The sequence below is a fragment of the Micromonospora sp. LOL_013 genome (assembly GCF_048060315.1).
Lineage (GTDB): Bacteria > Actinomycetota > Actinomycetes > Mycobacteriales > Micromonosporaceae > Micromonospora_E.
In genome coordinates this window covers 115,344-158,400 of sequence record NZ_JBHMIQ010000007.1, presented here as the reverse complement: position 1 = coordinate 158,400, position 43,057 = coordinate 115,344, and the positions used below count along the sequence as shown (strand labels likewise).

Genomic DNA, 43,057 nt, shown 5'->3' with positions numbered 1-43,057 from the left:
GATCGAAGTTTTCAACGATCTGGTCAAGAACGCAGTGTCGCCATGATCACTTGATCCCGCCCTGCACTCTGATTCCGGGCGTCGCTCCTTGGCTGCCTGAATAGGTGTCGCGCACAACATTCTATCGGAATGGTGAAAAGGTAGCGAATCCATTTGGCTAGCGAATTGGCTCGCTATGCGGAACTTCCTGTTGTGTTGGATGGTAAGTTTCGACCGTGGCGATATAGCGTCAGTCATTCTGAGTTGGAGATTAGAGGAGAGGGTAGTGGTGTAACGACGCGCGCACTCTTCTCTGGTGTAGTGGGGGTGAAACTAAAGTCAGTGTACTCGTCGTTGACCCTGAGTTGTGCCAATAATGATGATCGACAAATTATCCTAGATTTTTTGAGGATCGATGATCGTGCCGGTAGTGTAATTCCGGTGCTCTTGTCGTCCGACCTTGGAGAAGGCTTCGTTGCCTGTCTGTCATTTGTTGTCCGAATGCATCGTTCGAGTGAATCATCTGGCTTGGAAGTTCCAGGTGGAGAAAGTGAGCTCATTGTTGCTGGTTGAGGTCAGGATGTGGACATTGGTTGGTCTGTCTGGTCGCCTTGGTTAAGACCGCAGACTGTCGTTGCTGCCTCGTCGCGGGATGATTCTATTCGCTTGTGGGCGTTTGGGCTGTCCGTGGAAATTTGGGTAGTGCGATGGCTCTCGTGCCGCTGTATGCGGAAGATGCAAGTCGATTAGCTCTGGTGCCACGCATTGACAACGATCATCGTTGTGTGAAAGCATGGTTATCGCGCGTATTCAGTGCCTGGCAAGGGGGAGTAGTAGATGACAGTGGATAATCGTGGATCCGTGCGCGGGCTGCGGCGGGTGGCAGTGCTGATCGCGTTGGTGCTCGGCGTACACACCGTGGCCGCCGCTCCGGCGGTGGCCGGACCGACCGGGCACGAAACTGCGACGTCGAGCAACGTCGTCGCGCCGATCGCGCCGGACATCGACTCGCCGGAGTACCTGCCGCTCGACGCCGACGAACACACCAGCGCCTGCGCCGAGGACAACCAGCACCGTGGGTCGATCGGTGTGTACGGCACCTTCACCTTCCACTCGCCGTCCCCCCAGGTCGTCAAGTACCTGTACGGCTTCAACACCAACCCCTTGCCGGACAACGTCCTAGTGCCCGCGAGCATCGGTGCGCCGGTGTCGCTGCGCTGGATGCCGGTGCAGGACGGGACGACCTCAGTCACCGTGCAGGCGGTCGACGCCGACGGAGGACGTTCGCCGATCGCATACTGCCTTTTCTCCGTACCGACCCGGCTCGCTGCTGGCGAGTGGCCGCTCGACGACGCGGCCGGTGCCACGTCGGCGGCGGACGCGCGCGGCAACCACCCGGCGGCCGCCGGCAGCGGCGTCACGTTCGGCGTTCCTGGGTCGGAGTGCGCTGACCTGGGCGCGCAGTGCCAACTCGGCCGGGCGGCCCGACTCACCGGCGACGCGGCTACCAGCTACCTGGCTACCAGCACTTCCGGCCTGATCGACACGTCGACCGGGTTCGGTGCCAGCGCCTGGGTGCGGTTGACCGACGACTCGGTCGACCGGGTCGCGGTCAGCCAGGACGGCATCGACGCGCCCGGCTTCACCCTCAGCTTCGACGCGGACAGTGGCCGTTGGGCGTTCGAGATCGCCGCATCGGACTCGCCTTCACCGGCTGTGTGGTCGGTGACCAGCACCGCGCCGGTCATGCTCGGCGAGTGGACCCACCTGGCGGCCGCGTACGACCCGGAGCTGACCACGATGACCCTGTACGTCCACGGCGACGAACAGCCGGTGGCGCTGCGTCAGTCGGTGTGGGCGTCGCAGGGTGCGGTGCAGATCGGTCGCGCGGTCAGCGGCAGCGGCTACACCGAGGGCTGGGCCGGAGACCTCGCCGACGTCGCGGTCTTCGACCGCGTACTGGTGTCGCACGAGGTGCGAGACCTGTCGGCTCGGCCGCCGACCTCGTTCGGCTACTGGCCGCTGGACGAGGCCACCAACGGCAACAGCCCGGAGTACGGCGGCGGTGCGGACCTGCGGTTGCACGGCGATTCGCACCTGTACGCCCCGGATATGGACGAGGACCCGTTCGCTGAGCCGCCGCTGGTAGCTGATGGGCATCTGGTGCTCGACGGCGTCGACGACTGGGCGCAGACCGACGGACCGATCGCGGTTACCGACCGCAGCTTCACCGTCGGCGTACGGGTGCGGTTGCCGGGCCCGACCTGCGGAGACACCGACCAGGCGGTGCTGTCCCAGGCCGGCGTCACCGCCAGTGGCTTCGTCATCCGCTGCAACGCCGCGTCGAATCGCTGGGAGCTGGTCCTGCCACACCAGGACACCACCGACCCGGCGTCGACGGTCATACAGGACAACTTGACGTACCCGGAATGGGATTACTTCGGCCAGCACCTGGCGGTGGTCTACGACTCGGCGCGCCAGGAGGTGAGACTCTACGTCGACGGCTACCTTTCTGCGACCGGCACTGCCGCGTACACGGCCGGCTGGCGGGCGGACGGCGGCCTGCAGGTGGGCCGGGCGTTGCACAACGGGAGCTTCGGCCAGTACCTCACCGGCGTCGTCGACGAGGTCCGGGTGTACGCGGGAGCCGCCGACGAGACCATGATCGCCCGGATGTCAGGAATGGCGGGTGGCCCGATCGGGTGACCGTTCGTTGAGCGTGGCCTGCGTGCCGGCACAGGGTGCGCAGGCCGCCGCGTTCAGCGTAGGCAGGAGTCGTCGGGGTCGATGGTGGTGGTGATCCGGCGGCCGATGTCGCGTAGTTGTCGGCATTGGCCCTTGGTCATCGGGTCGAAGACGAGCCGGCGCACCTCGGCGACGTGTCCAGGTGCCGTCTCGACCAGCTTGTCCCAGCCGGCGTCGGTCAGCGTGGCAAGCGTGTAGCGGCCGTCGGTCGGGTCCGGCGCGCGGCTGACCCAACCCCGTTTCTCCAGCCGGGTGACGACCTGTGACAGCCGCGACAACGACCCGTCGGCGATCATGGCGAGCCGGCTCATCCGCATGGTGCGCTCGGGCGTCTCGGACAGTGCGGCCATGACCTGGTACTCGAAGTGGCTGATCCCGGCGTCGCGCTGCAGCTGCCGGTCGAGCGCCGCCGGCAGCCTGGTCAGCACGCTGACGAGGGCGAACCAGGTCTCCAGCTCGTCCTCGTCAAGCCAGTGCGGCTGCTCGGTCGGGGTGGCCATGTTGTCGAGTCTAGCTTCAAGCGTCAAGTGATCACGAGAGCTGCGTCACTTGACGCTTGAAGTCATCGCGGACTAGCCTCGCTTCAAGCTTAAAGCGATCCGACATCGGAGACAGATATGAACATCGTTCTTTGGGTGCTCGCCGGACTGCTCGCCGCAGCGTTCCTCGGCGCGGGGCTGATGAAGGTCAGCCAGCCGAGAGAGAAGCTCGTCGAGAAGGGCATGGGCTTCGCCGCCGACTTCCCCATGGGCCTGGTACGGACCATCGGCGCGCTGGAGATCCTTGCCGCGATCGGCCTGATCCTGCCCGGAGCCACCGGCATCGCCCCGATCTTCGTACCGCTGGCCGCCCTCGGTCTGGTCCTGATGATGATCGGCGCCGCGATCGTGCACGCCCAGCGCAAGGAGTACCCGGCGATCGTTCCCAACCTGGCACTCCTGGCGATGGCCGCCGTCGTCGCCTGGGGCCGATTCGGCCCGTACGCCTTCTGACGCCCGTACGCCTTCTGACCATTCACCACCTCCTGGGGAGACCTGACCATGCCTGAGCTGTTCGAGCCGGTGATCATCGGCAAGTGGAACCTGCCCAACCGGGTGTTCATGGCACCCATGACCCGCAACCGGGCGCAGCCCGACGGGGTACCCAACGAGCACGCCGCCACCTACTACCAGCAGCGGGCCACCGCGGGCCTGATCATCACCGAGGGGGTGCAGCCGAGCGCCGTCGGGCAGGGCTACCCGAACACCCCCGGCCTGCACACGCCCGCGCAGGTCGACGGCTGGCGGCGGATCGCCGAGGCGGTGCACGCCGCCGACGGCCGGATCGTCGCCCAGCTGATGCACGCCGGTCGGATCGCCCACCCGGACAACAAGCACGGGCAGGAGACCGTCGCGCCGAGCGCCGTCACCGCCGACGGCACGATGATCACGGCCACCGGCATGCAGCCGTACCCGACGCCGCGCGCCCTGACCACCGACGAGCTGCCGCAGGTGGTCGACGAGTTCCGGCAGGCGGCGCGTTCGGCCGTCGACGCCGGCCTCGACGGCGTCGAGCTGCACGGCGCCAACGGCTACCTGCTGCACCAGTTTCTCGCCCCGCCGACCAATCAGCGCACCGACGGGTACGGCGGTTCGCCGGCCGCCCGTGCCCGGTTCGTCGCCGAGACGGTCACCGCCGTCGCCCAGGAGATCGGCCCGGAACGGGTCGGGCTGCGGCTCTCCCCGGCCAACGGCGCCAACGGGCTGGTCGAGGACGATCCGGCCGAGACCGCCGCCACCTACCGGGGGCTGGTCGACGCGATCGCCCCGCTCGGCCTGGCCTTCCTGCACCTGTCGATCGACCCGGCCGATCCGCTGCTCGCGGACCTGTCGGCCCGGTTCGGCGGCCCGGTCGTGGTCAACACCGGGTTCGCGTCGGTCACCGACCGGGAAACCGCGCAGACCCTGGTACGTAGCGGCAAGGCGACCGCGGTCGCGGTCGGTCGACCGTTCATCGCCAACCCCGACCTGGTACGCCGCTGGCGTGAGCAGGCTCCGCTCAACGAGGTCGACCAGGCGACGGTGTACGGCGGTGACGCCCACGGCTACACCGACTACCCGTCCTTGGACGGTGCCGGCACTCCGGCCAGCGCCGGATAGGCGGCCCGGCGGTACCGCCGGCTCAGCGGGCTGAGCCGTTTCGTCAGTCGGGTGGGCCGACGGTGACCGTTGCTGTGGCCGGCAGACACGAGCCGGTGTCGGCCGTCGCCCTGACTTGGGCTACGGCTCCGGCGCTGCCGGGTGCGGCGGTGATGGTGACCGGGTGTTCCGTGCTGCCGGGCCGGGTGACCGTCGGGGTGACGCTGACTCCGGGGTCGCCGGTCACCGTCAGATGCAGCGCCGGGGCGGCAGCGCAGACGGTCACGAACGTCATGGTCGCTGAGCCACCGGCCGACACCTCCACCTGCGACGGACAGGCGATCACCATCAGCGCCGGTGGCGGCGCGGCCTGGCTGAAGGTGATCGTCGCCGAGTCGGCGGTGTCCGCCGGTGAGGCGGTGACGACCCGAGCGAAGGCGGTGTGCCGTGGGAAGCCGTCACTGGTGTCGCCGTCGCGCAGCGCCGGGTGGTCGGGTGGAACGTCGATGCCGTACGGGGCCGTCGTGTTGCTGCCGACGAGCTGGTCGTTGATGTGGAACTCGACCCGTTCGATCGTCCCGGTCTTGGTGCTGGCGTCGGCGGTCATCCGGATGGCGCAGACTGACACCAGGTAGCTGTTGTCGACCGGGCTGGTCAGCGTCACCTCGGGTGCCGGCCCCGGCCCGGGTTGGTTGCCGTCGCACGGGTCGCCGTTGATGGTGCAGCCCGGATCCTGCGGTCGGTCGCCGGTCCAGGCGCCGACGTATCCGATCTCGACCGATCTGCCGGCGGCGATGATGTTGTTCCACGTCGTCGGAGTGGCGGTGAGGGTTTCGCCGTCCAGGGTCCAGTTGGCGTTCCAGCCCTGCTGGACCGTTTCGCCGGCCGGCAGCGTCAGGACCAGTTTCCAGCCGGTGACCGCCGTGGCGCAGGTGTTGGTGATGGTGATGTCGCGGAAGACGCCACCGCTGTCCGGGCCGTTGTTCCAGTAGCTGCTCTCGATTGTCACCGTCAGGCATCTGGCACTGGTGGCGGCCCCGGCGGTCGTGCCGGCCGCGTGTGCCGGGGCGCTGGCCGCCGTCGTACCGCTGGTGGCGAGAAGCATCGCGGCGGCGACGCCGGCCGTGGCCCGCCACCACGAGGTCCGCCACCACGAGGTCCGTCGGCGGCTGCGGGGCACTTCATCGGTACGGTGACGCGTCGGTGGGGTGGACGACAACGACATGGGGGCTGGTCTCCTTTGATCCCAGGAACCCGTGCCGACCTAGCTGGGCCGGCAGGACGGACGGTCCCACAGTTGTCCGCCGGCCCAGGCCACTGTAGGCGCCCTCATCGTTACATCAGTGACTGTCACTGTACAACGGGTGTGACGACGCGCTGGGTATGGCCGCCCGGTGCCTGCTCCGAGCGTCGGGAACGTGGCTTACGCGGTATTTGCTCCCTATCTGACGGGACTCCACGTCACTGACCGTCAACGGTGCAGAGTGGTGCCCACTCCGCTGTGGTGCCCACTCCGCTTATGTCGAGGTGAGGCTGACGCACGTCAAACCGCGGAATGACGTGCGTCAGCCTCACCTCGACGCGAAGGTCCGATGTTGACCGCCCGTCCTGGCATTGGTGGTCACTGAGAGTGAAAGTAAAGCCGGGTAGGTAAGCCTGAGTTCGGCGTGCGGGTCTGACGAGGGCGGCGGTCTCGGTCGTAGTCCGAGCGCGGTGATCGGAAGCGCCTGATGTTGGATCAGGGCTGGCTCCCGTAGGACTCTTCCACTCGCAGCTGAGCGTCGAGGCCGTGCTCCTCGGCGTACGCGATGGCCCGCGCAAAGACTGCTTCCAGCTCGTCCATGCCGATTTTGGCTGGGTCGAGAAGGTACTGGATGACCTCCATCACCGACTCCGCCGCCACATCCGGCGGAATCTCCTCCCGGCGCTTTGCGTCCACCACGGAGGTGATCGTCCCCTCGGTCGCCCGCGCATCGACCGACGTGCTTGCAGGAAGGGCGGCGCGAAGCTCCGCGACGAAGCGGATGATCTCGCCGCGGCTGGCACCCTCCGGGTACTGCCGTTGCACGGCGAGGACGAACAAGGAGGTGAAGAGTGCTGCCACCCCGAGCTGGTCCTCGGGCGGAACATCTTCCTGGGCGGTCGGCCCGTCTGTGTCGTCGTCGAGGGCGAGCAACGCCCGTACCAGGGCAACCGCCCCTGGACTAATCTTCTTCACTCCACTCCTCCGCGAGCTGGTCGACCTCAGCGAGGAAGCGGTTCAACTTGTCTGCTGGTGCGTCCGAGAGTAGATGCCACAGCACGACGAGTTCGGTTTCAAGTAGTGCGCCCTGCTCAGCACCCTCAACGTCGCCGGTCTCGCCGGTCAGGGCCGAGATCAGCATTTTCTCGGCCAGCTCCGGATCAAGATTCAGCGTGGTGTCCGCGAACTTGCTGCGAACCTCGGCGACCAGGCGAATAATCTCGCCCCTGGTTGTCCTGTCCCCGAGCCGCTCGCGTGCAGCGAGGAAAAACGCTGCTCCGAGCACAAGCCCGAGCTCCTGCCACCCTGCTTCGTCAAGCTGCCGGCAGCGCTCCCGATAGGCAGCTGGGTCGCCGTGGGTGAGCTCCCGGAGGAGTTCCAGGTACGGCTCGCGGTCAGTCGTCAATGTTCCGCCTCCGAGACTTCCTATCGTCGAGCTTTTTCAGGATAAGGGCAAGCGTTGCCGCGAGTACAATTGCGGCGGACTCGGCGGATTCAGCGTAACCGGGGCTTTGGTTGGAGGGCCCGGGGGTCGAGGGATGTTGCACCGTAGATGTGGTTCCCTTCGGTCCAAGCTGGGTTATCGCATCCGTTATCTTTCCGGTCACGTCGCCGGCGGTCTCGGCATTCTCAACACTCTTCTTGGCGATTCGTCGGTGCCAGCTCTTCGGGCGTGCGGTGCTGGCGACGATCTCCTCGCCGGAGGGCAGGCTGGTATCCGGGTTGGCCCGGCCGACGGGCATCGAGCCGGGCATGATGTGGTTGCCGTACCTGGAGAACGCCTCTGCCGACTTGGCGAGCAGGTTGCCGAGTCGGCCGGCCTTGGCCGCCGCGATCGCGGCATCGTCGACGGCACCCCGCGTCTCACTGTGGTCGGACCCGGCGCCGGCTTCGTCGAGGTGCCGGTGCGCCTGGGCCAGGTCCGCTTGGGCGCGAGTAGCTCCGGCTGCGGCCTGGTCCAGTCGCTCGACGGCGGTACGGAGCTGGGCGACCACGTCGGCCAGGGTCACCCGAGTTTTCTCCGGTACACCCGGGCGTGCTCGACACACGCATCGATCCGACGGATGGTCAGCTCAACCTCCTTGATCGCAGCCTTGAAGTGCTCCCGGCCTTCGTTGACGCAGTCGTGCTGGCTGTCGTGCACGGTGCGCAGCGCCAGGTCACCCGCTTCTGCCGCGACTTCCGCAAGCTGCTCGATGAGCTTCCTGGCCTCCTCGGCGGCTTCGATGGCCAGCCCGATACGCACCTTGACATCGTTGACCGACATGTAGGCATCCGTCCAGACGGGGGCGACGCAATCCGCGACGTGCTGCGCCTTCCGGTGATGTGGAGGCTACCGTCTGTCCGCTACGGGGACGGTCTACTGGTAGACACAGTGGATCAGTGGCGGTGCATGGTCGGCTGCTTGGTGAGATGTCTGGACTGCGGCATATGTGTGCCGCGTTGCCGGGACGCTCTTCGCCGACGGTGACGGGCGGTCGGTCGTTGTCCACTCCGCTCGCCGCGAGTTGAAGCTGATGTACGTCAACCCGGCGGGACAACGTGCGTCAGCTTCAGCTCGAGACCTAGGGGGTGGTATTTGGCCGTCCGTGTCGGCGTTGGTGGTCACTGAGGGCGAGAGTGGAGTCGGGTGGGCGAGTCTGACCAGGGCGGTTCGCCCTGGCCGGGGTCGGCGTCGGGCTAGCCGGTCGAGTGGTCGGCAACGTAGGTGCCTCGTCCCTGCTGACCGATGATCAGGTCACGTTCGTGGAGCAGCGACAGCGCTCGGTAGGCGGTGCCCTTGCTGACGCCGTATTTGTCGGCGAGCTCGGCAGTGGATGGGAGTTTGTCTCCGGGCGCGAGCGCACCGGACTTGATCATCTCGGTGATGTCGGCGGCCATGCGCCGGAACGGTGGTTGGGCTGTAGGCATGTGAGGTGTCTCCAGTTGGTTCGGCACCTCCGATCATGCCGGACTTACTTTAGTTACTGCAATAGCTCGGCAAGCTCCAACAAGTCAGGGGTAGACCTGGCCTAGTTACTAAGGTAAGTTGAGCCGTGGTCGTCTCCGGTTGGTTCGGCAAAACGGATCGGGTGGCGGCTGAGCAGGTGGTATCGCCTCGCCGGGTGGCCGGCAGGCGTGGACGGTTGACTAGTCAGGGAGGGGGTGTGCGTATGTGCCGGCTACCCGGGACGGCTTGACGGCCGGGCTTCGTGCTCCAGGGCGTGGTGATCGGATGCGCGGGGTCTGACGAGACGGCAGGGGTCGCCGGTGGCCGGCGAGGCCCTACGGCTTGCGCATCCACGTCGCCGGATCGGTGGCGAAGATGCCCTTGCCTTGGCGGCGGTCGATCACCTCAAGGGCTTCGAGTCGCACGTTCACCAGCTGCATGGTGGACGAGCTGACCGTGTACATCTTGCAGAACTCGGCGATCGACGGCAGCTTGCTGCCGGGCGCGTACTTTCCTGTGCGGATGTCGGCCATGATCTTGTCGGCTACCCGCAGGTAGTCAGGCTTGGCAGGCATGACGCTCCTGCTTGTCGAGGGCTCCTCGCGTGGCGACTCCAATTTGATCACAAGGAACGTGTATGAACAATGGGACTTAAGTTACTTGGCTTCCTCATTCAAGTTGCTCCCACCAGCGCTCCTCGCGTGGCAACGATGGGGTGTTCGTGCACTGGTCGGGGCGGGGTGGTGGCGCGCGGCCTGCCCGCCCCGACCGCCCTACCCGAGCGAATCCCCGCGAAACCCGTAAGCCCGTGAGCAGCAGAGATCCAGCATGAGCCGCTCCGGGGTCGTACTCGCCGAACGAGGCTGCGACCGCCGGAGCTGGGGCGACCCGTCGGCTGCGAGTCCTCCCGCTTCGGCCTTCCCGGTCGGCGGGTCGCCCTGTCCAAGCACACAGATGCGCAGCACCAGCACCAGCATCGGGAGCAGATCAGGCACAGCAACAGCGCGGCATCGCGTCGGCGGCATCGGCTGCCGGCGTACTCCTGACCGAAGGGGAACCCCGACGATGCGCAACCTTCTCCACCGGATCTTCAACCGACCAGGCCGGCGAGCAAACCGGGTGGTCGAGCCACCACAGCACCTGCGGCCCCGCAACGCCGGAGTGCCCCGCAACGCCGGAGTGTTCCGCCGGCCGCCGTTGCGGCCCCGGATCCACCCCGGCCAGGTCCGCGACCGCCGGTTCCGCGAAGTGCGGCGCGGCCTCGACCCTGCCGAGGTGTACGCCTTCCTGCACTACGTCGCGGAGGACCTGACCGCCCTGCGCGACGACCTGCGGCGCACCGACGACGAGAACCTGCGGATCAAGCGGGCGCTGCGCGAATGGCAGTCCACCCAGACCCGGATGTACGCATGACCACCGGGCCGCGTACCCAACTGGTGCTGACCGTCGCGAACCTGGACACCGGCGCGGTCGCCTCCACCAGCGTGATGCCCGGCGACATCGAGCCGGAGCCGGCCCTGCACGGCGGCTGGGATATACCACTGTGGCCGGTGCGTGACGAGTTGGCGGCGCAGGTCAAGGTCGACCGGTCGACGCTGCGTGACCTGCGCTACCTGGACCACACCGCTGCCCTGGGAGCCGATCCGGTGCTGACCCTGCCGTCGACCTGGCGGCCGGATCTGCCGGACGCCGAACGGGTCGCCGGGCTCGCGGCGGCGCACGCCGGTCCCGGCCACCCGGCCTGGTCGATCCACTTCGGGCGTACGGTGGCTGAGCAGCCGGTCAGCGTCGACGAGTCGCTGGGCCGGCTGTGCGCGCTGGCCGACCTGCTCTGCCTCGACCTGGTCGTCGAGGCCCGGTGGGGGGTGTTCGCGGCCGATCTCAACTGGGACATCAGGTTCGAGACGCCCGGCGCGGCCGTGCCCCGTGACCAGCGCGGGTACGCCGCGAGCCTGCCCGCTGCCGTCGACGGTACCGCCGTGGCGGACGCGTTGGCCGGGCTGGCCGAGCGGTCGTTGACCGCACCGGCGCACTTCCTGCTGCCGGCGCTGCGGTCGGCGGCGCCGCCCGACGAGATCGACGTCGATCGGCTGGAGCGCCGCATCGTCCAGGACTGCGGTACGCCGCCGCCGGCACCGGCCAGCGCGGGGGAGTGGACCGCCGGGGCGCAGGCCATCTGGCGGGACCGCCGCTGGCATCACACGTCGCTGTGCCGAATCCCAGGCCCCCGGCCGGCGATCCCCGAACGGGCACCGGTGCTGCGCCGGACCTGGCAGCCGCCGCTGCCGCCGTGGCTCGGCGAGCCGATCCCCAGCGAGCCGTGCCCGGACTGTCACGCCACCGGCTGGCGGCACCCGGTGCTGACCTGTCGGCGGTGCGGTGGCCACGGCCGGCAGTTCGACGCTGCCGTCGTCACCGTCACCAATCTTCGGGACCGGGCGACGCACGTCGAGTGGCGGCCGAGCCGCACCACGAGCCCGGCCACCGGTGCGCCCGTCATCGCAACGGGTGGGCTGCCGGTGGCGCGGCTGCCGGAACGGTTCCGGCTGGGCCGGCTGGCCGGGGTGTTCGGCGTACGGCCGGTGGACCTGCTCGACCTGACCGGCGAGCGGGTGGTCCCGCAGGAGCTGCGCGACGGGGTGGTGCCGGTGCTCGGCGACGGGCCGGACCCGATCCGGCGGTACCTGCGGGCTGCCGCCGCCGGTCGACCCGGCGCCCGCCTGCTGGTGCACGCCACCGACTGGGCCGAACTACCGGCGTTCGACGCGTTCGCTGCGCTGGTGGTCGGGCTCGGTCTGGCGCTGCGGGTGACCGCGCGGGACATGCGGCCGTACGTCGACGATCCGATGGTGGTGCACGACCTGCTCTGGGGCGTCGAGGCGTTGCCGGTGACCAGCACTGCGGCCGGCGGGACGAACCCGGCCGGTGGGAAGGGGCCGGTGGATGAGCTGGAGCCGGTGGATGAGCTGGAGCCGGTGGACGAGCCGTTGAGCCGCAGCGTGCCGCAGGCGATCGGCTGCTGCCTGCACTACCTGGAGTTGGCGGTGGTCGAATCGCTGCCGGCCGACCCGGCGCAGCCGATCCCGGTGCCGCAGCAGTTGGCGCCGCCGGCCGTGCCGGACATCGTCGGGCAGCTCACCGAGCTGGCCACCGCGCACGCCGGGCAGGTGGTGGCCGCGCATCTGGACCAGGCCGGCTGCCGATTCTGGGTCGCCCCGAGCCGCTGACGCTGATGCCACAGGTGCATCAAGATGCACCTGTGGCATCAAGCTGTAACTCGTGTCTGCCCCGGGGAGGGTCCGGAGTAGGCGGTTCAGGCGGATTTGCGGTCAGCGGTCTTCTTCGCGGCGGTCTTGCGGGCACCTGACTTCTGCGTACCGCCGGTTTTCTGACCGGTGCTCTTCGCGGCGGCCTTGCGGGCGTCGGTCTTCTTCTCCGGCTGGGCCTTCTTGGCGGTGGTCTTCTTCTGGTCGGCGGTCGCCGACTTTTTCGCCGGGGCCGTCTTCCTGGCTGGGGCCGCCTTCTTCGCCGCCGGCGCGGCGGCGGCGGCCTTGGCCGACTTGGCCGAGGTGATCGGGGTCGGCTCGGCGGGCTCCCGGTCCTTGCCAGCAGCCTCGTCCGAAGCTTCGCCAGCGGCTTCCCCGCGCGCCACCCGGGCCCGCTCGACCGAGGCGCGCAGCGCGGCCATCAGGTCGACCGCGGCGGCCGGTGCCTCCTCTTCCTCCTCGGGGGCGACGATCTCCCGGCCCTCCACCTTGGCGTCGATGACCTCCTGCAGCGCCGCCCGGTAGTCGTCGGTGTACTCGTCCGGGGCGAACTCGCCGGCCATCGAGTCGATCAGCGAGGCGGCCATCGCCAGCTCCGGCGGGCGGACCTGGATGTCGTCGTCGAGGAAGCCGAACGACGCCTGGCGGATCTCGTCCGGCCAGAGCATCGTGTTGAGTACCAGCACGTTGTCGCGTACCCGCAAGGTGGCGAGCTGTTCACGTTGCCGGATCGCGACCTTGACGATCGCCACCCGGTCCGAGTCGGCCAGGGCGTCGCGCAGCAGCACGTACGGCTTTGTCGCGGTGCCTTCCGGCTCCAGGAAGTAGGCCTTGTTGTAGAGCATCGGGTCGACCTGGTCGGCCGGCACGAACTCCAGTACGTCGATCGCCCGGGAGGTGCTCAACGGCAGGTCGGCGAAGTCCTCGTCGGTGAGAATCACCATCTCGCCGCCGCCGAGGTCGTAGCCCTTGGCGATATCGTCGTAGCTGACCTCCTCGCCGTCGACCGAGCAGACCCGCTTGTACCGGATACGCCCGCCGTCCTCCCGGTGCACCTGGTGGAACCGGATGTCCTTCTCCTCGGTAGCGGAGTACAGGCGTACCCCGATCGACACGAGGCCGAACGACACCGCGCCTTTCCAGATCGCGCGCATGGCTGATCCCTTCGCCACCACCGGCGGCCGCCGACCTGTCCCGCCCTTCCCCAAGGTCAAGATCACCAGGTCGGCCCGGTGTTGATCCAGGATCGCATCCGACAGAACTCAGCGCGACCACTTCGTTGCTGGTTTTACAGTGACAGGATGCCGGGTGGACCGCTGCGGCCGATGCTCGCGACGACCGGGGAGCTGCCCACAGGCCCCGGCTGGTGGTACGAGTTCAAATGGGACGGCGTGCGCGCTCTGGCCGATATCTCCGCCGGCGGGCAGCGGCTGTACGCCCGGTCCGGCGCCGAGATCACCGTCGCCTACCCGGAGCTGTCCGGGCTGCCCCGCGCCCTGGACGACGCCCTGCTCGACGGGGAGATGGTGCTGCTCGACGCCGCCGGCCGACCGTCGTTCACCCTGCTCGCCGAACGGATGCACGTACGGGACCCGGCGCGGGCGGCCCGACTGGCCGCCGGTGCGCCGGCCACGTACATGATCTTCGACCTGCTGCGGCTGCGCGGAGCCGACCTGACCGGCTGGCCGTACCACGACCGGCGGCACGCCCTCGAAGCGCTCGGGCTGGCCGGGCCGGCGTGGGCGGTACCGCCCAGCTTCACCGACGGGCCGGCGACCCGGGCCGCCGCCGCCGAGCACGGGCTGGAAGGCGTGGTCGCCAAGCGACGCGACGCGATCTACCGGCCGGGTGCCCGCAGCCCCGACTGGGTCAAGGTCAAAATCGAGCTGACCCGGGACTTCGTCGTCGGTGGCTGGCGTCCCGGTGCCCGCCGGATCGGTGGGCTGCTGGTCGGCGTACCGGTGCGGGACGCGGCCGGCGTGGCGACCGGCGCACTGCGGCTCACCGGCCGGGTCGGCGGCGGGATCGGCTCGGCTGCCGAGCGGGCCCTGCTGGCCGCGTTGGAGCCGCTGCGCACCGACGTGTCGCCGTTCGACGCTGCGCTGCCCCGGGAGGACGCCCGCGGCGCGATCTGGGTACGCCCAGAGGTGGTGATCGAAGTACGGTACGGCCAGCAGACCCCGGACGGGCGGCTGCGGTTCCCCCGGTTCCTGCGGATCCGCCCGGACGTGCCGGCCACCGACGTCACCGAGGAGGACGCCGATGCGGGCTGACCGCGGTCGTGGCGCGGGCGAGGGCCGGATCCGGGTGGACGTGGCCGGCCGGTCGCTGGAGCTGTCCAACCTGGACAAGGTGCTGTACCCGGCGGCCGGGTTCACCAAGGGCGAGGTGATCGACTACTACACCCGGGTCTCTGGTGCGCTGCTGCCGCACCTCGCCGACCGGGCACTCACCCGGATCCGCTACCCGAACGGCGTCGACGGCCAGTTCTTCTTCGAGAAGAACGCCCCGGCGAGCACGCCGGACTGGGTGCGTACCGAACGGCTGCCCACCCCCGGGTCGTCGCGGGGCCGCGACGAGCTCGACTTCGTGATCGCCGACGACCTGCCCACCCTGGTCTGGCTGGCCAATCTGGCCGCGTTGGAGCTGCACACCCCGCAGTGGCGGGTCGGCGCCGACCCCGACCTGCTGGTCGTCGACCTCGACCCGGGGGCGCCGGCCGGGATCGAGGAGTGCTGCGCGGTCGCGGTGCTGATCCGCGACCGGTTCGCCGACGACGGCATCGCCTGCTTCCCGAAGACCTCCGGCCGCAAGGGTATGCAGCTCGGCGCGCCGGTGTCGGCCGGGCAGCCGGCCGACGTGGTGTCCGGCTACGTGAAGCGGGTCGCCGAGGAGCTGGAACGCCGGTCACCGAAGACGATCACGTCGAAGATGGCCAAGCGGCTGCGCCCCGGCCGGGTCTTCATCGACTGGAGTCAGAACAACGCGGCGAAGACGACGGTGGCGCCGTACTCGCTGCGGGCCGGCCCGGTGCCGGCCGCCTCCGCGCCGCTGACCTGGCCCGAGGTGGAGGCCGCGGCGGCCGGCGAGCCGGGCGTCGTCCGCCGGTTCACCGCCGCCGAGGTGCTGGACCGCCTCGCCGAGTACGGTGACCTGCTCGCCGACCTGCTGACCGTCGGGCCGCCGGTCCCGGACCGCAGCCAAGAGTCAGGGTAGGGCCGGGCCGAGGACGTCGTCGGCGTCGACGATCGTGTACGCGTACCCCTGCTCGGCGAGGAACCGCTGCCGGTGCGCGGCGTACTCGGTGTCGATGGTGTCCCGGGAGACCACGGTGTAGAAGTGCGCCTGCCGGCCGTCGGCCTTGGGCCGCAGCACCCGGCCGAGCCGCTGCGCCTCCTCCTGCCGGGAACCGAAGGTGCCGGACACCTGAATCGCCACCGCCGCCTCCGGCAGGTCGATGGAGAAGTTCCCGACCTTGGAGATGATCAGCGTGGGGATCTCGCCTTGCCGGAACGCGTCGAACAGCCGTTCCCGCTCCTTGTTGGTGGTGGAGCCCTGCACGATCGGCGCGCCGAGGAACTCGCCGAGCTGGTGCAGCTGGTCGATGTACGCCCCGATGACCAGCACCTGCTCGCCGTGGTGCCGGTCGACCAGCGCCTTGACCACCGGCAGTTTGGTACGCGCGGTGGCCGCCGCCCGGTACCGCTCCTCGGTTTCGGTGACCGCGTACCCCATCCGTTCCGCGTCGGTGAGGGTGACCCGCACCTCGACGCATTCGGCCGGGGCGATCCAGCCCTGCGCCTCGATGTCCTTCCACGGCGCGTCGTAGCGTTTCGGCCCGATCAGCGAGAAGACGTCGCCTTCCCGGCCGTCCTCGCGGACCAGGGTGGCGGTCAGGCCGAGCCGGCGGCGGGCCTGCAGGTCGGCGGTGAACCGGAAGATCGGCGCCGGCAGCAGGTGCACCTCGTCGTAGATCACCAGGCCCCAGTCGCGGGCGTTGAACAGGTCGAGGTGGGTGAAGGCGCCCTTGCGGCGCGAGGTCAGCACCTGGTACGTGGCGATGGTGACCGGGCGGATCTCCTTGCGCTCGCCGGAGTACTCGCCGATCTCGTCGGCGGTCAGCGAGGTGCGGGCGACCAGCTCCCGCTTCCACTGCCGGCCGGCGACCGTGTTGGTGACGAGGATCAGGGTGGTCGCCTTGGCCTGGGCCATCGCGGCCGCACCGACCAGCGTTTTGCCGGCGCCGCAGGGCAGCACCACCACGCCGGAGCCGCCGGCCCAGAACTGCTCGACCGCCTCCTGCTGGTAGGACCGCAGCGACCAGCCGGGCTGCCCGTCGACGCCGGCGGTGCCCAGCTCGATCGGGTGCGCCTCGCCGTCGACGTAGCCGGCCAGGTCCTCGGCCGGCCAGCCCAGCTTGAGCAGGCCCTGCTTGAGCCGGCCCCGCTCGGACGGGTGCACCGCCACCGTGTCGTCGTCGATCTTGTCGCCGAACATGCCGGCGAGCTTCTTGCTCTTGGTCACCTCGGTCAGTACGGCCCGGTCGGTGGTCCGCAGCACCAGCCCGTACGCGGGGTCGTTGGCCAGCTGCAGCCGGCCGTACCGGTCCATGGTGTCGGCGACGTCGACCAGCAGCGCGTGCGGCACCGGGTAGCGGGAGTACTTCAGCAGCGCGTCGACGACGCTCTCGGCGTCGTGCCCGGCGGCGCGGGCGTTCCACAGGCCGAGCGGGGTGAGCCGGTACGTGTGCACGTGCTCGGGCGAGCGCTCCAGCTCGGCGAACGGGGCGATCGCCATCCGGCACGCGGTGGCGTCCGGGTGGTCGATCTCCAGCAGCAAGGTCTTGTCCGACTGGACGATCAGTGGTCCGTTGTTCACTGTCGGTATCCCCCTTCTGGCCGACCCACCAGTCTCGCACACGATCGCCCGGCACCGGGCGGCCCCGGTGACCGACGCCACTGTCGGAGTGGCGATGTTGCGGACCGTGTGAATATCGCAACCTCGGCGGCGGCTGCGGCGTCTTACGCCACGACGGCTGTCCCGCTCAGGGCAGCGTCACACTGGCCGGCGCCGACGGATGCGTTCGATCTGCACCGTGACCCGTCCGGGCGGAGAGGCAGCTCGGGTAGCGGCGACGCGGGCGGAGCAACGGGGGCGAGCGGTCCGCACCCGTGCGGCGGCCGGGTGGTGGCCGGGTGGTGGCCACCGGCTGCTGGCGACTCTCCAGCGAGCAGCCGGCGGCCGCCACCGGCGATTAAATCTAAATGCCTCTATGTCTTGAACGCTTCGTCGGTAGCACCTATGCTCCTGCTGTGGGGCTCAGGGCACGCCCCAGCCGCATCCATCGGTCTTGTCGGGAGCCGGCCGGGGTGGTCGTCGGCAGCGTCGCCACCTTCCGAGCCGGGCCTCCGGCGTCGAGCGCTGCGGGCAGGCCTCGTCTACCTCGGTCAAGCGTCCCGGGTCACGCTGCATGACGCGATCTCCCAGCGGTTTCCGGGCACCGCCCAATCCCACTACGACTCCGCTGGATGCTTGCTGACCGGATAGCGGCGTATCGGCATCGGTGCCTGGAAAGAGCTCGATCGGTGGTTCCTCAGCTCTGTCGCCGTCCGACGGTTCGACCTCAGTGGGCCATAGGCGCCGGTCGCGCAGTCAGGAAGGAAAGGTAATGAAAACGGTCAGAAGTGTACGCACGATGGTCGCGTTCGCCGCGACGATCGTGCTTTCCACCGCAATGGCGGTAGCGGTCGCCAACTCGGCCAGCGCGGCGTCGACGCTGGGCGCGGCGGCGGCCGAAAGCGGGCGTTACTTCGGCGCTGCCACGAACTCGTTCATGCTGAACCGCCAACCCCACGCCACGGTCCTCAACCGCGAGTTCAACTCCATCGTCGCCGAGAACGAAATGAAGTGGTATCACACCGAACCGAACCAGAACCAGTTCAACTTCACCGCCGGCGACCAACTCATCGCCCACGCCCGCGCCCGCGGCATGACCGTCCGCGGCCACACCCTCGTCTGGCACTCCCAGCAACCCCAGTGGGCGCGGAACATGTCCGGCACCGCCCTGCGCAACGCCATGATCAACCACATCAACCGGGTCGCCGGCCACTGGCGCGGCCAAATTCACTCCTGGGACGTCGTCAACGAAGCTTTCGCCGACGGCGGCAGCGGTGCCCGCCGCGACTCCAACCTGCAACGCACCGGCAACGACTGGATCGAAGTCGCCTTCCGCACGGCCCGCGCCGCCGACCCGAATGCCAAACTCTGCTACAACGACTACAACACCGACGGCATCAACGCCAAGTCCACCGCCATCTACAACATGGTCCGCGACTTCAAGTCCCGCGGTGTGCCCATCGACTGCGTCGGCCTGCAGTCCCACCTCGGCACCAGCCTCGACCCCACCTACCAGCAGAACATCCAACGCTTCGCCGACCTCGGCGTCGACGTCCAGATCACCGAACTCGACATTCTGCAGGGCTCCAACCAGGCGAACATGTACGGCCAGGTCACCCGCGCCTGCCTCGCCGTCGCCCGGTGCACCGGCATCACCGTCTGGGGCGTGCTCGACCCCGATTCCTGGCGTACCGGCGCCAACCCGCTGCTGTTCGACGGCAACGGCAACAAGAAACCCGCCTACGACGCCGTACTCAACGCCCTCAACGCCGGTGGTAACCCCACGCCGCCGACCAGCGCACCGCCGGCAACCACCGCACCGCCGGCAACCACCGCACCGCCGGCAACCACCGCACCGCCGGCGACCACTCCGCCCCCGCCCGGCGGCGGATGCTCCGCCACCGTCTCGATGAACTCCTGGAACGGCGGATTCGTGGCCACCGTCCGGGTCACCGCCGGACCGGCGTCCATCAACGGTTGGCGGGTGCGGCTCACCGTGCCGTCCGGAGCCAGTGTGACCAACGCGTGGAACGCCGACCGCAGTGGCAACACCGGTGCCGTCGACTTCACCAATGTCAGCTACAACGGCCAGGTCGGTGCCGGGCAGTCCACCGAGTTCGGTTTCCAGGCCAGTGGAAACGGTTCGATTCCGACGCCCGGCTGCACGGCCAGCTGAGCCCGCTGGGCCGGTGAGGGGACCGTCCTGCCCCACCGGACCAGCTGAACCAGCTCTTCTCGGTAGGCATCGCGGCCAGCCCACTGCGGATGGCCACTCAGTAGATCGGGGAAAGTGAATGAGAAAGTGGAGAATCAACGCCGCCGTGGCGTCCGTCGGGGCCGTGCTGCTCGCGTCGGCCGCGGTGGCCGCCGCGACCCCGGCCGCTGCGGCCGCCGGATGCTCGGTCAACTACGCGGTGTCGTCGCAGTGGCCGGGTGGGTTCGGCGCCAACGTGACCATCACCAACCTCGGTGACCCACTCACCGGCTGGAGCCTCACCTGGTCATTCGGTGCCGGCCAGACGGTGACGCAGGCATGGAACACGACGTTGACCCAGAGTGGGGCGGCGGTGACCGCCAGGAACGTCAGCTACAACGGTGCCATCCCGACAAACGGTACGACCTCGTTCGGCTTCAACGGGTCGTGGAACGGCAGCAACCCCGCTCCCACCAGCTTCGCGTTGAACGGAGTGGCCTGCACTGGCGGTACGGTGCCCACCACCGCACCTCCGCCGACCACCGCACCGCCGACCACCGCACCGCCCAGCACCGCACCGCCGACCACCGCACCGCCGACCACGCGGCCGCCGACCGGGCCGGCCGACATCACGGTGAACAGCTCCACCAGGTACCAGACCGTCGACGGTTTCGGAGCCGCCACCTGGATCTGGGGCAGCAGCACCTGGTCGACGGCCGAGACCCAGACCCTGGTCGGGCTGGGCCCCGATCAACTGGGATTGTCGATCATCCGGACCGGCATCTCACCTGAGTCCGGCGAATGGTCGAACCAGGTCAACGCCCTGCGCACGGCGAAGTCGTACGGCTCCGACGTGAAGATCCTGGCGTCACCGTGGACGGCACCGGCGGCCTGGAAGACCAACAACAGTCGGATCAACGGCGGCAAGCTGCGTACCGACTACTACGACGACTACGCCAACCATCTGAACAGCTACGTCCAGTACATGCGCAACCAGGGCGTGACGGTCGACGTCACCTCGGTGCAGAATGAGCCGGACTGGCACCCGAGCTACGACTCGATGGACTGGAGCGGAACCGAGCTGCGCAACTTTGTCCGCGACCACGGGTGGCGGGTGCAGAACACCGAGCTGATGGTCGCCGAGGCGGTCAACCTGAACTACAGCTACACCGATCCGACCCTCAACGACGCAGGCGCGCGCAACAACATCGGCTACATCGGTGGGCACCTGTACGGCCTCGAGTCCTCGGGCCGATTGAAGCCGTACAACCTGGCCAATCAGCACGGCAAACCGGTGTGGATGACCGAGTGGAACCATCACGAGGCCGACGGCAGCGGCTCCAACATCTGGGGCGACCCGAGCAACCAGGCCGTCTGGGACGAGACGCTCGACGACATCATGCGTACCGTGCACCGGACGATGGAGGCCAACTGGACCGCCTACATCTGGTGGTACGGCAAGCGGTTCTACTCGTTCATCGGTGACGGTGAATCGGCCTACGGCACCACGGCCGGGGAACCGCTCAAGCGCGGATACGCGTTCTCCCAGTACGCCAAGTACGTGCGCCCCGGCTACCAGCGGGTCGCCCTGACGAAGAGTTCCAAGGCGTCACCGCTGGAGGTGACCGCCTACACCGGGGAGGGGAAGACCACCCTGGTGGTCCTCAACCGCTCGAACAGCGCGGTGAACGGTGCGGTGGTCCAGGCCCCGCAGAACGTGACACGGGCGGAGCACTACCTCACCTCGCGGTACTCGAATGCGGCCAGCCAGTCGGTCGGGGTGAACGGCCAGCAGGTCACCGTCAACGTGGGCGCACGCAGCATCTCCACCGTCGTGCTCACCCACTGAAACCTCCGGCGCCGGTGCGGGTTCCTAGCCGCACCGGCGCCGGACACGTCGGCCGCTGCCGGCTACTGTCCGATCCGGCCCCGACCTGCCAGTCTGGAAGAGCGAAAGGCAGCATTCGGGCCGGGAGGCGGTCATGGCGGTCAACGACAGAGCGGATCGACAAGACCCGACCGACCGGGGCTACCCGTCGTCGGTGTCGCGGACCACGTTGTTCTGGTACGCGTTCGCGTCGTCCTCGCTGGTCGGTTGGTTCCTGTTCGGCTGGCTGGTGCTGCGTCAGGGCTTCGTCGACTCGGTGGGCGAGGCGCTCGGCACTGGATTCGCCCTGCTGCTCGCAGTATCGGTGATCGAGGCGGCCCGCCGGCACCGGCACGACGGTCGGCCCACGGGCTGAGCCCCGGGTCGCCGGGCGTACCGATCGGGAGCACATGCTGCGCGGTCAGTCAGTCGTGCACCACCGCAGCGGTCACCCGTTGTAGCGCGAAGGTGTGCAGCGTCTCGGTGCGCTCGTCCTCGGCCCGCAGGAAACCCCCGCCGATCGACACCGGACGGACCAGCCGGGAAGCGGCGGCGCCGTGCGCGTCCACATAGCCCACCCAGACCAGCGCCTTGTCCCGTACCGCCTGCTGCAACACGGCCAGCGCCTGCGAGTGCGCCTGTACCGCAGCCAATCCGTCGACCGTCTGCCCGGTGGCCGCCCGGATCGGGCCGGGTGTACGCCGTACCGCCCGGGCCGCCGCCTCCCCGCGACGGAGCTGCTCGACCAGACCGCTGATCCGGGGCGCGGTCAGCTTCGGCGCGGCCAGCGGATCGACCGACCGTAACGTCACCGGATGCCGCACCGGTGCCCGCCGGGCTCGGGGCCGGCCAGTACGCAGCGCGGCCCCGGTGCCGTCCTCCGGCACCGGGGCGTAGCCAGCCTGTCGTAGTGCCTCCAGCATCCGGCCGGCGGGCACCACACAGACCAGCACCGTCGGCGCCAGCCGGCGCAGTGACAGGGCGGCCAGCCGGCGGTCGGCCAGCACGGTGGCCAGCAACGCCTCGTCGTCGCTGCGCAGATAGCCGCCGGCTGATCCGGCGCGCAATCCGCCATGGGTACGGGCTGAGTCGTCGATCAGGTAGGTGAGGCCCTGCGGCACCGGGGTGCGGGACCGCCGGGCGAACAGCTCATGCAGCTCGGCCGCCTGGTAGCCGGCGTCCAACGCCCGACGCACACTTGCCGGCGTGACCCGGTGAACGCTGGCCGCCCCGGTCGACTCCGGCTCGGCGACCAGCTCCAACTCGGCAGCCAGGGCCGGCTCCGGTGGGCCGGGCACCACCACGGTCAGGTCGGCCTGCACCAGGACGTGGTCCACCGGGGACGGCAGCAGGTCGGCCAGCGCGCGTTCCGCCGTCGAAGCCGCACCTCGGTGCTCTCGTTCGGTGGCCCGTACGCCGAGCGGATCGTCGTCGGCCGAGATGTCCCGACCGTCCCGGCCCTCTCCGGCGAGCAGCGAGCGGCCGTACCCGGTCAACACGCCCAGCCCGGTGACGCCCAGTTGAGCCGCCTCGTCGAGGACCTCGCGGTGCAGGTCGTCGCGGCCCCGGCTGCGCCGTGGCGCCTGCCAGGCGAGCAGCGAGAGCACTTCGTCGGCGGTCGGCGCGGCTCCCGGCGGCAACCCGGCCAGCACCCCCAGCACGGTACGGCGTACCGGCGGCGCGCCGGCCCGCTCCACGTCGGTGGACAGCGCGGTGATCGGCCGGTCCCGGTCGTCCCGTCGGCCGATCAACCCGGCCCGCCGGGTCATCGCCAGCCACGCCCCGACCAGCCGCTCCCACCGCCGGGCCACCGGCTCGTTGATCCACTGGTCGTAGCTGCCGGTCGGCAGGATCTGCTGGTCGACGGCGGTGCGGCTGGCCGAGGCGGGCAGTTCGGCGGCACCGACCAGCCCGGCGGCGTACCCGATCTCGATCAGCAGCCCGGCCAGCGACTCGCTGACCCCACCGGCGCGGGCCAGTCGGCGCAGCTCCCGTACCCCGATCCCGCCGGTACGCAGCAGCGGCGCCGGCTCGGCAGCCAACGCCTCCAGCAGCGCGCCGGCCTGCCGGACCACCTCCATCGCCTGCCCGGCACCGGTCGAGTCCACCACCTTTGGATCGCGCTCGGCGGAACCGGCCGCAGGCGGGTCGGGGCGCAGCGTGCCGAGCGGCCCGGTGTCCCGGCGCAGCAGCAGCCCGACCTCGCGGGGCAACTCCACGGCCTGGCTGCCGGCCGTGGCCGGCGCGTCGGTGACCACCGCCAGCAGACCGGCCTCGACCAGCCAGCGCACCGGACTCACCCCGTCGCCCGGACCGCCGCCGGCTGGTGTGTCGGCGGCTTGAGCGCTGGTGGCCGGGGTGGCGGTAGCGGTAGTCACCGTGCCGAGCGGCGGGCCGGCGGCGAGTCGGTCGAGCACTGCCCGGGCCGATGGTGGGGCGCTGAGCAGTGTCCGGCGCAACGCGGCCGGGTCGGCGCACCGTCGCGCGACCCGGTCGTCCAGGTCGGCGGCGGGCCGGCCCAGCCCTGCCGGGTACGGCGAACTCGCCTCGTCCACCCCACCGGCGACCCGGAACCGGCCGGCCGACCCGTACAGCAGGCAGCGGGCCAGCAGCCGGCCCACCGCCGCGCGGACCTGAGCCGCGGTCGCCCCGCTGCCCGGCACAGTGGCCATCGCCAGCACCGCGTCCAACTCGACGGCGGCGTCGGCGGCGTCGGTCGAACCGGCCGAGTCGTCCCGGGCCGACGGCTCCCGACACAGTCGCGCGGCGTCCAGGATTCGCAGGGTGAACTCGTCCAGGTCGTCGAGCGCACGGGCGGAGGAGACCCGGGACTGGGCCCGGGCGGCCAGCGTGGTGATGTCGGTCGGCGCCGGCACCACCAGGTCCGGACGCAGGCGCAACAGGTCACCCAGCTCGGCGTCGGAGCGGGAACGCAGGTGGTCGGCGAGTGTGTTGGCCATGGTTGTTCCACGCTAGCCCGCCGGACGCCTCAGGTGGCCTCGGCCGTCCGGAGCAGATGCGCCGGCTCGGGAGTCGCCCGCATAGGCTCACCCTCCGGCCGCCACCCGACCGGCCATCCGCCGGCCGGATCCACCCGTTGTGGCGGGCGCGACGAGGAAGGGACGTACACATGTCGCCGGTGGTCGGATTCGACCTGGACATGACATTGATCGACTCACGGCCAGGGGTCGCCGCCACCTACCGGGCATTGACCGAGCTCACCGGGGTGCAGGTGGACGCCGAGGTCGCGGTGTCGCGGCTCGGCCCGCCGCTGCGCCAGGAGATCAGCCAGTGGTTTCCGGCCGACCAGGTCGATTCCGCGGTCGAGCAGTTCCGGTCGCTCTACCCCCGTTACGCGGTCGGTCCGACCCTGCCGATGCCCGGGGCGGTCGCCGCGCTCGAACTGGTCCGGGAGCAGGGCGGGCGGGTGGTGGTGGTCACCTCGAAGCTCGGTTGGCTGGCTCGCCTGCACCTGGATCACCTGAGGCTGCCGGCGGACGAGGTCGCCGGGGACCTGTTCGCCGAGGGCAAGGCGGTCGCCCTGCGCGAGTACGCCGTACAGCTGTATGTGGGTGACCACACGGCGGACATGGTGGCCGCGCGGACCGCCGGGATACCGGGTCTCGGGGTGGCCTCCGGCCCCTGTTCGGCGGCTGAGCTGCGGTCCACCGCAGCGGCTGCGGTGATCGACGACCTGACCGGATTCCCGGCGGCGGCCGGCGCACTGCTCCGGCTAGCCTGGTGAGGTCAATCCTGCGAGTGAAGTCGAGGTCAGTGGTGCCGACGGGTCGAGTGAAATGGTACGACGCGGGAAAGGGGTACGGGTTCGTCACCAGTGACGAGGGTGGCGACGTGTTCCTGCCCAAGGGTGCGTTGCCGGCTGGCGTCACCGACCTCAAGTCCGGGCAACGGGTGGAGTTCGGGGTGGTGGACAGCCGGCGCGGCGCGCAGGCGCTCGGCGTACAGCTGCTGGAGCCCCCGCCGTCCGTCGCCGAGCTGCGTCGGCGACCGCCGGAGGAGCTGCACGGACTGGTCGAAGACATGATCAAGGTGCTGGAGGCCAAGGTCCAGCCGGACCTGCGGCGGGGCCGGTTCCCGGACCGCAAGACGGCGCAGACCGTGGCCCAGCTGGTGCACGCGGTCGCCCGCGAACTGGAGGTCTGACCCGCGGTCGCGGTCCCCGGACCGCAGTGGCCGACTGTCTACCGCCGCCGTGACTGGTCGTCGGGCGGCGGCGCGAGCAGCCCTGCCGTCGGTGGGGTGAGCCCTTGCGCCGCCGCCCGGTCCAGTAGCGCGGCGACCGCCGCGTACCCGTCGGCACCGAGGTCGGCGGTGAATTCGTTGACGTACAGCCCGATGTGCCGGTCCACCACGTCCGGCTCCATCTCCTGGGCGTGGGCCAGCACGTAGTCCCGGGAGGCGCCCGGATCGGTCCAGGCCAGTCGGACCGACTCGCGTACCCAGCCGGTCGCCTGCGCCGGGTCGACGACGCCCCGTCGGGCCAGGATCGCGCCCAACGGGATCGGCAGCCCGGTGTCCGACTCCCACCACGCTCCGAGGTCGACCAGCGCGGTGAGCCCGTACCGCTGGTAGGTGAACCGCGCCTCGTGGATCACCAGGCCGGCGTCGTACCGGCCGGCGGCGACGCCGGGCATGATCTCGTGGAACGGCACGACCTCGATCCGGGCCGGCGGCCGACCCGCCGACCAGAGCCGGAACAGCAGGTACGCGGTGGTCCGCTCACCGGGTACGGCGACAGTTGCCCCGGTCAGGTCGCCGGCCGCCCAGCGGCCCTCTCCGGCCGTACCTCCGGTCAGCAGCAGCGGGCCGCAGCCCCGGCCCAACGCACCCCCGCAGGGCAGCAGATGGTAGTCCGGCAGCAGCCAGGGCAACGCAGCGAAACTGACCTTGACCAGGTCGAACTCGCCGCGTTCGGCGGCGGAGTTGGTGACGTCCACGTCGGCGTACCGGACGGTGACCGGCGGGGCGTCCGACACCAGCCCGTGCACCAGGGCGTGAAAGACGAACGTGTCGTTGGGGCAGGGGGAGAAAGCCAGCCGCAGGGTCACGTCAGCCACGGTAACTGGCGCTCCGGCTGGTCAGCGCGCTGGCCGCCGTGGTCAGCGCGGCCAGCGCCGACGGGATCCGCCAGCCGGCCCGGTCGCGCGGGCCGACCGGGTTGGAGATGGTACGCAGCTCTGCGAAGGGCAGCCCGGCCAGCTCGGCGGCGCAGGCCACCCCGTACCCCTCCATGGCCTCGGCCACCGCGTCGGGGTAGCGGCAGGTGAGCGTCCCGGCGGTCGTCGCGGTGCCGGTCACGGTGTTCACCGTCAGCACCGCGCCGGGTACGGCGTCCGGCAGCACCGCCCGCAGCCAGCCGGTGAGCGCGCCGTCGGCGGGGGCGACCGCGGTGCCGAAGCCGAGTTCGTCGATCGTCAGGAACCCGTCCGGCGACTCGGCGCCGAGGTCGGCCGCGACGCTGCGGGTGGCGACGGCGATCTGCCCGACGGCGATCCGGTCGGGAAATCCGCCGCCGATCCCCGCGCTGACCACCGCGTCGTACGGGCGTCCGCTGCTCGCCGCGAGCGCCAGCTGCCGGCTGGTCCCGGCGGCGGCGGCCGCCGAACCGACCCCGACCACCGCGATGTCGACCGCTCGGTCGGCTGTGTCGCCCGTCGTGCCGCCGCCCGCTGCCGTGCTGCTACCGGCTGTGCTGCTGCCCGCTGTGCCGCCGCCCGGGGCGATTCCGCGCCGGAGGGCGACCGCCTCGGCCTCGACCGCGGTCACGATCAGAATCCGCACCTGCCGCACCCTACCCACCGCGCCTTCCTGGACCTACCGGTCGCCGGGCAGGGTCGTTGCCCGGCGACTCGTCACCTGCCCGTGGGTCAGCTTCCGCTGTCCGGCCCGTCGGGTCGATCGTCCTCGGCCGCGCGGCGCAGCGTCGACGACGGGCGGTAGATGTGGAATCCGGGTGGCGTCGGATCGTCGTCGTCGGCTTGGCCGTCGGCCCGGTCGTCGTCGCGGTGACCGGCGGGTGCGCCGGCGGCCGGGACGCCGACCGGCTCGGCACCGACCGGGCCGGTGCCGCCCTGCCCAGCGCCGACCGGTGCCGGCGGTGCCGGCGTCGGCGGGGCGGGTCGCGGACGTGGTCGGATCCGGGCCGGGACGATCGACCGGCGGGCGCGTGGCGGAACAACCGTGCCGCCGTCGTCGGGTGAGCCGGCTTCGGGCGTACCGGGATCGGCGGTGCCTGATTCGGCGGTGCCAGGTTCGGGCGGGTCCGGGACGTCGTCGGCTGCGTCGACCGGTCGGCCGTTGAGCCGGTCCTTGCGCTGCCGGCCGGCGACGGTCATCGCGCGGGCGGCGGCGAGGATGCCGAAGCCGGCCGCCGCGATGACACCGACCCGGCCGTCCACCGGGATCAGCCCGAACGCGCCACCGGCGACGAACGACAGCATCAGAATGGTCTCGGAGTGGGCGAATGCGCTGGCCCGCAGCCGTTCCGGCAGCCGCTCCTGGATGGTGGCGTCCACCGCGAGCTTCGCGATGCCGCTGATGATCGCGGTGACGAAACAGAACAGCGCCACCATCAGCAGCGAGAACCGCAGGGTGGCGAGTACGCCGACACCGGCCACGATCACCAGCCCGCTGGACTGCAGGGCGAGTGGACGGTTGATCCGCATCCGGCTGCCGATAGCGGTGGCGGCGAAGCTGCCGGCGGCCAGTGCCGCTCCGACCAACCCCAGCGCGCCCTCGTCGCCGAGCTGCTGACCGACGATCACAGTGGTCAGGTCGCCCGCCTTGATCGCGAAGGCGAGGAAGAGCAGCAGGAAGCCGTAGAGGCAGCGCAACGTGCCGCTGCCGACCAGGGTGGCGATCACCAGCCGGCTCCCGGTGAGGATCCGCTGCCGGTCAATGCCCCGCCGTATCCCGAACACCCGGAACGCCCGTGGCACCCGCTCGGCGGGCTCGGAGTCGGCCCGAGGCGGTAGCCGCAGCGCGATCACCATGCCGACCAAAAAGATCACCGACGCGACACGCAGCGGCCACTGCGGCCCGAACCAGAACGCAGCCAGCCCCAGTGGTGCGACCAGCGCTCCGGCGATCGTGCCGTAGACGCTGGCCCTGGCCCCGGCCTGGGACAGCCCAAGCCCGGCTGGCAACAGCCGGGGCACGGCGGCGGAGCGGCCGACGCCGTACGCCCGGGACAGGGCGAGCACCCCGAACGCCGCCGGATACAGCCCGAACCCGTTCAGGTGGTCGGCGATCAACCAGGCCAGGAAGGCCCGGCCGAGCATGGTGGTGGCCAGTGCGTACCGCCGGCCGTGCCGGAAGTGGTCGAGCACCGGGCCGACCACCGGGGCCAGCAGCGCGAACGGGACCATCGTCACCAGCAGGTAGAGCGCCACGCTGCTGCGGGCCTCGCCGAGCGGCGCGCTGAAGAAGATGGTCCCGGCGAGTCCGATCGTGATCAGGGTGTCCCCGGCGCAGGAGGCGGCGTGCAGGTCGAACAGGCGCGACATGCCCGGTTCACCGCCCGCCCCGCGGTGGCGTACCTGCAGAACCTTGTGTCCGGCCCAGCGACCGCTGTGCGCCGTGCCGCGCAGCACCGCGCGGGTGCCGCGGAAGGCGGTCCCGGCCGTGTGCCCGAGCGAGCGAAACAGCCCCATGCGCCCATCCTCACCTATCCGCAGCTGTCCCGTCTCGGGCTGTGCCGGTTTTCGCGGTCGCGGGTCCGGGTCGGCAGGGGAGTGCCTGGCGACAACGAGTCGCTGTCGGCGGGGGAGTGCCTGTCGGCGGTGCCGGCCGGTAGGCAACAATGGGACGGTGACCAGGAGCACCGCTCGTGCCGCCCGCCTCGACTCGGTCTGTGCCAAAGCCGTCGACGTGGCGTACGCCGCGCTGACCGACGCGGTGGATCCCGCCGAGGTCGGCGAGCACCTGCAGGCAGTCGCCGAAGGCGACCGGCTGGTGACCCACCTCTTCGACTGCCATCTTGCCGGGTACCAGGGCTGGCGGTGGGCCGTCACCGTGACCCGGGTGTCTCGCAGCCGGCAGGTGACCGTCTGTGAGACGGTGCTGCTGCCCGGTCCGGACGCGTTGCTGGCACCGGGTTGGCTGCCCTGGCACGACCGGCTGCAGCCCGGTGACCTGGGCGTCGGTGACCTGCTGCCGACCTCGTTCGACGACGACCGGCTCGCGCCCGGTTACCTGCAGTCGGACGACCCGGCCGTCGAGGAGGTCTCCTGGGAGCTCGGGCTCGGCCGGAGCCGGGTGATGTCTCGCGAGGGCCGCGCCGACACCGCGCAGCGCTGGTACGACGGCGAACACGGCCCGCAGGCACCGATCTCGGTCGCCGCGCCGGACACGGCCCGCTGCGGCGCCTGCGGGTTCTACCTGATGCTGGCTGGGGCGCTGCGGCAGGCGTTCGGGGTGTGCGGCAACGTGTACGCACCGGACGACGGCCGGGTGGTGAGCGTGGACCACGGCTGCGGCGCGCACTCGGAGACGCTGACCGGCCCGGCGGTGACTCCGGTGGACGAGCTGCCCACGGTTTACGACGACGGCGAGGTCGAGACGGTCACGGTGCGTTCGGGTCCGGCCGGCGACTGACCTGGTCGGCGTGGCGCCGTCGCCGGTTGGCGTCGTGCCGCAGCATCACCGCGAGCCCGGGCAGCCCGAGCAGGAGACCGGCCAGGCAGGTCCAGAGCCAGTCGGTACGCCCGGTGTCGGCCAGCCAGTCTCGGGCGAGCAGGCAGACCAGCCCGGCGACGGCCCAGGCGATCATCCCGCCGACGGCGAACGGCACCATCGGTGGGTCCAGTGGCGCCGGTCGGGGCGCCCTCGGCAGCCGCACCGGGCCGGTCGGGGCGTCCGGCGGGGTCATCAGCGGCGAGTCGGGCACCTCACCAGGGTACGTCCCGGTTGATCGGGACCGCCGCGACGGGCCGGTCGACCCGGACGGCGGGCTGAGTCGGCCGTCGATGTCGCGGACGTAACCGGATGGACCTTCGCCGGTAACAGCTGATCTGAGACGATGCGCGCAACCTATCGACCTTATGATCAGCTGTGAGGATCCATGGCGACAGTGCCGGCAGAGACAACCGGGCCGACCCCGGACCCCAGCCCACGTAACGCGTTCGACCGCTTCTTCGAAATCACCGCCCGCGGCTCCACCCCCGGCCGCGAGGTACGTGGCGGACTGGCCACCTTCTTCACGATGGCGTACATCGTGGTGCTCAATCCGTTGATCCTGGGCAGCGCGGTCGACGGCGAGGGCGCCGCGCTGGCGATCCCGGCGATCGCCGCCGCGACCGCCCTGATCGCCGGGCTGATGACGCTGCTGATGGGGGTGGTCGCCCGGTTCCCGCTGGCGCTGGCCGCCGGTCTCGGGGTGAACGCCCTCGTCGCCTTCGAGATCGCACCGCAGATGACCTGGGCCGACGCGATGGGCCTGGTGGTCATCGAAGGCGTGATCATCCTGGTCCTGGTGCTGACCGGGCTGCGTACCGCCGTCTTCCGGGCCGTGCCCACCCAGCTGAAGGCCGCCATCGGAGTCGGCATCGGGCTGTTCCTTGCGTTGATCGGCTTCGTCAACGCCGGGTTCGTCACCGGCGGCACCGCGTCACCGCCGCTCGGCCTGGGCATTAACGGCATGATCGCCACTTGGCCGGCGTTCGTCTTCGTACTCGGTCTGCTGCTCACCCTGGTGCTGGTGGTCCGGAAGGTACGGGGTGCGATTCTGATCGGCATCCTGGGCTCCACCGTGCTGGCCATCGTCGTCGAGGCGATCGGCGGGTTCGGGCCGGCCGGCGGTCCGGACGGCCGAGCGGGCGGTTGGGCGTTGACCGTGCCGAGCCTGCCCGACCAGGTCTTCGGCATGCCGGACCTGTCGCTGCTCGGCAACTTCTCCGTGCTGGGCGCGTGGGACTCGGCGACCTGGCTGATCGCCCTGATGTTCGTCTTCACCCTGCTGCTGACCGACTTCTTCGACACGATGGGCACCATGGTCGCGGTCGGCCAGGAGGGCGGCATGCTCGACGCCGAGGGGATGCCGCCGAGGACCCGGGAGATCCTGGTCGTCGACTCGATCGCGGCGGCGGCAGGCGGCATGGCGAGTACGTCGAGCAACACCTCGTACATCGAAAGCGCCGCCGGGGTGGCGGAGGGTGCCCGGACCGGGGCGGCGAACCTGGTCACCGGCGGGTTGTTCCTACTGGCCGTCTTCCTGTCCCCGCTGGTCGAGGTGGTGCCGTTCGAGGCGGCGTCGACCGCGCTGGTGGTGGTCGGCTTCCTGATGCTGACCGCGGTGCGCACCATCGACTGGACCGACTACGAGATCGCCATCCCGGCCTTCCTCACCATCGTGCTGATGCCGTTCACCTACTCGATCTCCAACGGGATCGGCGCGGGAGTGATCACCTTCGTGCTGATCAAGCTCGTGAAGGGCCGTGCGGCGCAGGTGCATCCGCTGCTGTACGGGGTGGCCGCGCTGTTCACCCTCTACTTCCTGCGGCATCCGCTGGAGTTGCTGATCGGCTGAGCCGACCGCCTCGTCGCTTCGCCTGCCGTCACCGGCGGTACCCTGGTGCCGCCGGTGACGGTGGTCATAACGGCTGGTCGATCGGTGTGTTCGTTAGTTAGGCTAACGAACGTGACGGAGTGGGCGGTGATGGGAGAGCGACAGGTCACGGCCGCGCAACTGGCGACGTCCCTGCGCGATGCCATCACCCGACTCAACCGGCGGGTCCGACGGGCCCGGCCGGTCGGCGATCTGACGGTCACCCAGCTGTCCGCGCTCACCAGCCTGGAGCTGGCCGGTGCGATGACGCCGCGGGAGCTGGCCGACATCGAGCGGGTCCAACCGCCGACGATGACCAGGATCGTCGCCAAGCTCGAGGAGCGCGGACTGGTGCAACGCACCCCGCACCCGACCGACGGCCGCCAGGTGATCCTGTCAGCCACCGAGTCAGGCCGCGAGGTGATCGCCGGGTTTGAGCGGATACGTGACGAGTGGCTCGCCACCCGGCTCGCCGCGCTGAGCCCTGCCGAACGGGACACGTTACGGCAGGCGGCGGAGATCCTGCAGCAGGTCGCCCGCGGCTGACGCGACAGTCGCCATCGGGTCCGCTTCGTCCCGTGTGGATGACGCGTACGATCCGAGGAGGCGCACCCCGAGTGCGGGCGACACTGAACACCACCTTTCAGTCCCTACAGGTCCGTAACTACCGGATCTTCGCAACCGGGCAGCTGATCAAGCTGATCGGTGTGTGGATGATGTTCATCGCGCAGGACTGGCTTGTCCTGCAGCTGTCGGACGACTCCGCCACCGCGCTCGGCGTGGTTGTCGCCCTCCAGTTCACCCCGGTGCTGCTGTTCACCCTGATCTTCGGCCGGCTCGCCGACCGCTACGACAAGCGGCTGCTGCTGTTCGTCGCCAACGCCATCTGGTGCGTGCTGGCCCTGGTGATGAGCGTGCTGGTGCTGACCGGCGTGGTGGCGCTCTGGCACGTCTTCGTCTTCGCCGGCCTGCTCGGCGTCGGTAACGCCCTGGAGACCCCGGTCCGGCAGGCGTTCGTCTCCGAACTGGTCGGGACCCCGCTGCTGCCCAACGCCCTCGCGCTGTCCTCGGCGACGTTCAACACCGCCCGGATCGTCGGCCCGGCCGTGGCCGGGCTGGCCATCGCGGCGTTCGACGTCGGGCCGGTCTTCCTGATCAGCGCGCTCGCGTCGACGGCCCCGCTGGTCGGACTGATCCGGATGCGCTCCGGCGAACTGCACCGAGTCGGCCTGCCGGTCGGAGCGCAGCGGGACGCCGCCAAGGTGGTCGACGGGTTGCGCTACGTCGCCCGCCGCCCCGACCTGATGCTGCCGATGGCCCTGATGGCCGTGCTCGGCCTACTGCTGTTCAATTTCCAGCTGACCCTCGCCGCGTTGGCGAAGACGGTCTTCGAGACCGGTGCGGCGTCGTTCGGTCTGTTCACCACGGCGCTCGCGGTCGGCGCGCTGGCCGGTGCCCTGGCCGCCAGCGGCCGGCGCGACCGGCCGTCGGTCTACGTCGTGCTGGGCAGCGCGTTGACCTTCGCCGGCCTCGGCACCCTGGTCGGGCTGGCCCCGACGTACTGGCTGGTGGTGCTCCTGCTGCTGCCGACCGGGTTCTTCATGGTCTACTTCGCGCAGGCCTCCAACCAGCGGGTGCAGCTCGGTGTCGACCCGGCGTTCCGGGGCCGGGTGATGGCGCTGTGGGTGCTGGTCTTCCTGGGCACCAACCCGGTCGGCGCACCGATCATCGGCTGGGTCGCTGAGCGTTTCGGAGCCGGGGCCAGCATCTGGCTGGGCGGCCTGCTGTCCTTCCTGACCGCCGCCGCCGCACTGGCCTGGCAGTTGCGGCGCACCGGCGGCCGGCTGCGGCTGAGGTGGGCACCGATGCCCCGGCTCTACGTACTGCCGGCCCGACCCGCGCCGGCCCATGCCGGAGCAGTCCGAGCCTGACCTCCTGGACCGGTACTGCCCGGGTCGGATCGGTCCCAGGCCGCCGGCGGCCGCCGACGGGTCAGGAACTCGCGCGGTCGGCCGGGCCGCTACCGAACAGGACGTCGTCCCAGCTCGGCAGTCGCTTGCGGGACTTGCCGGAGCTGTCGGCCGGGGTCTCGGTGGCACCGGACGCGGCGCGCCGGGGCCGCAGCACCGCCAGGGACGGCACCGCCGGGACCTCCTTGGGCGCGTCGGCGTCGTCGTCGAAGGCGGAACCCGTGCCGCCGCCGAGCAGGGCGGCGGCGCCGCCGGCCACCGGCCGCTGCCGGGGCATCTCGGCGTTGGCCGCCGGTTCCAGGCCGCGACCGGCCGCCGAACCGAGTGGTCGGTCCAGCGAGGCGAGCAGCGCGTCCCGCCCGGCCCGGATCGGGTCCCGGCTGGGTCGTGGCTGGTCACTCGGGGCAGCCGGGAGGCCGTGCCCGCCGCCTCGGCCCGGCTCGGCCCGCGACGGACCGGGCAGCGCGTGCCCGCCCCGCTCCGGCGCCGGCTCCTGACCGAGGATCTGGGTGGGCCGCTCAGTGCAGAGGTACTGCGCCATGTCGTCGTGCGGCGAGATCACCTGGCGGCTCTTGTCAAGCTCCCAGATGGCCTGGGCGGTGGCCTTGCCGGACGGCCAGGTGGCGATGATCCGCCAGGTGCCGTCGTCGCGCCGGTACGCGTCCCAGGAGATCTTCTCCGCGTCGATGCCGTGCTGGGCCAGCCGGCCGTCGACGACCTCGGCGAGCGGTGCACCCTTTTCGGAGTTCTTCAGCCTGGTACGCCGAGCGTGCTGGGCGAGCATGGCCCGCTCCTGCAGCACCGGTCCGGCGTAGCGCAGCACCCGGTCGACCGGCACCCCGGCGATCCGCGCGACGTCGTCGGCCGACTCGCCGGACCGGATCCGGGCCTGGATGTCCCGGGGGGACAGCGACGGCTGGGGATCGCCGGGCTGGCTGGCCACCGTCAACGTGGTCGAGCTGTCCGGGTCGGCCTGCACGGCGGTGGAGACGCGGTCGTCGATCGGTAGGGCGAGCAGTCGACCGACCTCGTCAGCGAGGACCAGGGCCTGACCGTCCTCGGAGAGGGCGACGAAGCGTACCGGGCGCATCGCGTTGCCTCCGTCCCGCTGAGCTGCCCCACGCCGCAAGGTCGACCCGCCCGCGACGTCCTCCGCACACGGTACGCCGATAAGTCACCTGATGGGAGTAGGCCACGCCGGGCATGTCGAGTGAGCTGCCCCGATCCGTCCACTGAGCGGGTCGGGTGGCGGACGGTGATCGAGCGTCGGCGATCACGGATGGTCGGTCGGCGGTTGATCGTCATCCTAGAGCAAACCGGCCGGTTCGGCGACAATCCACGCCGAACCGGCCTTATCGCCCGATATGCCTCAGAGTCGCTCGATCACAAAGTCGACGCAGGCGGTCAACGCCTCGACGTCGGCCGGGTCGATCGCGGGGAACAGCGCCATCCGTAGCTGGTTGCGGCCGAGCTTGCGGTACGGCTCGGTGTCCATGATGCCGTTGGCCCGAAGTACCTTGGCGATCTGGGCGGCGTCCACTCCGTCGACGAAGTCGATGGTCGCCACCACGTTCGACCGCAGTGCCGGATCGGTGACGAACGGGGTGGCCACTGCGGACCGCTGAGCCCAGCCGTAGATCGCCGCCGCGCTCTCCGCCGTCCGCTTCGCCGCCCAGGCCAGCCCACCCTGGGCGTTCATCCAGTCGGTCTGCTCGGCGGCGAGGAAGATCGTCGCCAGTGCCGGGGTGTTGTAGGTCTGCTCCAACCGCGAGTTGTCGATCGCGGTAACCAGGTCCAGGAACGCCGGGATGTACCGACCGGACGCCTTTACCTGGGCGGCCCGGTCCAGGGCAGCCGGCGACATCAGGGCCAGCCAGATGCCGCCGTCCGAACCGAAGCACTTCTGTGGGGCGAAGTAGTAGACGTCGGTCTCGGTCGGGTCGACCTCCAGGCCGCCGGCGCCGGACGTGGCGTCGACCAGCATCAGCGCACCGTCGTCGGCCCCGGCGACCCGCCGGATCGGCACCGCGACCCCGGTGGAGGTCTCGTTGTGCGGCGTCGCGTAGACGTCGACGCCCGCCTCGGCGACTAGGGTCGGGGCGCCGCCCGGCTCGGCCTTGTGCACCGTCGGCTCGCCGAGGAACGGCGCATCGCGTACCGCCTTGGCGAACTTGGCCCCGAACTCACCGAAGCTGGCGAACTGCGCCCGGTCGCGGACCAGACCGAACGTGGCGACCTCCCAGAACGCCGTGGTACCGCCGTTGCCGAGAACCACCTCGTAGCCATCGGGCAGCGCGAAGAACTCGGCGATGCCGCGCCGCAGCCGGGCCACCTCGTCGCGGACGGTGCGCTGCCGGTGGGAGGTGCCCAGGTAGCTGGTGGCGACCTCGGACAGCGCCTCGACGGCTGCCGGGCGGACCTTCGACGGGCCGCAGCCGAATCTGCCGTCGGCGGGCTTGATCTCGTCTGGGATGCGGATGGTCGCAACGTCAGCCACGGTGGTCAGCAGTCCTTCCAGAGGCGCTACGGGTCGACCAATCCTTGCACCCGACCGGCTGGCCCCGGGGTGTGGTCCCACGTCTGTGACTGAGGCGTGCCCCACATCCCCCCGGGCCGGTGCCGGTGGGATCCGTACCGGATCAGGACCGATGCCGGATCAAACGTCGTGCGGGACCGCGTCCCAGCCGGCGACCTGCTGCGGCTTGCGCGGCTGCGGGCCGACGTACCGGGCGGACGGGCGGACCAGCCGCTTGAGCCGCTTCTGCTCCAGGATGTGGGCGCTCCAGCCGCCCATCCGGGCGCAGGTGAACATCGAGGTGAACATGTGCGCCGGCACCTCGGCGAAGTCGAGCACCACCGCCGACCAGAACTCGACGTTGGTCGCCAGCACCCGGTCCGGCTTGCGGTTGTGCAACTCCTCCAGAGCGGCCTTCTCCAGCGCCTCGGCAACCTCGTAGCGGGGCGCGCCAAGCTCCTTGGCGGTGCGGCGCAGCACCCGGGCGCGCGGGTCCTCGGCCCGGTACACCCGGTGACCGAACCCCATCAGCCGTTCGCCGCGGTCGAGCACGCCCTTGACGTACGACTCGGCGTCGCCGCTGCGCTCGACGCCCTCGATCATGTGCAGCACCCGGGACGGGGCACCACCGTGCAGCGGTCCGGAGAGCGCGCCGATGCCCGACGAGATGCAGGCGGCGGCGTCGGCTCCGGTGGAGGCGACCACCCGGGCGGTGAAGGTGGAGGCGTTCATGCCGTGTTCGGCGGCGGAGATGAAGTACGCGTCGACCGCCTTGACGTGCCGCGGGTCGGGCTCGCCACGCCACCGGCGCATGAACCGCTCGACGATGGTCTGCGCCTTGTCGATCTCCTTCTGCGGCACGGCCGGCAGACCGAGCCCCCGGGCCGACTGGGCGACGAACGACAACGCGGTGACCGACACCCGGGCCAGGTCCGCGCGGGCCTGCTCGTCGGAGATGTCGAGCAGCTGGGACAGCCCCCAGTACGGGGCGAGCATGGCGACCGCCGACTGCACGTCCACCCGGATGTCGCCGGAGTGCACCGGCACCGGGAACGGCTCGGCGGGCGGCAGACCCGGCCCGAACCGGCCGTCGACCAGCAGTGCCCAGACGTTGCCGAAGGAGACCTGTCCGATCAGATCCTCGATGTCGACGCCGCGGTACCGTAGGGCACCGCCCTCCTTGTCAGGCTCGGCGATTTCGGTCTCGAATGCGATCACACCTTCGAGACCCGGTTTGAAGTCGGACATATGGCTCTCCTGGTGGGGATTTGGCGGTGCTGCCCGAGCGCCCGGTAGAACTGCTGCAGGCTGCCCTGAACGGCTTTCACTGACGTCCGTGTGCTGCGGTGACTGGTCGTTCGTACCCGGTGGGTGACCGGTTGTTCGTGCCTGGTGGGTACCCAGCGTAAGTTCGGTGCCAGGGGTAGCCCTAGTTCAGGAGAGCGACGTGACGGGAGACACACCACGACCGAGTCTGCCGCGTCGTGACTATCGCGGTGCCCCGGAACTGCGTCGCCGCGGCCTCGCCGTCGACTGGCACACCCAGTTCGCCCGGTGGTTCGCCGACGCGGTGGCGGCCGGGTTGCCGGAGCCGAATGCGATGGTGCTGGCCACGGCCGACGTCGATGGGCGACCGAGTACCCGGACGGTGCTGATGAAAGGGTACGACGAGACGGGGATCGTCTTCTTCACCAACTACCGGTCCCGCAAGGGCACCGAGGCCACCGACAATCCCTCGGTCAGCCTGCTCTTTCCATGGTTCGCGATGTCCCGGCAGGTGGAGGTACGTGGGGTGGTGGCACCGATCCCCCGGGCGCAGACCGAGGCGTACTTCGCCACCCGGCCGCGCGGCTCCCAGCTCGGCGCCTGGGCCAGCCCGCAGTCGCGGGTGGTGCCGGACCGCGCGGCGGTCGACGCCGGTCTGGCCGCCGCCCGGCGGCGGTTCCCGGAGCCGACCGCGGTGCCACCGCCGCCGCACTGGGGCGGCCTGCGGGTGACGCCGTGGACCGTCGAGTTCTGGCAGGGTCGGGCCGACCGGCTGCACGACCGGTTGCGGTACCGCCGGGATGCCGGCGGTGGCTGGTCGATCGAGCGGATCGCACCGTAGCGCAACCTTTAATTTACTCTTAGCTATTGTGGATCATTGGCCGGCGGGTGACCCGCGAGCTGGATCGAACCGTTATCGTCGCCGCATGGACAACGTCGATGCACGTCCGGGCCCGCCGTCCGGAGCGCAGTGGACGATCGCGGCGGACGGGCACGAGGCCGTCGTGGTCGAGGTAGGTGGCGGGCTGCGGGCGTACCGCGCCGGTGGGGTCGACTACGTCGACGGGTACGCCGAGGACGAGCTCTGTGTCGGCGGTGCCGGCCAGGTCCTGGCTCCGTGGCCGAACCGGATCCGCGACGGCCGCTACACCTTCGCCGAGATCACCCGGCAGCTGCACCTGTCCGAGCCGGACCGGCACACCGCGCTGCACGGGCTGGTCTGCTGGCTGCCCTGGCAACTGATCAGCAAGACAGCCGACGAAGTGGTGGTCGGCTGTACCCTCTTCCCGCACCCAGGCTACCCGTGGTCGCTGGTGCTGCGTACCCGCTGGGCGGTCGGCGCCGACGGACTGCGGGTGACCCATCAGGTGACCAACGCCAGCGCCGAGCCGGCACCGTTCGGGCTCGGGGTCCATCCGTACCTGCGGCTGCCGGACACCGTCGTTGACGACCTGACCCTGCACCTGCCGGCCCGCAGCCGGCTGCTGGTGGACGGCCGGCTGCTGCCGATCGGTGCGGCGAAGGTGGCCGGTGGCGAGTACGACTTCACCAAGCCGCGGCGGATCGGTCCGGTGGTGCTGGACACCGCGTTCGGCGATCTTGACCGGGATTCGTCGGGCGGCTCCGCGGTCCGGTTGTCCAACCAGGATGGATCGGACGGCGTGACGCTCTGGGCCGACGCCGCCTTTGGCTGGTGGCAGCTGTTCAGCGGGGACACCCTCGCGGAGCCGCGCTACCGGCGGTCGGTGGCGGTCGAGCCGATGACCTGCCCGCCGGACGCGTTCCGGTCCGGGCGGGACCTGATCGTCCTGGCGCCGGCCGAGACCTGGCAGGCGAGCTGGGGCATCCGGCCGGGGCAGGAGCCGGCGGGACCGGGACCGGAGGGCCGGTGATGGAGTTCCGCGACGCGGTACGTAGGCGGCGGATGGTCCGCAACTACGATCCGGACCGCCCGGTACCGCCCGAGATCGTCGACCGGTTGCTGGAGCACGCCATCCACGCGCCGTCGGCCGGGTTCTCCCAGGGCTGGGGATTCCTGGTGCTGGACCGGCCGGACGACCGGGCGGCGTTCTGGGCGGCGACCACCCCGGTGGCGGCGGACCCGGACACCGAGCGGCGCAGCCGCTGGCTGGCCGGCATGACCCAGGCGCCACTGATCATCGTCCCGCACGCCAACCGGTCGGCGTACCTGGACCGGTACGCCCAGCCGGACAAGGGTTGGACCGACCGCGACGAGGCGCGCTGGCCGGTGCCGTACTGGCACATCGACACCGGGTTCGCGGCGCTGCTGATGCTGCTGACCGCCGTGGACGAAGGGCTGGGAGCCTGCTTCTTCGGCATCCCGCCGGAGCGCACGCCGAATTTCCGGGAGGCGTTCGGCGTGCCGGACGAGTTCGTCCCGATCGGTGCGATCACTGTCGGCTACCGGGCACCCGACTCGCGTTCCCCGTCGCTGCGTCGCGGTCGCCGTCCGGTCGACGAGGTGGTTCACCGTGGCCGGTGGAACGGTTGACCGGGGCCGGTTGCGGGCGGTGACGCTGCGGTACGGGCCGCAGGATCGCTCCGACTGGTCGCGGCAGGTCGCTACCCTGGCAGACGCGCTGGCGTACGGTGGCGTCCGGCCGGCGGGTGGCGGTTCGGCAGACAGACGGTCCGGTAGGCGACATGGGAGGAGCGCGCCGTCGTGATCTTCAAAGCGGTGCGGGACGGTCGTCCTTACCCTGAGCACGGTCTGACCTTGAAGCAGTGGGCGGAGATTCCGCCCCGCCCGCTGCGGCTCGATCAACTGATCACCACCAAGCGGGAGCTGGCGCTGGACAAGCTGCTCGCCGAGGACTCGACGTTCTACGGCGACCTCTTCCCGCACGTGGTGCAGTGGGACGGCGGTCTCTACCTGGAGGACGGCCTGCACCGTGCCCTGCGGGCCGCGCTTCAGCAGCGCAACCAGATCCACGCCCGGGTGTACCTGCTCATCCAGCAGCGGGCCGCCGGCTGACCTGCCGGCCCGGCCCGATTCGTCCGCCGGGCGCGATGATCCGCCGGTCGGCTCCGGATGCGGTTGTCGTACCGGGGCCGTACGGTGAATCCAGACGTCCCGGCGGTGGGCCGGCGTCTGGTGAGGACGGTGATGTGGATGTCCCGTAGCGGCGATGTCAACACTCCTACTCAGGAGTTTCCGGAGTATCCCGAGGGTTCGCCGGAGCCGGCCAGGCCGGTCGAGCCGGCTACGCCGCCGGCGGAGTCCGGCGGACGTCGGCGCGGGCTGCTCGGGCTCGCCGCCATCGTCGGCCTGGTCGTGGTGCTGCTGCTGTCCTCCCAGGCCGCCGGGTTGCTACCGAACTGGCGCAACCCCTTCGCCCAACAGGAGACCGATCGCACCCAGCCGCCGGTGCTGCAGTCGATCCAGGATCTCAGCCGGTTCGTCGCGGCGGAGGGCAACTATCAGGTCGTCGTCGACCTTGAGCAGGACCGACGGTACGTGCCCGATTTCCTGCTCAACGAACGAACCCTGTTCGTCGGGGTCGGAACGGTCGAGGCATACGTCGATTTCGGGCAAATTGGCGAGGAAGCCATATCTACCTCTGAGGATGGTCTTTCTGCGCAGATCGAGTTGCCGGCCCCACAGTTGACCGACGCGGATCTCGATCTCGACAACAGTTATGTCTTCGCCGAGGAGCGTGGCCTGCTCAACCGTCTCGGTGAGGTGTTCGGCGGTGACCCGAACCGGCGGCAGCAGGTCTACCAGTTGGCCGAGGACCGAATCACGGCCGCCGCCCGGGAGAGCGGGATCGCCGGGCGGGCCGAGGAGAACACCCGCAAGATGCTGACGGGGCTGCTGCGCTCTCTGGGATACGAGGAAAGCTCAGTCACCTTTGTGGCGCCATAGCTATTTCTGTAGGCTGAAACCGCCCGTGAAGGGTGGTGATCCGCCGGACCGAATCATCCTTCGGCCCAGCGTTTTCTGTCCGGGGGTGGGCACTCGTTCCGCGTGGGTCGCGCTAGAGTGCAGTCGAGGGCCGGATCCGCAGAAGCAGCGGGCCAGAAAATGAAATTGACTCATGACTGGTACGGCGGCCTGGCTGTGGTCAGTCTCTAATTCGGGGGTGCACCCGTGGCGCGTTCGGTGCGCAACGACGAGGTCGAGGTCACTGTCCTTCTGCCGTGTCTGAATGAGGCGGAGACGCTGGAGGTGTGCATCCGCAAGGCCCGCCGGTCCCTCGACGAGCTCGGGGTCCGGGGCGAGGTCCTGGTCAGCGACAACGGCTCCACCGACGGCTCACAGGAAATCGCCGTACGCGCCGGTGCCCGGGTGTCGCACGCCCCCATGCGCGGCTACGGCGGAGCACTGATCAACGGCGTCGAGCAGGCCCGCGGTCGGTACGTCATCATGGCTGACGCCGACGACTCGTACGACCTTTCCGACCTTGGACCTTTCATTCATGAACTGCGGCGCGGTCGGGACGTGGTGATGGGGAACCGGTTCCGTGGCGGTATAGCCGACGGTGCGATGCCGTTTCTGCACCGCCATCTCGGCAACCCGGTGCTCTCCTGGCTGGGTCGTCGGTTGTTCAACCTGAATGTGGGTGATTTTCACTGCGGGATCCGTGGGTTCAACCGGGACCGGGTCCGGCAGTTGCAACTGTGCATGCCGGGCATGGAATTCGCCTCCGAACTGGTCGTCCGGGCCGCGCTCAACGGCTACGACATCACCGAGGTGCCGACCACCCTGCGCCCCGACGGCCGGAGCCGGCCACCCCACCTGCGGACCTGGCGGGACGGCTGGCGTCACCTGCGGTTCCTACTGGTATTCGCCCCCCGGAAGATGCTGATCTGGCCCGGTGCGGTGCTGTTCACGGTCGGCCTGATCGGCACCGTAACGTTGGCCGTCGGCCCGTTGGTCGTCGGCGGGATCGGTTTCGACGTCAGCACCCTCGTCTACACCTGTCTCGCCATGCTCGCCGGCGCACAGTTGTTGCTCTTCGGGGCGTTCGCGCTGATCTACGGCAGATACGAGGGCATCACCGACCTGCGACAGTCCGACCGGTGGAGCCGGTACGTCAGACTGGAGACCTGCACGGCCGGCGGGTTCGCGTTGATCCTGCTGGGTCTGGCCGGCACCATCCTGGCGGTCGCCACCTGGGGTGCGACCGGCTTCGGCGCCCAGGACGCGAGTGAGACCATGCGGGTAGTGCTGCCCTCCTCGACCGCGATCGGCCTAGGCGCGACACTGATCTTCGCCGGGCTCTTCTCCAGCCTGCTCAGCCTGCGGCGGGTCTCCGTCGCCGTGGCCGATCAGCAGATATCGGAGCCCGGCCCGCTGGTCGCCAGCACCCACTGACCGAGACGGCCCGCCGATGCGCGACATAGCCGGCGCGCGTCACGACAACGAACGGTTCCGCGGAGCACCATGACTGTCGAGACATCCCCGGCCGGCGCTGGCGAGCCGTCCGGCCGGGAGGTCGGTTTGCCCGGCCGGGGGTCAGGCTCGCAAAGCCGGACGGCATCG

General features: G+C 70.2%; 40 protein-coding genes. 22 read left to right on the top strand and 18 right to left on the bottom strand.

The window, feature by feature from the left end:
* Nucleotides 1-816 precede the first annotated feature (816 nt).
* On the top strand, nt 817-2,685 hold the full coding sequence (locus tag ACFHWS_RS07245; protein WP_416567861.1) for a LamG-like jellyroll fold domain-containing protein: 1,869 nt from the start codon (nt 817-819) through the stop codon (nt 2,683-2,685).
* Nucleotides 2,686-2,738: 53 nt separating this feature from the next.
* On the opposite strand, the gene ACFHWS_RS07240 is transcribed toward ACFHWS_RS07245, so the two are convergent.
* Nucleotides 2,739-3,224, bottom strand: coding sequence for a MarR family winged helix-turn-helix transcriptional regulator (locus ACFHWS_RS07240; RefSeq protein ID WP_416551112.1), 486 nt, complete (start codon nt 3,222-3,224; stop codon nt 2,739-2,741).
* A gap of 117 nt (nt 3,225-3,341) precedes the next feature.
* On the opposite strand from ACFHWS_RS07240, the gene ACFHWS_RS07235 reads away from it, so the two are divergent.
* Together ACFHWS_RS07235 and ACFHWS_RS07230 are read left to right on the top strand one after the other, a co-directional pair.
* Nucleotides 3,342-3,716, top strand: a complete 375-nt coding sequence (locus ACFHWS_RS07235; protein WP_416567860.1) for a DoxX family protein — start codon at nt 3,342-3,344, stop codon at nt 3,714-3,716.
* 48 nt (nt 3,717-3,764) lie between these two features.
* Nucleotides 3,765-4,862, top strand: coding sequence for an alkene reductase (locus tag ACFHWS_RS07230; RefSeq protein WP_416551113.1), 1,098 nt, complete (start codon nt 3,765-3,767; stop codon nt 4,860-4,862).
* 43 nt (nt 4,863-4,905) lie between these two features.
* Here ACFHWS_RS07230 and ACFHWS_RS07225 read toward each other — a convergent pair whose 3' ends face one another.
* From ACFHWS_RS07225 to ACFHWS_RS07195, 7 genes are all read right to left on the bottom strand, one after another.
* A complete protein-coding gene (locus ACFHWS_RS07225) occupies nt 4,906-6,066 on the bottom strand; it encodes a cellulose binding domain-containing protein (protein ID WP_416551114.1) in 1,161 nt (386 codons plus the stop codon).
* A gap of 513 nt (nt 6,067-6,579) precedes the next feature.
* Nucleotides 6,580-7,017, bottom strand: a complete 438-nt coding sequence (locus ACFHWS_RS07220) for a hypothetical protein (RefSeq protein ID WP_416567859.1) — start codon at nt 7,015-7,017, stop codon at nt 6,580-6,582.
* Nucleotides 7,018-7,045: 28 nt separating this feature from the next.
* Entirely contained in the window at nt 7,046-7,489 is a 444-nt protein-coding gene (locus ACFHWS_RS07215; protein WP_416567858.1) for a hypothetical protein, read from the bottom strand.
* A complete protein-coding gene (locus ACFHWS_RS07210; RefSeq protein WP_416567857.1) occupies nt 7,479-8,093 on the bottom strand; it encodes a hypothetical protein in 615 nt (204 codons plus the stop codon). The genes ACFHWS_RS07215 and ACFHWS_RS07210 overlap by 11 nt, the downstream gene beginning before the upstream one ends.
* Entirely contained in the window at nt 8,090-8,350 is a 261-nt protein-coding gene (locus tag ACFHWS_RS07205) for a hypothetical protein (protein WP_416551116.1), read from the bottom strand. The genes ACFHWS_RS07210 and ACFHWS_RS07205 overlap by 4 nt, the downstream gene beginning before the upstream one ends.
* Nucleotides 8,351-8,763: 413 nt before the next feature.
* Entirely contained in the window at nt 8,764-8,964 is a 201-nt protein-coding gene (locus tag ACFHWS_RS07200) for a GntR family transcriptional regulator (protein ID WP_416567856.1), read from the bottom strand.
* 384 nt (nt 8,965-9,348) lie between these two features.
* Nucleotides 9,349-9,588: a winged helix-turn-helix domain-containing protein gene (locus ACFHWS_RS07195; protein ID WP_416551118.1), complete on the bottom strand. Its 240-nt coding sequence runs from the start codon at nt 9,586-9,588 to the stop codon at nt 9,349-9,351.
* Between the two features lie 490 nt (nt 9,589-10,078).
* On the opposite strand from ACFHWS_RS07195, the gene ACFHWS_RS07190 reads away from it, so the two are divergent.
* Nucleotides 10,079-10,426 (top strand): DivIVA domain-containing protein, encoded by a 348-nt coding sequence (locus ACFHWS_RS07190; RefSeq protein WP_416551119.1) that lies wholly within the window; start codon nt 10,079-10,081, stop codon nt 10,424-10,426.
* Nucleotides 10,423-12,240 carry a hypothetical protein gene (locus ACFHWS_RS07185; RefSeq protein WP_416551120.1) on the top strand — a complete coding sequence of 606 codons (1,818 nt, stop codon included), beginning with the start codon at nt 10,423-10,425 and terminating at the stop codon, nt 12,238-12,240. The genes ACFHWS_RS07190 and ACFHWS_RS07185 overlap by 4 nt, the downstream gene beginning before the upstream one ends.
* Before the next feature lie 86 nt (nt 12,241-12,326).
* Here the strand turns inward: ACFHWS_RS07185 and ACFHWS_RS07180 are convergent, their stop codons facing one another.
* Nucleotides 12,327-13,433, bottom strand: a complete 1,107-nt coding sequence (locus ACFHWS_RS07180; RefSeq protein WP_416551121.1) for a Ku protein — start codon at nt 13,431-13,433, stop codon at nt 12,327-12,329.
* A 147-nt stretch (nt 13,434-13,580) separates the two neighbouring features.
* Here ACFHWS_RS07180 and ligD (ACFHWS_RS07175) point away from each other — a divergent pair, with 147 nt between their 5' ends.
* Both ligD (ACFHWS_RS07175) and ligD (ACFHWS_RS07170) read left to right on the top strand, forming a co-directional pair.
* Nucleotides 13,581-14,552, top strand: a complete 972-nt coding sequence (gene ligD, locus ACFHWS_RS07175) for a non-homologous end-joining DNA ligase (RefSeq protein ID WP_416551122.1) — start codon at nt 13,581-13,583, stop codon at nt 14,550-14,552.
* Nucleotides 14,542-15,495: a non-homologous end-joining DNA ligase gene (gene ligD / locus ACFHWS_RS07170; RefSeq protein WP_416551123.1), complete on the top strand. Its 954-nt coding sequence runs from the start codon at nt 14,542-14,544 to the stop codon at nt 15,493-15,495. Before ligD (ACFHWS_RS07175) ends, ligD (ACFHWS_RS07170) begins: the two co-directional genes overlap by 11 nt.
* Here the strand turns inward: ligD (ACFHWS_RS07170) and ACFHWS_RS07165 are convergent.
* Nucleotides 15,487-17,157, bottom strand: a complete 1,671-nt coding sequence (locus ACFHWS_RS07165) for a DNA repair helicase XPB (RefSeq protein WP_416567855.1) — start codon at nt 17,155-17,157, stop codon at nt 15,487-15,489. The two genes, ligD (ACFHWS_RS07170) and ACFHWS_RS07165, sit on opposite strands and share 9 nt — an antisense overlap.
* A gap of 790 nt (nt 17,158-17,947) precedes the next feature.
* Here ACFHWS_RS07165 and ACFHWS_RS07160 point away from each other — a divergent pair.
* From ACFHWS_RS07160 to ACFHWS_RS07150, 3 genes are all read left to right on the top strand, one after another.
* Complete coding sequence (locus tag ACFHWS_RS07160; RefSeq protein ID WP_416567854.1) at nt 17,948-19,351, top strand: endo-1,4-beta-xylanase; 1,404 nt, start codon at nt 17,948-17,950, stop codon at nt 19,349-19,351.
* A gap of 118 nt (nt 19,352-19,469) precedes the next feature.
* Nucleotides 19,470-21,218: a cellulose binding domain-containing protein gene (locus tag ACFHWS_RS07155; RefSeq protein ID WP_416567853.1), complete on the top strand. Its 1,749-nt coding sequence runs from the start codon at nt 19,470-19,472 to the stop codon at nt 21,216-21,218.
* A gap of 133 nt (nt 21,219-21,351) precedes the next feature.
* On the top strand, nt 21,352-21,612 hold the full coding sequence (locus ACFHWS_RS07150; protein ID WP_416551127.1) for a hypothetical protein: 261 nt from the start codon (nt 21,352-21,354) through the stop codon (nt 21,610-21,612).
* A 49-nt stretch (nt 21,613-21,661) separates the two neighbouring features.
* Here the strand turns inward: ACFHWS_RS07150 and ACFHWS_RS07145 are convergent, their stop codons facing one another.
* The gene (locus tag ACFHWS_RS07145; protein ID WP_416567852.1) at nt 21,662-24,196 is read right to left on the bottom strand and encodes a helicase-associated domain-containing protein; all 2,535 of its coding nucleotides are present in this window, start codon (nt 24,194-24,196) and stop codon (nt 21,662-21,664) included.
* Nucleotides 24,197-24,366: 170 nt separating this feature from the next.
* Here ACFHWS_RS07145 and ACFHWS_RS07140 point away from each other — a divergent pair, with 170 nt between their 5' ends.
* Nucleotides 24,367-24,981 (top strand): HAD family hydrolase, encoded by a 615-nt coding sequence (locus ACFHWS_RS07140; RefSeq protein ID WP_416567851.1) that lies wholly within the window; start codon nt 24,367-24,369, stop codon nt 24,979-24,981.
* 32 nt (nt 24,982-25,013) lie between these two features.
* Nucleotides 25,014-25,400, top strand: coding sequence for a cold-shock protein (locus ACFHWS_RS07135; protein WP_416551130.1), 387 nt, complete (start codon nt 25,014-25,016; stop codon nt 25,398-25,400).
* A gap of 38 nt (nt 25,401-25,438) precedes the next feature.
* Here ACFHWS_RS07135 and ACFHWS_RS07130 read toward each other — a convergent pair whose 3' ends face one another.
* The 3 genes from ACFHWS_RS07130 to ACFHWS_RS07120 all read right to left on the bottom strand — a co-directional run bounded on the left by ACFHWS_RS07130 (nt 25,439) and on the right by ACFHWS_RS07120 (nt 28,909).
* Nucleotides 25,439-26,314 (bottom strand): 1,4-dihydroxy-6-naphthoate synthase, encoded by an 876-nt coding sequence (locus ACFHWS_RS07130; protein ID WP_416551131.1) that lies wholly within the window; start codon nt 26,312-26,314, stop codon nt 25,439-25,441.
* Nucleotides 26,307-27,047, bottom strand: coding sequence for a futalosine hydrolase (locus tag ACFHWS_RS07125; protein ID WP_416551392.1), 741 nt, complete (start codon nt 27,045-27,047; stop codon nt 26,307-26,309). The genes ACFHWS_RS07130 and ACFHWS_RS07125 overlap by 8 nt, the downstream gene beginning before the upstream one ends.
* Before the next feature lie 77 nt (nt 27,048-27,124).
* Nucleotides 27,125-28,909 carry an MFS transporter gene (locus tag ACFHWS_RS07120; protein ID WP_416567850.1) on the bottom strand — a complete coding sequence of 595 codons (1,785 nt, stop codon included), beginning with the start codon at nt 28,907-28,909 and terminating at the stop codon, nt 27,125-27,127.
* A gap of 85 nt (nt 28,910-28,994) precedes the next feature.
* Here ACFHWS_RS07120 and ACFHWS_RS07115 point away from each other — a divergent pair, with 85 nt between their 5' ends.
* Nucleotides 28,995-29,852: a DUF3027 domain-containing protein gene (locus tag ACFHWS_RS07115; protein ID WP_416551393.1), complete on the top strand. Its 858-nt coding sequence runs from the start codon at nt 28,995-28,997 to the stop codon at nt 29,850-29,852.
* Here the strand turns inward: ACFHWS_RS07115 and ACFHWS_RS07110 are convergent.
* Nucleotides 29,821-30,126, bottom strand: a complete 306-nt coding sequence (locus tag ACFHWS_RS07110; RefSeq protein ID WP_416551394.1) for a DUF2530 domain-containing protein — start codon at nt 30,124-30,126, stop codon at nt 29,821-29,823. The genes ACFHWS_RS07115 and ACFHWS_RS07110 overlap by 32 nt on opposite strands.
* A 192-nt stretch (nt 30,127-30,318) precedes the next feature.
* On the opposite strand from ACFHWS_RS07110, the gene ACFHWS_RS07105 reads away from it, so the two are divergent.
* The 3 genes from ACFHWS_RS07105 to ACFHWS_RS07095 all read left to right on the top strand — a co-directional run bounded on the left by ACFHWS_RS07105 (nt 30,319) and on the right by ACFHWS_RS07095 (nt 33,731).
* Nucleotides 30,319-31,782, top strand: coding sequence for an NCS2 family permease (locus ACFHWS_RS07105; protein ID WP_416567849.1), 1,464 nt, complete (start codon nt 30,319-30,321; stop codon nt 31,780-31,782).
* A 129-nt stretch (nt 31,783-31,911) separates the two neighbouring features.
* Complete coding sequence (locus tag ACFHWS_RS07100) at nt 31,912-32,346, top strand: MarR family transcriptional regulator (RefSeq protein WP_416551395.1); 435 nt, start codon at nt 31,912-31,914, stop codon at nt 32,344-32,346.
* Between the two features lie 71 nt (nt 32,347-32,417).
* Nucleotides 32,418-33,731: an MFS transporter gene (locus ACFHWS_RS07095; protein ID WP_416551134.1), complete on the top strand. Its 1,314-nt coding sequence runs from the start codon at nt 32,418-32,420 to the stop codon at nt 33,729-33,731.
* Nucleotides 33,732-33,792: 61 nt separating this feature from the next.
* Here the strand turns inward: ACFHWS_RS07095 and sepH are convergent, their stop codons facing one another.
* From sepH to ACFHWS_RS07080, 3 genes are all read right to left on the bottom strand, one after another.
* Complete coding sequence (gene sepH / locus ACFHWS_RS07090; protein WP_416551135.1) at nt 33,793-34,860, bottom strand: septation protein SepH; 1,068 nt, start codon at nt 34,858-34,860, stop codon at nt 33,793-33,795.
* 279 nt (nt 34,861-35,139) lie between these two features.
* On the bottom strand, nt 35,140-36,267 hold the full coding sequence (serC, locus tag ACFHWS_RS07085; protein WP_416551136.1) for a phosphoserine transaminase: 1,128 nt from the start codon (nt 36,265-36,267) through the stop codon (nt 35,140-35,142).
* Nucleotides 36,268-36,426: 159 nt separating this feature from the next.
* Complete coding sequence (locus ACFHWS_RS07080) at nt 36,427-37,533, bottom strand: citrate synthase 2 (protein ID WP_123606312.1); 1,107 nt, start codon at nt 37,531-37,533, stop codon at nt 36,427-36,429.
* Between the two features lie 199 nt (nt 37,534-37,732).
* On the opposite strand from ACFHWS_RS07080, the gene pdxH reads away from it, so the two are divergent.
* From pdxH to ACFHWS_RS07050, 6 genes are all read left to right on the top strand, one after another.
* Nucleotides 37,733-38,392, top strand: a complete 660-nt coding sequence (gene pdxH, locus ACFHWS_RS07075; protein WP_416551137.1) for a pyridoxamine 5'-phosphate oxidase — start codon at nt 37,733-37,735, stop codon at nt 38,390-38,392.
* Between the two features lie 85 nt (nt 38,393-38,477).
* Nucleotides 38,478-39,443: an aldose 1-epimerase family protein gene (locus ACFHWS_RS07070; RefSeq protein ID WP_416551138.1), complete on the top strand. Its 966-nt coding sequence runs from the start codon at nt 38,478-38,480 to the stop codon at nt 39,441-39,443.
* Entirely contained in the window at nt 39,443-40,063 is a 621-nt protein-coding gene (locus tag ACFHWS_RS07065; protein ID WP_416551396.1) for a nitroreductase family protein, read from the top strand. Before ACFHWS_RS07070 ends, ACFHWS_RS07065 begins: the two co-directional genes overlap by 1 nt.
* Before the next feature lie 171 nt (nt 40,064-40,234).
* Entirely contained in the window at nt 40,235-40,546 is a 312-nt protein-coding gene (locus ACFHWS_RS07060; protein ID WP_416551139.1) for a type II toxin-antitoxin system VapB family antitoxin, read from the top strand.
* 138 nt (nt 40,547-40,684) lie between these two features.
* A complete protein-coding gene (locus ACFHWS_RS07055) occupies nt 40,685-41,437 on the top strand; it encodes a DUF4230 domain-containing protein (protein ID WP_416567848.1) in 753 nt (250 codons plus the stop codon).
* A gap of 225 nt (nt 41,438-41,662) precedes the next feature.
* Entirely contained in the window at nt 41,663-42,889 is a 1,227-nt protein-coding gene (locus ACFHWS_RS07050; protein ID WP_416551141.1) for a glycosyltransferase family 2 protein, read from the top strand.
* Nucleotides 42,890-43,057: the final 168 nt, after the last annotated feature.

Coding starts and splice junctions, on each gene's coding strand:
- ACFHWS_RS07185 (WP_416551120.1), top strand. CDS start 10,423: ATGACCACCGGGCCGCGTACCCAACTGGTGCTGACCGTCGCGAACCTG.
- ACFHWS_RS07105 (WP_416567849.1), top strand. CDS start 30,319: ATGGCGACAGTGCCGGCAGAGACAACCGGGCCGACCCCGGACCCCAGC.
- ACFHWS_RS07145 (WP_416567852.1), bottom strand. CDS start 24,196: ATGGCCAACACACTCGCCGACCACCTGCGTTCCCGCTCCGACGCCGAG.
- ligD (WP_416551122.1), top strand. CDS start 13,581: ATGCCGGGTGGACCGCTGCGGCCGATGCTCGCGACGACCGGGGAGCTG.
- ACFHWS_RS07065 (WP_416551396.1), top strand. CDS start 39,443: ATGGAGTTCCGCGACGCGGTACGTAGGCGGCGGATGGTCCGCAACTAC.
- ACFHWS_RS07110 (WP_416551394.1), bottom strand. CDS start 30,126: ATGACCCCGCCGGACGCCCCGACCGGCCCGGTGCGGCTGCCGAGGGCG.
- ACFHWS_RS07225 (WP_416551114.1), bottom strand. CDS start 6,066: ATGTCGTTGTCGTCCACCCCACCGACGCGTCACCGTACCGATGAAGTG.
- ACFHWS_RS07190 (WP_416551119.1), top strand. CDS start 10,079: ATGCGCAACCTTCTCCACCGGATCTTCAACCGACCAGGCCGGCGAGCA.
- ACFHWS_RS07205 (WP_416551116.1), bottom strand. CDS start 8,350: ATGTCGGTCAACGATGTCAAGGTGCGTATCGGGCTGGCCATCGAAGCC.
- ACFHWS_RS07155 (WP_416567853.1), top strand. CDS start 19,470: ATGAGAAAGTGGAGAATCAACGCCGCCGTGGCGTCCGTCGGGGCCGTG.
- ACFHWS_RS07235 (WP_416567860.1), top strand. CDS start 3,342: ATGAACATCGTTCTTTGGGTGCTCGCCGGACTGCTCGCCGCAGCGTTC.
- ACFHWS_RS07180 (WP_416551121.1), bottom strand. CDS start 13,433: ATGCGCGCGATCTGGAAAGGCGCGGTGTCGTTCGGCCTCGTGTCGATC.
- ACFHWS_RS07200 (WP_416567856.1), bottom strand. CDS start 8,964: ATGGCCGCCGACATCACCGAGATGATCAAGTCCGGTGCGCTCGCGCCC.
- ACFHWS_RS07150 (WP_416551127.1), top strand. CDS start 21,352: ATGGCGGTCAACGACAGAGCGGATCGACAAGACCCGACCGACCGGGGC.
- ACFHWS_RS07240 (WP_416551112.1), bottom strand. CDS start 3,224: ATGGCCACCCCGACCGAGCAGCCGCACTGGCTTGACGAGGACGAGCTG.
- ACFHWS_RS07140 (WP_416567851.1), top strand. CDS start 24,367: ATGTCGCCGGTGGTCGGATTCGACCTGGACATGACATTGATCGACTCA.
- ACFHWS_RS07055 (WP_416567848.1), top strand. CDS start 40,685: ATGTCCCGTAGCGGCGATGTCAACACTCCTACTCAGGAGTTTCCGGAG.
- ACFHWS_RS07070 (WP_416551138.1), top strand. CDS start 38,478: ATGGACAACGTCGATGCACGTCCGGGCCCGCCGTCCGGAGCGCAGTGG.
- ACFHWS_RS07100 (WP_416551395.1), top strand. CDS start 31,912: ATGGGAGAGCGACAGGTCACGGCCGCGCAACTGGCGACGTCCCTGCGC.
- ACFHWS_RS07195 (WP_416551118.1), bottom strand. CDS start 9,588: ATGCCTGCCAAGCCTGACTACCTGCGGGTAGCCGACAAGATCATGGCC.
- ACFHWS_RS07245 (WP_416567861.1), top strand. CDS start 817: ATGACAGTGGATAATCGTGGATCCGTGCGCGGGCTGCGGCGGGTGGCA.
- ACFHWS_RS07160 (WP_416567854.1), top strand. CDS start 17,948: ATGAAAACGGTCAGAAGTGTACGCACGATGGTCGCGTTCGCCGCGACG.
- ligD (WP_416551123.1), top strand. CDS start 14,542: ATGCGGGCTGACCGCGGTCGTGGCGCGGGCGAGGGCCGGATCCGGGTG.
- sepH (WP_416551135.1), bottom strand. CDS start 34,860: ATGCGCCCGGTACGCTTCGTCGCCCTCTCCGAGGACGGTCAGGCCCTG.
- ACFHWS_RS07120 (WP_416567850.1), bottom strand. CDS start 28,909: ATGGGGCTGTTTCGCTCGCTCGGGCACACGGCCGGGACCGCCTTCCGC.
- ACFHWS_RS07080 (WP_123606312.1), bottom strand. CDS start 37,533: ATGTCCGACTTCAAACCGGGTCTCGAAGGTGTGATCGCATTCGAGACC.
- ACFHWS_RS07230 (WP_416551113.1), top strand. CDS start 3,765: ATGCCTGAGCTGTTCGAGCCGGTGATCATCGGCAAGTGGAACCTGCCC.